The following is a 57,671-nucleotide window of genomic DNA, read 5'->3' as shown; positions in this document are numbered from 1 at the left end:
GTCGTACAAGCCGGGCAACAATGTGCGACCCTGGCCATCAATCACCTTTGCACCGTGGGCGCGCTCCTTCATGGCCGCTCGCGAACCCGTTGCCACAACCTTGCCCTTGTCGACCAGCATTGCTTCGAAGCGCTGCAGCTTTCCGTTGCTGTCCAGGGTGTAGCCATTGACGTGATCAACCAGCAAGGACGCAGCCAGGACTGGTCCGGCAACCAGGAGCGTCGAAAGCATGAAAGTCAGGCGTAGCACGAAGGTCATGGCGTTTGTTCCGGCACAAGGATCGTCAAAGATACGACATCATCGGGCATCAACCTATTCGTTGGCACATTTGTGCGCACGGTCATGCCACGCAGCGCCAGATTCACCTATCCTGCTTGGAGAATCGCCAGCTCTGGATGCGACGGCCGGTAACCGGCTCGAACTGAGGAACGATATAAGGAATTGAGCAATGCTCAGGTACATGGCCTCATTGATACTTCTGACGGCAGTGTGGGTGGCGAACCCCGCCAGCAGTGCGGTACCTGCCGACTTCCTGTATCGCAACACCGGCCCGGGCGACACCGGCATGCCCTACCGAATTTTTTTGCCGCCCGGCTATGACCCAGGCCAGAACTATCCGTTGATCGTTTTCCTGCACGGTGCCGGTGAAGCGGGCACCAACAACACCTCACAGCTCAACAACAATGCGAACGGCGCGCTGAAACTGGTCAGCGATGCCAACCTGGCGATCCAGCCGACCTTCATGGCCGCCCCGCAATGTCCGACCAACAGCAGTTGCTGGGGGCAAGCGCAGTCACTCCAGCGTCTCAACGCGATGCTCGATCAGATCGCTGCCGAATTCTCGATCGATGCTGATCGCGTGCATGTCACCGGACTGTCGATGGGCGGCCACGGAACCTGGTCGCTGGTCCAGAATCGTCCTGACCGATTTGCCAGTGCCGTGCCGATGTCGGGCTATGGCGGAGGGTCGGCCACGGCCATGAGCGGCATTCCGTTCTGGTACTTCCATGCTGCCAATGACGGCACCGTGGGTGTAGCCGGTTCGCGCAACCAGGTCAATGCGCTGCGTGCCGCGAATGCTCGCGTCATCTACACCGAGTATGCGACCGGAGGCCATGGCATCTGGTCGAACTCCTACGGAAACGCATTGCTGTTTCCGTGGATAATGGCGCAGTGGCGCGGCAACCCGAGTCTGACAACGCCACCGGTCGTTCGTATCGAGCAACCGACACAGGAGCCCGTCTGGATCACCGACCTCGCTCAGACACCTCTATCCGGCGTCTTCGACAATGACGGCGCGTCGATCGCGTCGGTTGCGTGGTCGCGACGCAACGGACCGAATGGCACGGCGAACGGCACGACGCTCTGGAATACCCCTTCGATCGATCTGGAGCTCGGCATCAACGACTTGATCATTACGGGGACGGGCTCAAGCTACTACGCGAACTATGGCGGTGCGACGACCATCAACGCGAACCTGCGAGCCAATCGTGTCACTTCGATCCCGGAACCGGGCGACACCGTGATTGCGATCAACTCGGCGGGACCGGACTACAACGCGATCGATGGCACCGCGTTCGTCGCGGACAGCGCGTTCGAGGGTGGCAGTACCCAGGTCTCCAGCCATGTCATTGCCAACACGGCCGATGACACGCTCTACAACAGCTGGCGCTGGGGCAATTTTGCCTATCGCATCCCGGTGGCCAATGGTCGCTATGAAATCGATCTGCATTTCGCGGAGACCTACAACAGCGCGGCAGGACAGCGCCGATTCAATGTCACTCTCCAAGGCGTGCCGATCCTGCAGGAATTCGACATCGCGGCCGAAGCGGGCCTCGACACCGCACTCGTCAGGCACTACGTCATCGATGTCGACGGCGGCGAAATCCTGATCCAGTTCAGCAACGGCAGTGTCGGCAGTGCCCGCGTCGATGCCGTGCATGTCGTGCTTTCGGATGACGTGCTGTTTGCATCCGGATTCGATCCGGACTGAACCTCCTGGCCCGAACATTATTCGAGCCAACGGCTCGGGATTTTCGCTGGAGCAGGCTTCTGCCGCGACTCTCCTTGCCGCAACATGCAGAAAGGCATCGCGGCTGAAGCCTGCTCCTGTGAAGTTCTTGAGCGCTTTATCCCAAGTTCATTTTGAATCGACGATTCAATCTGAATGCTCCCATTACGAGATTGCGGTTAAATCCCCGTTGTTCAGTGTGGGTACGTTTGTACTTGGCGAGACTTGCCGCCAAGCCGACCGACCGAGCCCGACAATCTCGATCGGCTGGCACATCGATCCGCAACGCGGATAACTTCCAGCAAGGAGAAATACCCCATGAAAAGCACAGCTATTGCCTTCAATCGAATTGTTCTTGGCCTTGCCTTCGTAATTGGCGCACCCGCCGTTGCCATGGCCGATGACATGAACAAGGGTTCAGCTGAAATGGATTCCGAGCAGCCCGTGACCGACACCTGGATCACGACCAAGGTCAAGGCCGACCTCGCCACCACCGACGGCATCGAAAGCACGGATATTTCCGTTGATACCGTCAACGGTGTCGTCACCCTGACCGGCTCGCAGCCGAACGAGATGGCGGTGAAGAAAGCCATTGCCGTCGCGAAGGGCATCAAGGGCGTCGTCAAGGTTGACGCTTCGGCTCTCACCCAGACTACCAGCATGAAGTCTGCTGACGGTGACTCCGACCAGCCGGTGACGGACACCTGGATCACGACCAAGGTCAAGGCGGACCTGGCGACCACGGAAGGCATCGAGAGCACCGATATTTCCGTCGATACCGTCAATGGCGTGGTCACCCTGACCGGTGTCCAGCCCAACGAACTGGCCGTCAACAAGGCTGTTTCCGTGACCAAGGGCATCAAGGGTGTCGTCAAGGTTGACGCCTCGGCACTCAACGCCAAGTAATACTGCTTCAGCTCTCCAGCATTGAGCCCCGCACTGCGGGGCTCTTTTTATTGGGCCGGGGTGCCCGGCGGTGGGGCCTTGGCGCCACTCTTGCCACCCAGGTAGGTGGCCAGCCAGTCACCCACTTCCTTGTAGAAATACTTGCTGTTCTCGCCGCTCAGGATCCAGTGGTTCTCGTCCGGAAAGATCACGAGCCGGCTTTCGACCTTCTGGCGTTGCAACGCGGTCCAGTATTCCAGGCCGTTGTTGAGCGGCACACGGAAATCCTTCTCGCCGAAAGTCACCAGCACCGGTGTCTTGAAATTCGCCGCGAGCCTGATCGGATTCTGCTCGCGCCAGATTTCGTTCTGCTCCCACACCGGGCCGCCCATCGCGACTTCACGGCTGTATGACACGTCGCTCGTTCCCCATTGCGACTCGAGATTGACCAGACCGGCGTGACTGACCAGGCAGCGATAGCGCGTCGTCGTGCCCTGCAGAAAGTTGGCCATGTGACCGCCATAGCTTGCACCGATGGCGCACTGGCGTCCGGAGTCGATGAACGGGAAACGCCGGATAGCTTCATCCGCCGCCTGATTGACGTCATCGGTCGGACCCTTGAGCGGATCGGCCTGGATCGCCTGCGCAAACGCCTCGCCCGAGCTGGTTGAACCGACGTAGTTGGTCAGCAGCAGGACGTAGCCCTGCGCGGACAAAAGGTGGTAGTTCCAGCGCAATACCCACTCATCGTAGAACTGGGAATGCGGGCCGCCGTGCATGAAGACCAGCAACGGGTACTTCTTGCGCGGATCGAAACCCGGCGGTCGAATCAGCATGTTGTGGACGCGCTGACCCCGGCTGTTGGTGAACCAGAAATTCTCGACCGGCGGCAGATCCAGATTGGCCACGCGGCCGCGCGCGAATGCGCTGAGCACGCGCATGCCGCGCCCGCTCGCGTCAAGGCTGACGATCTCGGGTGGTTCCGCCACGCTCTGATAGGCCGCGATCAGCACGGGAGAGCGTGCTCCGCCGATGCTCATGTCCGAATAGACGCCCTTGGCCGGCGTGCTGAACAGCTCGGCGATGCCGCCCTGGGTCGATCCACGATAGAGCCTGATCTGTCCCGCATCGCCGCCGAGGACGTACACGCTGCGACCATCCGGTGCGATTGCGTAGTCGGTGATCTCGCGTGCATCGGGCAAGCTGATGCGGCCGCGTTCTCGCATCGACGGCCAGTCGAATGCGACCAGCCTGCGTGCGTTGTACACGTTCTTCGTGCGCGGTTCGACCAGCGCGAACAGCAGCGAACCATCGCGACTGAAGCGCGGTGCGCTCCAGGAGTCCGCCGCATCGAGTGCGTCCGCACCGGTCAGGCGACGCGGCTCTCCACCCTGTGCCGATGCCAGCCAGAGATCTTCGTGCGTGAACGACCATGCCGAGCGATCGCGATTGCGGCTGGCCGCGAACACCACGGACTTTCCATCTGGCGTCCATTGCGCGGATTTCGGCGCAAGACTGAATCCCGGGAGACCGGCCAAGCGGGTGCCGGCCAGAAGGTCGCGCCCGTCCTGCTCGCCAATGCGCTGCACGAAAAGATGCAGTTGCTTGCCGTCAAGCCAGGCATCCCATTCGCGAATCGGGTAGGAGGTGTAGGCACGCGCGTTGTACTTCCTCTCCTCTTCTTCCTTGGCCAGGCGCTGACTGTCGGCATCGTTTCTGCTTTGCTCCGGCACCTTGCTGACGTAGAGCAGGCGCGTGCCATCCGGTGAGAACTGCGGCGAGGCGGCTCCCGTGGATATCCGGGTAGCGCGTTGCGCCTCGCCACCTCGCGCAAGATCCATCACGTAAATCTCCGCTTCCTTGTCGTCACCACGCTTGGCCGAGAATGCCAGCAGACGGCTGTCCGGACTCCAGGCCGGCTCCAGCTCGCTTCCCTTTCCGGAGGTGATCCTGCGCGGACCTTCATGGCCATCGGTCGGCACGATCCACAAGTCACTGACCTGTTCTTCCTTGACATAGGAAGGTTCGATCACCGGAAACACGGCGTACTGGCCATTCGGACTCGTGGCGGGTGCGCCGACTCTCGGCATCAACCAGAGATCCTCATGCGTGATCGCTCGTTTTTCTGCCGCGATCGAGAATGCGGATATCAAGAGGAGTGGGAAGGTGTACAGAAAGCGCATGATCAACTCGCTCCGGGAGGAGACCCTACTGATACGCGAGGGTCGGGACAGGATCAAGCCTGTCGTGAGTCATGCAACGTCACGGCAGGCGCAGCATCTTTGTCGTTCGTATCCGATAGGGCAGCGCTGATCGATTCTCTTCTCGCCATCCCGCCACTGGCCGGGATCCGCTTCGGCTCTTGATTTGCTGAGTCAAGGACAAGCACTGGATTGACGCCAAATTCAGCGTTGCCTCGAGGTCCGGACCACTGCCTAGATCGGCAGGCCAAGACGGGCAATGCATCCCGACGCGTCGGTGCGATTCTCCAGAGCCAGGGTCCCGCCATGCGCCTCGATGATCTGGCGCGCGAGTACCAGTCCGATACCGGAACCTCCCGGTTTGGTCGTGAAAAACGGTACGAACAGATTTTCGCTTTGCGGCAGGCCCGTTCCGGAGTCGATGATTTCCAGGGACAATCGATCGGCATCGACCCGCCAGCGCAAGCAAACCCTGCCCGATGTGGGCAACGTCGCATCGACCGCATTCTTGAGCAGATTGATCAGGGCCTGCTCGATCTGGTCCGGATCCGCACGAATCTCCAGATCGGGACCGGCATCGATACTGACTGCGAGGCGCTGCTCGAGCTGGACCACGCGGCGCGCCAGTTCGCCAAACGCAAACGTGCGTGGCTTGGGCGGAGGCAGGCGCGCGAATGCCGTGTAGCGCGCCATGAATCGGGCCAGGGCTTCGGCGCGATCGCCGATGACGCCGAGCGCGCTGCCGGCATCTTCGCGCCAGTCTTCTGCCAGCGGCTCGGTGTCGAGCAACTTGCCCAGCGTGGCAGCCATGGACCGGATCGGCGCCAGGGAATTGTTGAGCTCGTGGCCGAGCACGCGCAACAGCCGCTGCCAGGCCAGGCGCTCTTCCGCACGCAAGGTGCGACTGAGGTCGGTGACGACCAGAAGATCGTGCGGCCTGCCATCTTCGCGGAATCTCGCACGGCGAACCTCCCAGCGTCCGCTGCCACCCGGAAAGCTGCGCTCGCTGATTTTCGGTTCGCTCAGTTGCAGCCAGTCACCCAGACCCAGCGCTTCGGCGGAGCGTCCATTCAAGTGCCGGAACGGCGAACCCAGCAAGCGTTCGGCCGCCGGGTTGGCCAGTTTCAGAAATCCCTCCGCATCGAAGGCCAGCACGGCGATATCCAGAGCCGCGATGACCTTGGCCAGCAAGGCACTTTTTTCCTCAACAGCCAGGCGTTGCTCGCGCAGGGTTTGCGAAAGCGTGTTGATCTCGACAATCACTTCGCCGATTGCATCGTCCCTCCGGGAGTTGGACCCGCGCAAGCTGTAGTCCCCTTCGCGCAGGGCTTCAAGCAGGTTGGACATCGTGCGCAGCGGATAGATCGAACGACGCCGATGCTCCATCGCCAACAGCAAGGTCAGCGCAAGCACGACGAAAAACGTGATCAGGGCCGTCTTGTCGCTGCCCTGGCCGCTCCAGAGCACGATGACCAATCCGAGCAGAGCGGGTGCCGCGACCACCAGCGCGCTGATGAAGATGCGCGTCTCGTAGTTCAAGCGCCGTGGACGTGCCCGGTTTCCGTGCGGATCAAGCGGCATGTTCCTCACCTCGTCCTTCGCCACCCAGGCGAAGGAATGCCATCGCCGATCAAGGCCTGCATGCTACTCGATACCGTACTTCTCCATGCGCCGATACAGCGCAGGTCGGCTCAGGCCAAGCAAGCCAGCCGCGCGCTGGATGTTGCCGCCGGTCCTTTCGAGGGCCTGGCGAACAAGGCGCTTCTCGGTCTCCTCGACCGTCATGGGCGCCGAGCCCGCCGGCGAAACCATCGCTCCGCTGCCTGCGGCAACCGATTCGGCATTGAGATTCAGCGAAGACGCATCCAGCGTGTCGCCCGCCGTCATCAGCACGGCACGCTCGATGGCATGCGACAGTTCGCGCACGTTGCCCGGCCAGGCGTAAGCGCCCAGAGCATTCAGCGCAGAAGGCGCAAACTTCAATCCATCCCGCTGATAGCGTCTGGCAAATCGATCCAGGAAGGATCGCGCAAGCAATGGAACATCTTCACCGCGTTCGCGCAGCGGTGGCAGGTGCAGTTCCACCGTATTCAGGCGAAACAGCAGGTCCTTGCGGAAGGACCCTGCTGCCACTTCGCCGGCAAGATCCGCGTTGGTCGCCGATATCAGGCGCACGTCGACCTTGAGCGTACGCGAAGAGCCCACCCGCTCGAGTTCGCCGTCCTCCAGTACACGCAGCAGCTTGGGCTGCTGGGCTACGGGAATGTTGGCGATCTCGTCGAGGAACAGGCTGCCGCCATCGGCCAGCTCGAAGCGGCCGATACGATCACTCTTGGCATCGGTGAAGGCACCCCGGACATGACCGAACATCTCGGCCTCGAAGACGGATTCGGGGATGCCGCCCATGTTGACCTTGACGAAACTTTCCTCGGCCCGCTTCGAGGCGTCATGCAGCAGGCGCGCAATGACGCCCTTGCCGGTGCCGTTCTCGCCGAGGATCAGCACGTTTGCATCCGAAGGCGCGACCCGCGCGAGATTGTCGAGCAACCTGCGCATCGAGGGCGCCTCCGCAATGAATCCCTCGGCCGCCGGCCCGCGCAGAAGGACATTCGCCGCCTGCAGGCGCTGACCCTTGCGTTGCGCCCTGCCCAGCGCATGCTGGTTGCCGAGCACGCTCATCAGACGCTGGTTGTCCCAGGGCTTCTCGATGAAGTCTCCTGCGCCCAGGCGCATTGCCTCGACAGCCACGTTGATCGTGCCCCAGGCAGTCATGATCACGACGGGAAGATCTTCATCGAGCTTCTTCAGTTCGCGCAGCAGTTCGAGGCCTTCGGCGCCCGAAGTCGTATCGCGCGTGTAGTTCAGGTCGATCAGGGCGACATCGAAGTGTTGTTCACGTACGGCAGCCAGGGCATCAGACGGTCCTTCCACCGCCTTGCAGTTCCAGCCCTCGCTCTTGAGCAGGAGGCGCAAGGCCTCACGCACGTCGCGCTGGTCATCGGCGATCAGGATGTTCGGTTTGTCTGCAGCCGTCATGCCTGCCTCCGGAAGCGGCACATTTGCTCGCCGGGCCATCCTGCGTCCGGCGGGTCGCTTCTGCAAGCCGTGATCATTCCCGTTCAATCCAGCCATCGCGCAGCTTGACGATGCGCTGCGCTTCACCGGCAAAGGCTTCGTTGTGCGTGACGTGGACAATGGTCATCCCTTCGCCATGCAGTTCGGCCAGAAGATCCATGATGATGCGTGCCTGCGCCGAATGCAGGGCCCCGGTGGGCTCGTCGGCCAGCAGCAACTTCGGACGGGTGATCACCGCGCGAGCCACCGCAACCAGTTGCTGCTGGCCGCCGGACAGCTGGTTTGGAAACAGGTCCTTCTTGCCGACGATCTGGAAGCGATCAAGCAAATCGGCCACACGCGCCGCACGCTCCCTGGCTGGCACATCGCGATACTGCAGGGGCAGATCGAGGTTTTCCCAGACCTTCAGATCATCGATCAGATGGTAGTGCTGGAAGATGAAGCCGATCTTTTCACGCTGCAGGGCCTGGCGCTGCTTGCCGTTGAGCTTGTCCACGACGACGCCGTCCAGCGCATAGCTGCCCTGCCAGTCGTGATCCATCAGTCCGAGCACGTTGAGGAGCGAACTCTTGCCCGCGCCCGATGGACCCATGACGCTGACGTACTCACCGTCGGCAATGTCGAGATCGACATTGCGCAGCACCCAAGTCCGGCCGCCTTCCAGCGGCCAGGATTTTTCGACTTTTTCGAGGTGGATCATTTTTCTTTCCCGGTCAGATCTTGAGGCACCGCAAGACTCGTCGTCCCGAGTCAGTCTCTGCCCCACCGGCATGGCCGCGGGGCGCGCGGTGCAGCGTTTGCTCATTCGTTGCGCAATGCCTCGGTCGGGTCGTTGCGGCTGCCCGCCGCGCCGGCAACCAGCATGCGACAAACGCAATGGCGCCGAGCAGCGCGACGACCATTGTCAGACCCGGCAGATCGATACTGCCGACCCCGAACAACGGGCTCTTGAGCACGATGCCGAGCGCGATGGCACCGACAACACCCCGTCCAAGCCCCATGCCTGTCAGGTCTGCTGCATTGAATACCGGTCGCGCCATCAGCGTGCGCGCGGCATGGCGAATATCGTTGCTCAGGGTATCGAACATGAAAGTCTCCTTATTCGTCTCGCAATGCCACCACCGGATCGACACGCAAGGCGCGTCGAACCGGTACCAGCACCGCCAGTACCGTCGCCATGATCAGCACAGCGACGGCGGAAGCGGCCGTGATTGCGTTTCCGTTGCCGAACTCGGCGGCAGAAATCCCGTTGACGGCAACATCCAGCTGCTGTGCGAGACCCAGGCCCAGACCCAGACCAATGGCGAGCCCGATGCAGACCAGCCAGCCGGCGCGCCACAGCACCTGCTTCATGACACTCCCGGCAAGGGCGCCGAGCGCGCGGCGGATTCCGATTTCACGCGTGCGCTGACCCACGTTGAAGGCAATGATTCCATACACACCGGCGCCGGCCAGCAGCAGTGCGATGATTCCGAATACGCCGAACATCCTGGCCAGAATCCGCAAATCGAAGGTCGCCTCGCGGATCACCTGTTCGTAGGTGCGCACCCAGTAGGCCGGCGTATCGGCGTCCACCTGGCGCAGCAGCTCGACCAGGCGCGGCGCGAACGCAGCCGGATCGCCCTTCACGCGCATGGCGAGGCTGAGGAAACGCGCCGGCTGCTGGCGCAGGGGCATGAGCAGGGCCGGTCGAATCGGGTCGCCTGGGCTGTCCATCCATAGTGACGGGATGACACCGACGACGGTGACCACAGGGCCGTCCTCGTCGCGCGGATCGATGCGGAAACGCTGTCCAATCACACTGCCACTGGCGGCGTGACGATCAGCGAATCGCCTGTCGACAATGGCGACGGGCGTCGAATCCGCGCTATCGCGACTGTCGAAACCGCGCCCTTCGATCAGGCTGACACCGAACGCGGAAAGAAAATGGTCGTCCACGGCAGCGAAGTTGATGCGCGGCAGTTGCTGATCCGGATCGACAACTTCGGCTTCGCTCACGTATTCACGGTTGAAGCCGTCAACGCCCGGCACGTTGGTAGCGGCCGTGGCGTCGAAGACCATGGGGTCTTCACGCAACTTGTCGGTCACACGCCTGACCATCTGTACCTGGTCCGCACCGGTCGGATAGGTGTCTTCGAACAAGCCGATACGCGCGGTCAGGATTCCCTTCTGGTCGATACCGAGATCCGAGCGATCGAGCGCTGTGACACCGCGCACGACCGTGCCAACGGCAATCAGCAAGGTCAGCGAAAGCGCGACTTCGCCGACCATCAGGGCGCGACTGACTCTCGCCATGCCTCCCGTGGTGCGTGTACCGTCGCGCAGGCCACCCGCCAGAGCGCGTCCGCCGGCGCGAAGCGCGGGCAGCAGCCCGGCAACCAGTGCCGTCAATAGCGCAACGCTAAACGTCATCAACACGATGCGCGTATCGAGTTCGAAATGGATCCACAGCGGTGGACCGTCATCGATCGTCTTGAACGCGAGATCGGTGGCGCGAGCTGCGGCCTGCGCCAGGAAAAGGCCGATGACAGCCGCCACCAGGGTGAGCAACAGACTCTGGGCAAACAGATGCAGGGTCAGTCGCCGACGATCCGCGCCCAGGGCAACGCGAATGGACAACTCGTGCTGGCGCGACAGAGTCCGCGTCAGCAGCAGGTTGGCCGCGTTCGCACAGGCGATCAGCAGCACGAGCAAGGTGGAAACCAGCAAGATCGTCAGTACCGACCGCGTACCGGCATGCACGGCCAGCAGGTGGAGTGACTGCATCGCGATCCTGGATCGACCCAGATGTTCCGGATCGGCACGACTCGCATCGGCGAACCAGTTTTCCAGTGCCGCCTGGATGGCAGCCTCCGAAACACCGGGCAGTGGCCGTATCACGCCGGAGAGGCTTGTCTCGGACCTCCCTCCCTGTTCCAGGCTCGCCGGCATCCAGACGGTTTGCCGGCGCGGATAGCTGAAGTCTTCGGGCATGACGCCAACAATGGTTCCGGACTTCGAATTGACCCGGATTCGGCGACCGATGACGCCGGGATCCGCGCCATAGCGGCTATGCCAGAGGGTGTTCGACAACATCACCACCGGCTCTGCGCCCGGGCGTTCGTCTTCGAGATTGAAGTCGCGACCGAGCATGGGTGCCACACCGAGCACCTTGAAAAGGTTGCCGGTGACAAAGGCGCCATCGAAGCGTTGCGGCTGGTCAAGGTCGCTGAGGTTGATCGTTGCGCTCTGGAAGCCCGATAGCTCCGCGATACCCTCAAGCTGTCTGCGCAGCTGCAGCAGGTCATCGCCCCGCAGTGGATCGAGGCGTCCTATACGGCTGTTGCCGCTTTCGAGTCCGACAGTCTGCAGCGCTTGCGCATCGGGAAACGGCAGCGGTCGCATGACCAGGCTGCCGATCACGATCAGCATGAAAATGACGCAGGCCAGTCCCATCGCGAGCACGCCGACCACGAGCGTCGAAAATGCAGGCTGCGCGATCGCGCCGCGCAAGGCGTGGCGGAATTCCTGTATCAGGGCATTCATCGGTTCGATCTCCCGTTCAGCGTTGGCGGTTCACTCGTGCCGCAGCGCAACGACCGGGTCGACGCGCAGGGCACGTCGCGCCGGAACCAGCACAGCGAAAACGGTGGCCAGACTCAATACGACGACGGCGGTCAGGACGACCAGGGTTTGACTCGACTGGATCGTCGGCAGGGCGCCGGACAACATGCGTGCGAAGGGAATGCCAAGACCGAGGCCTATCAGGAGTCCTGCCGACAGTTGCCAGCCAACGCGCCTGGTCAGGTCTTGCAGCACGCTGGCATTGCGTGCGCCCAGTGCCCGACGCACGCCGATTTCACGCGTGCGCTGGCCGACATTGAAGGCCATCACCCCGTACAGTCCGGCAGCGGCCAGCACCAGTGCGATCACTCCCAGCGCAGCAAACACCTTGGCCAGCAGGCGCTCGGCAAAGGTGGCTTCACGAATGGCGTCGGCATAGGTACGTACCCAGTAAGCCGGCGTATCCGCGTCCACCTCGCGGATCAGTTCGGACAGGCGCGGAGCAAATGCCGCCGGCTCCCCCTTCAGCTTGATTGCGAGACTCACAAAGCGCGCCGGCTGCTGGCGCAGGGGTACCAGCAGGCTTGGCCTGTGCGGACCCCCGGGTTGTTCCATGGTCAAGCCGGCGACAACGCCGACGATAGTGACTTCGTGGGCTTCCTCATCACGCGGATCCAGCAGGACGCGCTGGCCGACAACCGAGCCGTTTCCTGAATAGCGCTCCGCGAAGCGCTCGTCGACCAGGGCGACCGGAGTGCTGTCCGCCGTATCGCCCTGGTTGAACGCGCGTCCTTCGCGCACGCGCAGGGAATAGGTCTCGAGGAAGCTGGAGTCGACGGCCGAGAACAGCAGTCGCTTCATGTGCGTGTCGCCCGGATCCTCGCCCGCCAGGGCAAACTCCCGTCGCCAGTTGTTGATCGCGGGCAGATTGGTTGCCGCGGTGACCTCGACGACAGCAGGATCTTCTCGCAGGCGTTCGGAAACGCGTTCGAAAAAGCGGACCTGGTCGGGACCGGTCGGGTAGTTGGCGGGAAACAGGCCGACACGGGCTGTCAGGATTCCGGTCGGGTCGATGCCAATCGAGTTGCGATCCAGTGCCGAAATGCCGTTGACCAGAGTACCCACGGCGATCAGCAAGGCACAGGACAAGGCCACTTCGCCAACCACCAGCGCGCGACTGACACGGGCGAAGCCACCGGAAGAGACACTGCGCGTGCCATCGCGCAGATCGCCGGCCATGGCATCGCTGCCGGCACGCAAGGCGGGCAGCAGGCCCGCCGCCAGCGCGGTGAGCAGGGCCACGACAATCGTCATCCAGATCACATTGGGATCCAGCGTGAAGTGCAACCAGTGCGGAGGACCGTCGTCCGAAGTCCGGAACGAACGTTCGGTCCAGTTGGCCGCAGCGCTGGCCAGCGGGATGGCGATGGCGACCGCCATCAGGGTCAGGATCAGGCTTTGGCAAAGCAGATGCAGGAACAGACGCCCGCGACTCGCACCCAGCGCGATTCTGACCGCCAGTTCCTGACGCCGACCCAGGGTTCGGGTCAGGAGCAGGTTGGCCGCATTCGCGCAGGCCACCAGCAGCACCAGGATCACTGCGATCAGCATGATCCCCAGAATCGTGCGTATGCCCCGATTCACCGCCATCCAGCTGAGCGGCTCCATCGCCACGTCTATTCCGCGAAAATAGTCGGGCTCCGCCCGTTCCGCGTCGGCAGCCCAGCCGGCAATGGCCGTATTGATCGACGCGACATCGGCGGTCTCGGCCTGGCGCAAGACCACCATGTACTGGTATTGCGACGGATTGCCCTGCGCAAGATGGACAACGCTCCAGATCTCCTGCCTGAGTGGAAAGCTGAAATCCGGTGGCATGACGCCAACAATGGTGGCGGGTTCCGCATTGACACGGATCTGGCGCCCGACGACGCTCGGATCCGCGTTGTAGCGACTGCGCCAGATCTTGTCCGACAGCATGACCACCTTGGCCGCACCTTCCTGCTCATCGGCGCGAGAGAAGTCGCGCCCGAGCGCAGGAGCGGTGCCGAGCAGGCTGAACAGATTGCCCGTGACCATGGCACCCTCGAAGCGTTCCGGTCGATCGAGATCGCTCAGGTTGATCGTGGCGGTCGTGTAGCCACCGACATTGGCCAGGCCATCGAGGCGCCGGCGCAAATCGATCAGGTCGTCTTCGCGCATGTCATCGAGCTGGTCTTGACGACCGGGCCCCATTTCGTAGCCGACGTAGTGCAGGCGCTCGGCATCCGGAAACGGCAGCGGCCGCATGATCATGCTGCCGATCGCGATCAGCATGTAGATCACGGAGGTCAGCCCGGCCGCAAGTACGCCGACCACCAGCAGCGAGAATCCGGGCTGACCAAGAATGCTGCGCGTGGCCTGCTTCAATTCATGCGTAATGGCTTGCATGGCACTATTTCCTTGACTGCTTGTTGGGAGGGGAGGCGAGTCCGAGCTCATGGAAGCGCTGATCGAGTCTCTGCTCGTCATCCCGACGCAGGCTGGACTGTGCAGGCAGGATTCGGAACCGAACATTCGCGTAGCGAGTGGCCCGAACGGCTCGATGCAGGAGCAGCCTGCAATCCAGTTCTGCCCTTGAATTGCAGAAACAAGAACAGGAACTGGATGCAGACCTGCGCCGGGATGAAGGCTTAGGGCAACGCTGATCAAGTGGCACAACCGTCATGGTGTGCAGAAGGTTCGCCAGTCGTGCTGCGTGGCGAAGTGAAGGCTGGTGGCCTTGACGAGCCGCGCGGTGCGACTGGCGTACCTTCTGTACACCACCCTTTCCATTGAAAACCAACCAGTTGGGCGACACCTGTCTGCGCGCAGCCCCTTGTTGCGCTGCCTTGAAGGACGTCCAGTCCATCTGCGTCAGCGCGCCGCGATCTGCACGCAGGCAGGTGTCGTGACGATTGCGCCACTTGATCAGCGTTGCCCTAGACAGCGTTGCCCTGATCTCATTCATCTCGCAGGACCTCCATCGGCGCGATGCCGGACGCGCGCAGGCTCGGAACCAGGCAGGCGAGCAGGGCCACGCCGGTCAGGATCAGCACGACCGTCAGTAGCAAAAACGGATTGCCGGCACCGATGCCGTAAAGCTGTGTCGAAATCAGCTTTCCGAGCGCAAGCGCACCGAGCAGACCGATGCCGATGCCCGGCACGATCATGCGCAGGCCGAGCCCGAACATGAGTCGGTGGATCTGCATGCGACTGGCACCGAGCGCCTGGCGCAAGCCGATCTCGCGACGCCGCTGGCCGACGGAAAAGGCAATCACGCCATACAGGCCAATGGCTGCCAGCGCCATCGCGACCGCTGCGAACACGCTCATCAGGCTCATGTTGAAGCGGCGCAGCCCGAGGGTCGAGCCGATCACCGAATCCATCGGGCAAACCGCGTAGACAGGAGCATCGGGTGCGACCTCGCGCATGGCATTGCGCAAGGCGGTGGCGTGCACCATGGGCTCGGCACGCACCTTCAAGCCAATGCTCATGTCGCCCTGGATCGCCTTGGTCACCGGAAAATAGAGCTCGGGGTGGGCATCGCGATCCAGACCGGCCTGTCGAACATTGCCCACGACACCGATGATCCGGATCGGCGCATCGCCAAAGGTGATGATTTCACGACTGAGCGGATCGACACCGGAAAGATACTGATCCGCAAACGCCTGGTTGACGATCAGCTCGGTCGGCAACAGCGCGCGCGTACCGTCGAGCGCGTTGAACGCCCTGCCCGCCGCAACCGGAATGCCATAGGTCCTGAAGTAGTCCTTGCTGACAAAGCGATACTGGACTTCGGATTTGGACTTCGGCTGGCCGACGATCTGGAAGCTGCTCGACCAGTTGGCGTTGCCCGAGGCCGGCAAGCCGAAACTCACGGCCACGGATTCGACGCCGGGCAGTTCGGCAAGCCGCTGCTCGATGGCTTCCAGTTTCGGATCCAGTGCATGCGTCGCGTTGGCAGCCCATTCGTTCAGGTCATCGCCGGGCTGAAGTGCCAATGTGGAAATCGAAAACTGGGCGGTAAGCACATTGTCGGCATCGATGCCGGAATCGACCGCGGCAAGTTTCTGCAGGCTGCCGATCAGCAAGCCTGCGCCGGCCAGCAAGGTCATGGCCAGGGCGATCTCGACCGAAACGAGAATGGAACGTGCCCGCACCTGCCGGACACTGCCGGTCTGGCTGCGCGAGGCGCCTTGCAAGGCCTTGACCGGATCCGCCGCGGCGGCGCGCCAGGCGGGAATCAGTGCGAATGCCAGCACCGTAGCGAATGCGAGGAGGCTTGCGACCACAATCACGCGCAAGTCGATGGCCGGCAGGTTGTAGGTCGGCAACAGATCCGGCGCCAGCGCAATCAGGCCGGCGATCGCCGGCCGGGCGACCATCAGGCCGGCAATGGTGCCGACCATGGCCACCAACAGGGATTCGGCGAATACCTGTCGCATCAGACGTCCCTGCCCGGCGCCCAGGGCTCTGCGCAAGGACAATTCCTGTTCGCGCGATTGTCCTCGTGCCAGCGCGAGCCCGGCCAGGTTCGCGCAGGCAATCAGCAGGACGAGGGCGGATGCGGCCAGCAACATGCCCAGCGCCTTGCCCAGCGGCGCACCGATCTGGTCCTGCAGGGTCACGATGGACGCCTGCATCGGCGACTCGTCCACAGGAAAGGTCTGCACCTGCCAGTCGATGACGGACTGTATTGCGCTCTGCGCCTGTTCCGGACTGACTCCTTCCCCGAGACGTCCAAGCACGCTCAGAAAGCTGACGGTACGCCGGCTTTGCGCATGACCCGGCGTGAAGGTAGGAATCCAGGCCTCCACGTCGTCAGGAAAGGCGAAGCCCGGCGAAGCCACGCCTGCGATGCGATATACCTCGTCATTGAGTCGGATATCCGTGCCGACGATATCCGCGCGACCGGCGAACCGGCTCTGCCAGAGACGATCACTGAGCACGATCACATGGACATTGTGACCTTCCTCCTCATCTCCCCAACTGCGCCCAAGCCCCAGCGGCTGGCTGAAGACATCCCAGAAGCCCGGCGTCACCTTGTAGATCGCCAGACGCTGTGCGTCGCCTTCGCCATTGCCGGCGAGGTTCATCGTTTCCGGCGCATACGCGCCGAGTGCCGCGAACGCCGTGCCGGACCGCTCACGCCATTCGTCGAAGACCGGAACCGAGGCCGTGCGCTGTACTGATGCACCGTTCACGCGCTTGATCTGCACAATGCGCTCGGCGTCGTGGAACGGCAGCGGTTTGAGCAGCACGGCGTCGTAGACAGTGAATATCGCCGTCACTGCGCCAATGCCCAGGGTCATGGTCAGCACGGCGGTGATGAAGAAACCGGGTCGCGCCCGCAGAACGCGAATGGCCTGTCTGAGCTCTGCCAGGAACATGTCGTTTCCTCAGCCGATGCGCGCCGGACGCACGAGCCGCTGGTCTTCCTCGTGGCGCAAGCGGTGCATGGTTTCCTCGTCGACGACCCGGCCGTCGAACATGAAGATCTTGCGATCGGCGAAATCCGCATAGCGCGGATCATGGGTGACCATGCAGATGGTCGACCCGGCCTTGTGCAGCTCGTCCAGCAAGGCCATGACCGCCTCGCCATTCTTGGAATCGAGATTGCCGGTCGGTTCGTCGGCGAGCAGGATGGATGGTGCGCCAACCAGCGCGCGTGCCACGGCCACGCGCTGCTGCTGGCCGCCCGAGAGCTGAGCCGGGAAATGCTTGACGCGATGGGCCATGCCAACCCGCTCCAGGGCCGCAACCGCGCGGTCGCGGCGTTCCGCCTTGGACACGCCATCCCGGTACGTCAAGGGCAATTCGACGTTCTCGAAAACCGAGAGATCGCCGATCAGGTTGAACGCCTGGAATACGAAACCGATCTCCTTGTTGCGGATGGCGGCCCGTTCGCTGGCATTGATATCGGCAACCTGGCGACCGTTCAGTGTGTAGCTGCCGTCGGTCGGTGTATCGAGCAGGCCGAGGATGGCGAGCAGGGTCGACTTGCCACAGCCTGATGGCCCGGTGATCGATACGTACTCGCCCTGGGCGATGTCGATATGCACGCCGGCCAGCGCGTGAGTCTCGACCTCGTCGGTCAGAAACACCTTCTGGATGTTGTCGAGGTGAATCAGCGATTCGTTGATTGCGGTCATGGGTGTCTGCCCTTTTGATTCGAATGACGAGTGATGCTCAAGCTATTCTGTAGGAGCGGAGTCAGCCGTCCCGAAACGGGACTTCCCTTGGTCGCGATACGCTTTGTTGCGCATCAGGAACAAACGCATCACGGCTGAAGCCGTTTCCTACAGCAAAAAATGTTTGACGTTCTCTTCATGTCAGTCCAGACGGATCCTGTCGTTCTGGTCCCAGGCGCTGGTGTCGGAAAGAATCACGCGATCTCCCACCTGCAAGCCATTGCGGATTTCCATGAGATTGACCGAACTCCGGCCGAGCTGGACCGGAACCCGCGCCGCCACATCATCGGCATCCAGCTTGAACAGGCGCACTTCCGAATCAGGCTGACCAAAGGCGGGACGACCGACATAGAGCACATCGGCAAGGCGTTCGATTTCGATGGTGCCGTCGACGGAAAGATCAGGTCGCGCACCGCTGGGCAACTCGCCTTCAAGTTCGACATCCACCTGCACCGTGCCATTCTGCACGGCAGGGTCGACGCGCAGCACCTTGCCGCCGACGATGCCATTGCGCGTGTCGATGCGAGCAGGCTGGCCAATCACGATGTCCTTGGCCTGTGTTTCGGCAATGCGCAGCTCGGCCATGAGATCTCCGGGCCGGGCAACGCGTGCGAGATTGTCGCCGGCAGCGACCTGGGCGCCTTCCTCGACCGGCACGCGCTGCAGCACGCCGGCTATACCGGCGCGTACCTTGAGGCCATCGGCCTGGCGCTGACGCAGGTCGCGCGTATTGGCGAGCTGGTCAAGCCGTGCCTGTTCGGCCGACATCTGCGCTTCGATATTGCGCCTGAACTCGGCCACGCGCTGCTGCTCGATGTCGACACGGAACTTGAGCTGCTCGAGCACGACCAGGCTCTTCTGATACTGCACGGCAGGAATGATGCCCTTCTCGGCCACGGACTTTTCGGACTCGGCCTGCATGCGCGCTGTTTCGTAGTCGGTCTTGGCCTGTGCTTGCGCTGCCTGCTGGTCGAGAAGACGCGATTTCAGTTCGGTCCGGCGCGCGGCCAGATCCGATTGCGCGGCAACCAGGGCCGAGGTAGCCGCGAGCAACTGGTCATCCACCTCCGGATTGCTCAGCTCGAGAATGATCGTGTCTGCGTCCACCGCCGCACCGGGCTTGACCAGGATGCGCTCGACGCGTGCCGGGGTCTCGGCGGATATCCAGCGAATCTCCTTCGGCACCAGGGTTCCTGGCCCGCGCACCTCGCGCAGCAACTCGCCGCGCTTGACCACGTCGACCAGCACGCTGCTGCGTTCGACCGACGGCATGGCCGGTCCCAGCGCCATGAGGCCGGCGGCGGCGGCAATGAGGGTGATTCCGATGGCGCTGCCCATCAGGACCTGGCGGCGGCGCTTGCGTTGCTTGAGTTCGGGGCGTGCGATATCCATGGCCAAGCTTGAGCAGGACCCGTGCCAGCATTCGAGGACACACGTAACACATTGAATACGTAGCGGTTGTTGGGTTCGATCGGACCAAAAGCAGGCCCAATGTGTCCGCTACCGTACAGCGTTTTCCGCGCAGGCGATCACTCACCGCGGCACAGCCGGCTGCGCAATCCGTGCGCGAGGGGCGGACGCGAATCGGGGCGACGGTCCGCGCGTGTCAACGCTGCGAGGCATTGCACGCTGAAGTGGCGGGCGCTGGTTGTCGCGGCCTGACAGTTTTGTTCGCTGCCTGATTCGCGGGTGACTGCATTCTTCATCGCGTACGGCCGGTTCTGGCATGGGGTGCTGCCTTAACCAGTGCAATTACAGACACTTGCAAGCCTTTGTCGTTGCAGCCTTCTGGCCCCGCGCCACGTGCCCCAGCTTGGCACGGCGATTGCTGTCCTGATCGTGAGAGACAAGAACGATCAACCATCAGGGGGTTGAACATCATGGGCAGCATCTTCAGCTTCGCCAGGCACAAGGCAACCAAGCCTGCTTCGATCATCGGCTGGGAATCACGCTATGACGGCGTGCTCTCCGTGGCAGTCGTCAACAGCATTCCAGTCGCCGGAATATCCGGACCCTGGCCAGACGGGAATTACGCGCTGACCTGGTGGTCGACCGATGAAGTCGATGCGCCGCCAAGCCTGGAATTCCATCCTTCGATGGATGTCGCACGTGCGCGCGTGGAAGCCATCGCCGGACTGCCGCGACAGGTAGCGGCCTGAGGCGGGACACAATCGGCGCTGCCTGAGCCGCCGTTCAATTCTGCATCGGCGAGGCCAACCGCATATCCGTTCGCGCTGACCTCCTGCGCGCCAATCCGTCGATTGCAGGTACAGGAATCACGAGCGCTCGCGATACTGTCCGACCTGGTGCCCCTGCCCTCGGCTCTAGGGGCCTGGAACCGGCTTCAACAGCAGATCCTGGTAGTCATAGCTGAAGTCAGCGAGCGGCGAGACCGCCTTCAGCGTGATCTGACTCACCTTCCCTTCGGCATCCAGCGCAAACGTGACATAGGCGTTTTCGATCGTGCGGTCGTCCCAGACCGTGCGGAAGGTGTCGTACTGAAAGTGTTCAAGCGTACCGATCATGCCCGGGCTCAGGGTGAAGTTGATCCTGAGCTTGCCCTTCTGCTGCGTGATTTCGACAGGACCGTACCAGGGATCGGCAAAGGTCCCCGCATATCCCGAGAGTGCAAGCGACGGACGCGAGCGCTTCGCCGCGACCGGCTCCGACGCGAGCGCATCCAGCGCTTCAAGTGCAGCGGCGACCCGTTCCTTCTTGTAGGTCGCGAAATCCGAAACCCAGTCGCGTGACGGTGCACCAAGGTAGTGGTCAAGCAGTTCATTCATCATGCCGCGCAACACCACGCCATCTTCCGAGTTGATCTGCAGGTAGAAGCCGACGTCTTTCTGCGGAACGAGCACAACCAGCGTTTGAGCGCCGAATACGGCGCCGCCATGCGTGATGATCTTGGTACCGCGATAGTCTTCCACGTCCCAGCCGAGGGCATAGGCCGAGAACTGCGGCGTGGCATCGGCAATCGGCTCCGGGAATTGCCGGATCGGTATCAGCACTTGGGGTGTCCACATTTCCCGCCCTGCTTCTTCGCTGAACAATCGTGGCTGGTCCGCGCCTGATCCAGGCAGCGCACCATGCCCCAGCTGGATCGCCAGCCAGCGCCCCATGTCGTTGGCGCTGGACAACACGCCGCCAGCAGGGGCGGCCGCGTCGGAGATGACACTGGTTTTCTCGTCGAGCACTTCCTGATTGCCGATGCCGCGCATCTTTCCATCGAGACGGGCGTGTGGCTGCGCGCGGTTCTCGCGTGCGAATCGCACAACGGACTCCGTGGTCGAGTCGTTCATGCCGGCCGGCTTGAGCAGGCGATCCCGAACAAACGCTTCCCAGGTCTGTCCACTGACCGATTCGATCAGCTGTCCGGCAACGATGTAGAGCAGGTTGTCGTAGGCGTAGCCGCTGCGAAAGCTGGTCGCCGGCTTGATGTAGCGGAGTCGATGAACAGCGTCTTCGCGACTGCGCGACGTGCGCGGAACAAACAACAAGTCGCCGGCGCCCAGGCCCAGGCCGCTTCGATGCACGAGCAGGTCGCGAATCGAGATTTCACGAGTCACCCACGGGTCATACATCTGGAAGCCGGGCAGATGATTGACGACCGGATCATCCCAGTCGATCTTGCCGTCATCGACGAGCACGGCCAGCGCCGCACTGGTGAATGCCTTGCTGACCGAACCAATCGGGAAAATCGTATCGGCATCGACGGGCTCACCGGACCCCAGCTTGAGGACGCCGTATCCCCTGGCGACGACCGTCTTGCCTTCCTCGACGATGGCAACGGCCATACCGGGAACGCCCTGCTCGCGAATGACGGTATTGATGCGGGCATCCAGATCGGCAGGAGGCGCCGCCGACACGAATGCAGACCACACCAGAGCACTCGCAATGCAGAAGACTGGCAGGGCGCGGAATTGGGTGGGCATGGGAATCTCCTCGTAAAAGAAACTAGGATTGCAGCGCATTCGCGCCGCCGCGTGTGCACCAAAGGCGCCAGGCACCGAAGGTCAGCAGTGGAAGGACGTAGACGCACAGAAACAGCCATGCAAGTGCGCGGTAACCCCTGGCGATAAGGTCAATGAGGCCGAAGCGATCGGCTACGAACACCGAACCAATCAGCACGATCGTAGCCATGACGATTCTGTGGCTGTTCGGCATGGCTGCATTCCTGCGCTGCTGCCAGGCAGCAGCCGCGCGCTCGTTGATGGCGTGAACGGCGCCGACGCCGCTTTCAAGCAGGGCAAGGAAGATCATCGACTGGAACGCGATGTGGAACCAGGGACGATCAAGCTGCCTGAGAATGAAATCGGAGGGCAAGGCCTGCCCCGCAATCTGCGGAAACCAGGCAATCATGCAAACGAAGAAAAGGATCGCCGGCAGCATTGCCAGCGGACCGGCCAGCACACCGGCAATCATCGCATCGCGCCTGCAGGTGAAATGCCGCGCAATGGGCAGGATCACAACCGCAGCGACGATGTTGTAGCTGGCATAGGTGAGACCACCGGCTGCCCAACCTTCAGCGTCGATCTGCAGGGCGAACCCGTCGGCGATGCGATCGCCAAAGGAGGTCAGGGTGAAGATCAGGAACAGCGCGTACACGGCGTAGAGGAAGAACGAGGCCCACTGGAACAGTCGTTCCACCAGCAGGTTGCCGAATGCGGAAAACAGGCCGATCCCGAACATCAGCATCAGCGTTCCGACCAGTGCTGGCAACCCGGTCATGGCCTCGACGATCGCCCCTGCAGCCGCCGCGAACACGGCCAGGATCAGGACCATGAAAATCAGATAGGCAAACTCGAAAACCGGCCAGAACCGACCCAGCAAGGCACGGAAGAATGCACGGTACTCGAACGAAGCGGTTGCCTGCGCGAACATGAAGGTCAATGCGCATACGACGCTCCAGATGAGCATGGCGAAGACCATTCCCATGATTCCGCCTTGCGGGCCACTGGGCAGGAAGAATTCGGCCAGCTCGCGCCCGGTTGCGTAGCCGCCACCGATGACGACGGACTTGAATGCCAGACCCGGCAACAGGAAACGCTGGAATCGCGACGAGCCGACACTCATGTCGGCGCTCGCATGCTGCCTGCGTGATCTCCTAGGCGAGACACGCGTCGACCAGCTGCTCGAACGCGGCGCCTCCCCGGACGGGATCGGCCACCGCACAGCCGAGCCTCTCGCACTCCGAAGCAATCAGTCGGCTGGCGCTGGCTTCGTCAAGCTGGGAAGTATTGAGGCTGACACCAGCGCAGCGGATCGCCGGATTGGTGCGTTTGCCGAGCAGGATGGTCTGCGCAATGGTGTCTTCGACTTCGGGCATCGGAAAATCGGGAAAGCCCAGCATGACCTTTCTCTCTGGCGCGTGGCAGACCACGAATACGTCCGGCTGGCTGCCGTGCAGCAAGGCGAGGGAAACGCCGGCATAGGCCGGATGCGACAACGAACCCTGCCCCTCGATCACGTCCCAGTGCCCGGCGTCCGCAGCCGGAGACAGCATTTCGGCGGCACCGGCCGCGAAGTCCGCGACAACGGCATCCATCGGAATGCCGCTGCCGGCGATCAGGATTCCGGTTTGTCCTGTTGCTCGAAAATCCACGTCGATATTGCGCTTCCTGAAGGCGCGGGCCAGCGCCAGCGCCGTATACTTCTTGCCCAACGCACAATCCGTGCCCACGGTAAGCAGGCGCTTGCCGCTGCGCGGCCTGCCGCTGGCGATCGGGATGCCAGCCGGCGGACGACGCACATCGACGAGGCGGCAGCCGTGACGCAAGGCCGCCGCTTTCAGCTGTGGCACGTCTTCCAGATGTACGTGCATTCCGCTGACCAGGTCCAGACCTGCTTCCAGTGCCTCGGTCAGTGCCGGAATCCATTTTTGCGGAATGACCCCGCCAGCGTTCGCCACACCGATCACCATCGACTGGGCCCCGGCGGATCGTGCCTGTGCCGGAGTCAATGTGGGCAGGCCGGTGCTGACGGTCGCCCCGGGACAGGTGAATTCGCCAATGCAAAGATCACCGGCCCAATCGCGCAGGCCCAGGGCGGTCTTGGCATAGGCCAATTCCGTGACATCGCCGAGGAACAGCAGGTAGGGCTGCTGCAATGTCGTCGCCACCGAACTCTGGGCCAGGGAGAGCGCACGCATCGGATGGATTTTCCTTTGGAATGTGAATTGACAGGTCAGCCCGCCGACGACGTTGGCACGTCAGCGGACCGACCCTTGCTGCGAACCAGGGACCCGGTGTCAGAAGCGGTAGTCGACCTCGAAGCCGAACGTGCGCGGCTGGATCGGTGCGGCGATCAGCTTGTTGGTCACTCCTGTCACCGCACTCGTGATATCGGAGATGCTCTGATAGGCGCGCTCATCCGTTGCGTTCTTGACGTAGGCGCGCAGGGTCCAGTTCTCGTTGGCGAAATAGGCGTTCAGATCGAGTGCCCAATAGCTGTCGAGCGTGAGTGGATCGGTCACGTCCGACACCAGCAGGGTGGGCGGCGCCGTGGCAGTGTCATAGATGTTCTGCGTGTCGGTCGTACCGGAATCGCGGTCGCCGATGTAGCGCAAGGCACCACCGAGATGCCCGGTCCAGCCGTTTCCTACCGGAAAGTAGTAGTCGCCCGTGGCCGACCATGACCATTTCGGCACGTACGGCAACCGATCGCCGGCCTGGCCGCTGATGATCTCGACCAGAGTGTCCGGACCGGCACCGTCCGGGATCAGGATCGACGGATAGTCGTCGTCGAGCACGGCATCGGTGTAGGCACCGTTCAGGCCGAGGTCGAAGCGCTCGGAAACCTTGAATACGCTCGAAAACTCGATGCCTTGTGACGTCGCCTTGCCGGCATTGACCAGACCGGAAATGCCGTCGACCACCGAGGCCACCTGGATATCGGTCCAGTCGATATAGAAGCCGGTCAATTCAAGGATGACGCGATTGTCGGCCAACTGTGACTTCAGGCCCATCTCGTAGCTGGTCAGGGTCGAAGAGTCGACCGCCGGGGGCAGACCCGTGACAATCACGTTCGGGCCGCCGGGCTGGTAGCCCGTGGCGATGCGCGCATACAGCATGTTGTCGTCGTTGAGGAAGAACTGCGGGCTCAGGCTCCAGGTGAATACGCCTTCCGAGGAACTGTTCGGAGTCTCGCCGATCGGAAGAAGCAGGCCCGCCGTGACGTTCTGCGAGAAGTCCTGATCGTTTTCGGCGTAGCGAATGCCGGCACTGAGCTTGAACAGGTCATTGAAGCGATAGCCGCCATTGGCAAAGAACGCCGTTTCCTTGTAGGTGCTGGGTATCTCGAGAATGGCCAGCGTACCCGCAACCTCGTCGAATGGTGGCGGCAGCGGCATTCCATCCAGCTGGTTGAGCTTGAGGTCCTGCGACTGCGTGCCCTCTTCCTTCGTGTAGAAGAAGCCGGTCATCCAGTCGAATGGACCGTCATCCTTGGACGCAAGTCGAAACTCCTGAGTGAACTTGTCGAAATCAAAATCGGTGTCGAAGTAGGAGCTGCCCGGATCCTCGAGACCGAGCACCTGGGTGAATTCGCCATAAAGAAGCGTTGTATCCTGACGATTCCTCGTGGTCATGTCGGTATAGCCGGTGGCCGAAATGAAATTGCCCCAGCCCAGATCCCAGTCGATCGTGGCCGCGTACAGGTCGACATCCTTCTTGAACGGCTCGTTGACATAGACGCTGTTGACCAGATCGCCGTAGAGCGGCTCGTAGGTCAATGGATCCAGTGCGACCTGGGCGTTGTTCTCGGAATCGATGGTCTGGCGCATGGCGAGCAGATCGAAGCTGACGTTGTCGGTCTGCCAGAGCAGGTTGGCGCGGATGCTGGTCTGCTTGCCGCCATTGATGGCCTCGTCACCATTGACTTCATTGTCGATGTAGCCCGGAATCTCGTTCTGGGCGTAGCTGAAACGCAGCGCCAGACTGTCCTGGATCAGCGGCAGGTTCGCGCCGAGTCGATAGTTCCAGCCCAGGCTGTCGCCGTTCTCGACACTGGACAAGCCGCCGCCAACTCGGAAATCGTAGTTGACCAGGTCCGGTTCGACGGTCACGTACTTGAGCAAGCCGCCCATGGTACTGGCGCCATACAGGGTGCCTTGCGGCCCGCGCAACACTTCGATGCGGCTGATGTCATAGGGCAGCAGGTCGAGCATGAAAACCTGGGCTGCCTGGTAGAGGCCGCTGGAACCCACCGGAATTTCGTCGACATAGGTGCCTACCGTCGCGCTGGACGAGAGCGGCGAGATACCGCGCAGGGTTACGCCCACCTGTCCGGGCGAACCATCACTGTTGATATAGAGGCCCGGAACCGTGGCCTGAAAATCGCTGAGCTGGGTCGCGTGCAGGTTCTCGATCTGTTCCTCGTTGATCACGCTGATCGACGAAGGGACTTCGAGAATGTCTTCCTCGCGCTTGTTGGCAGTGACGACGACCGTATCCAGTTCGTCCGAGGTCTCGGCACCGGATCTCACAGCCGGATTGTCCTGGGCCAGCGCTTGGCCGGCGGGTAGCCAGGTCAGGGCTGCCACGATGGCAACGACCAACGGCATGCGCCGGCAGGCCGGATTGGATTGACGGATGTTCATGCGCGATCGCCTCTTGTAGTTGAATGGTTCATGGTCTGTTTCCCCCTGATGCCCCGCTGTCCTGGCTTCAAACCCAGATTTCCCCCAGCAATCGACGGAAGTTGCCGCCCAGCACGAGCGCGATGTCGCTGTCGGAGTAACCTCGCCGGATCATCGACTCGGCCAGGTCGAACACCTTCTTCGGATGGTCGAAACCGTCGATGTCGATCTTGTCGCGAAACGCGTAGCTGGCCTTGTAGGCGCCGCGAAGTTGCTTGAGCTGGTCGGCCGGCATGTCGTCGTAGCCATTGAGGTCAGCGTCGGATCCAATGCCGACATGTTCGATGCCCACGAGCCTGGCCACATGTTCGATGTGATCGACCATGTGCTCGACCGTGGTCGGGTCCTGGTCGCGGACGAACATGCGTACCCCGGTGATTCCCATGACGCCGCCCTTCTCGGCCAGCTTGCGAATGGCATCGTCGGTCTTGAGGCGGGGGTGGTCGACCAGTGCGCGACAATTGGAATGCGTGATCGCGATGGGGCGTGCGGACAGCTCGATCGCATCCAGCGTGGTTCGATCTCCACTGTGCGAGACATCGATCAGCATGCCGACTTCGTTCATCGCCTTGATGATCTCGACGCCGAAATCGCTGACCCCACCATCGACCCGATCGGTGCTGCCGCTGCCGATCAGGTTCTGGCTGTTGTAGGTGAGCTGGGAGCAACGCTGGCCGAGCTGGTAGAAATCCTTGACGTCGGCGGGCTCGAGAAAATGCTCTGAGTTCTGCACGCCCATGATGATCGCAACCTTGCCCTCGCGCTTGGCACGATCGAGATCGGTGGCCTTGTCGACCACGCAGAACAGATTCGAATTGCGCCCCACGAAACCCTGCCAGGCCGCAAGGAAATGCAGTACCTCTTCGTGCGCTTCCGGACCGCCGATGCCGATGGCATTGTGAAAGCCGGTGATTCCGCAGCCACGGAACATGGCAACGTCCTCGGCATCGAGTTGACCGGCGTAGGCTTCGGGTCGGAAATCAAGTGCCGGCAATGCCAGCATGTCGATAACCAGGGCGCGCTCGACGATGGCACGCGCTCGCGGCGAATAGTCTCGCCAGGTCGCTTGCTGCTTCCGTGGCGGCGCCGACTCCTGCGCGACCGAATCGACGAATCCCGGCAATGCAAGCGCGGCTGTCCCGGTAGCCAGCATTTTCAGGGCGGCGCGGCGACTCTTGAGGCGGGGCTCAAACGGCATCGGAGGACTCTCGGACACGATGCAGGACATAATCGTCCTAATCAGAGAAATGTCAACCCAATCATCGAAAAAAGTCGGAATGGGTCCATCGGAGCGATCAGGGCCCGACCCATTCAAACAGACCGATTCCAACGAAATTGCCCAGCACATAGCCCAGCACGCCAATCGCCACCGCCGGCACGGCCAGACGTCGCCAGCCGAACAGCACGGCGAACGCGGCCGAGATCGGCGGCCCGCCGATGCATGCGGCCGAGGCAATCACGATTTCGGCATGGTTGAGCCGGAACAGGCGCGCACCGACCATCACGAAGACGACGTGCACGAAAAAAATGAACAGTACGTAGGCGAACAGGGCCGGCGCTGCGTCGAGCAGGGCCGTCAGGTCGGCACCGGCACCGAGCATGGCGAAAAACAGGTACATGAAAAGCGTTGCGATCAGTTCGGGACCGGCAATCTCGCTCAGCCAGCGCCGAGCCAGGGTCGCCACGGCCACCATGATGGCGGTGACGAAAAGGATGCCGTAGCTGGGCTGGCCAAAAAGGCTCGCCAAGGCGTCGCCGGCTGCGCAGGCCAGCGCCGCCAATCCGAGCGACACCGAGAAATCAAGAACTGTCGGGGCACGCGCCTGCGTGACGACGCTGCCACTGCTTGTGCCGAGGCGATCCGCGCGCCAGGCAAAGTGCTTCTGGAAGAGCGCATTGCCCGCCATTGCGCCGACGAACAGCAGATAGCAAATTCCGACAACGTTGTCGATCGCAACCCCGGCAGCCAGCGCACTGGCATCGCGAAAACCGATCGCTTCAGCCACTGCAGCGAAGTTGAGAGAACCACCGACATAGGTGGCACTGAATACGCCGGCATACTCGGCTTCGTAAGTACCCAGATCGAGCAGCAGCGTTCCGAGCCAGGCGCCGACGATGACGCCCATGACGCCGAATCCGAACACGATCAGGGTTCGCCCTCCCTCGACAACAATACTGACCAGATCGGCGCGGATCAGGAACAGGGCGATGGCCATCGGCACGAGAAGCGTCCAGATCACCGTGTAGGTCGGCGCTGATGACGGAATGACACCGAAATTGGCCAGGGCCATGGCCATGGCGATGGCAAACATGACGCCGCTGACGCGCCTTCCGATTCGGGTCTTCTCGATCGTCGTGGCGATCGCGGCGATGGCGAAGAAGACGGCCAGCAGCGCGAAGCTGTTGTCTGCAGATATCCATGACGCGACCTGTTCCATCGTCAGGTGGCCGCGCCGTGAGATGTCCCGCCCCAGACTGCCTCGGGGCAATCGATATGGCCGTTGGAGTAGACCACGGCCGGAGAACGGTCCTCGCGCAGAAAGGTCGGTCCGTCGAGATCGACAATGTCGCAATGCTGGCCCAGGACAAAGGCCGGTGCCGTGGCCCAGCTGCTTCCGGCCATGTTGCCGACCATCACCCTGAGACCGAGCTCGCGCGCACGTTCCACCATCAGCAGGCCTTCCGTCAGCCCGCCACACTTGTCGAGCTTGATGTTGACCACATCGAAGCGGCCTCCCATCGACTCCATCTCGGCCAGACTCAAGACGCTTTCGTCGGCCGCGAGCGGTATCGTGCGATCGATGCCGTCGAGATCCGCTTCGCTGCCGCGCTTGCACGGCTGTTCGAGAAGGGACACGCGTGCATCGGCAAGTGCCGGGATCAGTCGCGTCAACGTATCCGGCACATAGCCCTGGTTGGCGTCGACGCCAATCCAGACATCGCTTCGCGCCGCACGCACCGCCCGCACCCGCTCGATGTCGAGGTCGACCTCGCCGGTCAGCTTGAGCTTGATGGCCCGAGCCTGGGCATAGGCAATCGCCCCTTTCGCCATCACATCCGGATTGTCCGCACCCAGGGTGAACGTGGTCAGCAAGGGATGCGTCTCATGCAAGCCGGCCAGCTTCCAGACCGGTACTCGAAGCCGTTTCGCTTCGAGCTCCCACAGCGCACAATCCAGTGCATTGCGAGCTCCACCCGGCGGCAGCAACTTGCGCAATTCGGAACGGCTCAGTCCGGCTTCGATCACGTCACGCATCGACTCCAGGGTGGCCAGCATCCGCTCGGGGGTGTCATCCAGGTAGTAGACGCCGGCCGCTTCACCGCGGCCTTCGAGTTCGTCTGCCTGCAAGGTCACCACGGTCGCCGGCATGGCGTCGAAGACGTAGCCGGAGATCCGGAACGGCGCGGAAAACGGAAGCCGTTCGTTGTGCACGCCCAATCGGACGCCAGTGGAAGCGCCTTGGCTCATGTGAAGCTCCAGAATGCAGTCGATGGATGGGCACGGCGCTCCAGCGCCGTGCCGAAAGTGTCATCAGTAGTTGGCGCCTATACCGATCAGGCTGAACGCGTAGCTGAACCAGAGCACCGCCACGAATGACAGGGCCAGGACGATGCTCCAGAGCTTGGCCAGCTTGCGGCGCCGGCTGCCGAGGACCACCGCGGCATTCCAGAAACCGATCAGGGTGGCAATCGGGAAGACGATCATCGCGGCCAGGCGCAGCAGACTGACCTTGGTGTCGTTGGCTGGTGACAGATTGTTCAAGTCGTCGAACATCTGAACCACCAGGATCACGGCGAAGGTCAGGATGGCGAGCACGACAATGGCGGTGACTCGAACGACAAGGTGCGCTCGCGCGTCGCGACCACTCAGTTCATAGCGCACGCCATAGTGACGCCGGATCATCGCCGATATCGGCCAGGCCAGAACTGTCAGGAGCAGGGCGCCCAGGCCAGCCATCAGGAAGGGCAACAACCAGGCGGACGACTTCCACCACGGCACCGGCTCGAACACCATGAATGGCGAGAACTGATCCATGCTGAAGCGCAGTACCTTGCCGTCGACCACCTTGGCAGCAACACGGTCGTCACCCCCGACTTCGCGCCATACATACGGTGCGATTTCACGCCATTGCTTTGGCTGGCCGCCTGCATAGGTAAATGCCGGAATCAGGATCGAGCCATCCTCGGTGGCGGCAACCTCGAGCTGACCGGCGATATTGGCGAGCGCGACAAAACCTGTTTCCGAGCGACGCGAGTTCTCATAGACGCCGGCCATTTGCTGCGCATGCTGTCTTGCCGTTTCTGCATCGACGCTGCCATCTTCTGCAGACCCCGGCAGATAGCGATCGGCGAATTCGTGAAACAGCGCCGTGCGCAGCGGTCCTGCTGCACCTTCCTTGCCGGTGCTGTTTACCGACAGGAAGATGCCGATGCCATCATCGGGAAAGAGATTGAGCTGGCTGTGGAACCATTGCGTGTCACCCGCATGGGTGATCCCGCGATGGCCATTCACGTTGGTTTCGTAGAAGCCGAGCAGCATCCGATTTAGCGGCGGGATCATGTCCAGCGCCGTGTCGTGCATCTGCTTCGCGGTCTCCTCTTCCAGGATGCGGACCGAACCGTACGCACCGTTCTGCAGGTGGGCGATCATGAATTTGCCCATGTCTTCGCCCGATGCCGACAGGCTTCCGGCTGGCGCCGAATTGACGATCTCGAAGGGCTTGGGCTCCTTGTCGGTACCCAGCGCATACCCTTTCGACATGAACGGCTTCAAGGCCTCCGGCAGCGGCTGGCGGAAGGTCGAGTGCTGCATGTCCAGCGGCTGCAGGATGTAACGGTCCATGTAGTCATCGAACGACAGGCCCGAGATTCGCGAAACGATGTAGCCGGCCAGGCTGGTCGCGTAGTTCGAATACGCCGGTGTGCTGCCCGGATCGAAAATCTGCGTGGGGACCCAGTGTTTCAGGTAGGGCTCCAGCTCGATCATTGCGTCGGGGTCCGCCGTGATCAGCGCGCGCGCGTACTCTTCCATGCCACTGGTGTGGGTCATGATGTTCCGCATCGTGACCGGCTTGCCGTTGCGTGCGGGAATCTCGAAATCGAGATACCGGTTCACATCGACATCAAGATCGATCTTGCCCTGCTCGACCAGCTGCATGACGGCCGTCCAGGTGAGCAGCTTGGATACCGAACCCGGGCGGAACAGGGTGGTCGCAGGATCCACCGGCTTGCGCTCGGCGACATCGGCGAAGCCGTAACCCTTGCCGGTCAGGATTTCTCCGTTCTTGACCACCACCACAACGGCACCTGCGATGTCGCCGCTCTGCAGGGCATAGGGCATGAAGCCGTCAAGCCAGGCATCCACATCGGCCTTGTTCAGGCGCGGCAAGGGATCAGCCGGTTCGGCAACGACGGCATCTTCGGAAACCTCCGTATTTGCAACCTGGGCAGACTGCCCTTCCGTTGCTTGCGCAGGCGCCTGTGCCGCCAGGATGGGCCCCGGCGTTGAAACGAACAGGGCCAGCAGGCTCGCGAGTAAGGCAGTGGGACGCATTCAGGACTCTCCCGATCGGTAAATTCATTGGCCGCCAGTTGCCGTCCGGCGCAAGGCCTTGCCAGGCAAGCAGGCATTCTGTTTGGCAATAATGATCCTGATCAGAGAAATGTCAACCCACTATGGTCATTTTGCAAGTAAACCGCGATCATCGATACTGAGCCCGTGGAAGCACGCTTCACCACCACCGCCACAGCCTCGCGCCGGAGCCGATTGATCGATGAAATCGCAGCACCCCACCATTGGCAGTCTGTTGCGCTCGATCCGGGCGCGAAACAACTGGACGCTCAAGGAAATGAGCGAGCGCTGCGGTATTCCCCTGTCGACGCTTTCCAAGGTTGAACATGATCGGCTGAGCCTGACCTACGACAAGCTGCTGCTGCTGAGCCAGCGACTGAACATGCGCATGTCCGAACTGTTTGCCGAACAGGCTTCGGGAAGCGATTCAGCGATAACCGCGCGTCGCAGCATAGGGCGGATCGAAGACGCGATCCGGGTGAAGACGCCCAATTACGACTACTACTATCTTTGCCCGGAGCTGCGCCGCAAGCGCATGATTCCGGTGCTGACCCGCGTGCGCGCGAAGAATCTCGACGAATTCGGAGAACTGGTCCGGCACTCGGGCGAGGAGTTCATCCATGTTCTGGAGGGACTCGTGGAAGTGCATACCGAGTTCTATGATTCGATCGTGCTCGAGGCGGGCCAGTCGGTTTATATCGACTCCAACATGGGCCATGCCTACACCACCGCCGAAGGCTGCAACGAGGCCTTGCTGCTCGGCATCTGCTCAAGTTCGGACGAGCAACTGCTGGAATCCCTGATGAACCTGCATGGCGATGGCGATGAGGCTTCGGTCGCTCCGCGCATCCAGCGACTCGGTCACTCGGCAACTACGGCTGCGCGGGCCAAGCCCATCGACAAGCGCGTCGGTAGCCGAAGTGTCAATGCGAAATCCCAGACCGGGGCGCGCAAGAAGAAATAGCCCTGGTCGATGCTGTCGGGCAGTCGAGTCAGTTCTGCAGACGCTCGATCCCTGAAGCCGTGGAGAAATTCATGCCGTACATCCACGGTTCGGGCTACTCGGCAGTGTCCGAGCCTGGAGACGGGTGAATCCGGCATTGATCGTTGGACACTGATTCCGATCATCGTTCGATGCGCTCACCACCCGCGGAATGGGAAAGCGCAACCCGCCTCAGCCGTTCGCCCTGAGCCTGTCGAAGGGTGAAACATGGACCGTCGATCGATCGAAACCACTGCCAATCCTGGTTCGACGCGCTCTCCGCAACCCTGGGTTGTATGTGGTTTCCTTTCACCATCCCCACGCCCATCGCCCACGGCGTTGGCGTCAACCCTGCTGGCTGGCCAGGCGCTCGATGGCCGATGGAATCGAAGCGGCCGTACTGACCTGGACCACACGCGGATTGTCGACCGCAAAGTGCGTATCGGTTTCCAGTGACCACGTCGAATGATAGGGCATGTAGACGCCCCAGCCACCGAGCTCGACAACCGGCGCGATGTCCGAACGCAGTGAATTGCCGACCATGACGAAACTACCCGCCTCGACGCCGCATTCGGCGAGCACGCGCGAATACGCATCGGGATCCTTTTCGGAAACGATCTCGATGCGATGAAAGAGATCGCCCAGACCCGACCGCCTGACCTTGGCCTGCTGATGGATGAGGTCGCCCTTGGTAATCAGCACGATGCGATGACGGGCTGCCACCTGTTCGACCGCTGCTCGGATACCGGGTAGCAATTCAACCGGATGGGCGAGCACTTCCTTGCCGATGCCAACGAGCCGATGCAGATCACCCGAACTGATCAGTCCGCCGGTGATATCGAATGCGGCCTCGATCATGGACAGCGTCATGCCCTTGGCACCATAACCGAACAACTTGATGTTGCCGCTTTCAACGGAAAGCAGGCGCTCATGCACATGGACATCTTCAAGATCGACGTAGGAACCCACGATACGTTCGAACTCGGCCTGCGCGGCGTCGTAGAAATCCTGACTCTGCCAGAGCGTGTCGTCACCATCGAAGCCGATCAGTTCAAGCATGCCCGGCAGTCTCCTCCGTCATCGGCACCATGCTCGATTGCACGTTCAGCGGCGCCTGTACATCCTTTCCAGCCGAATCGAGCAGGCCGACCGAGACGACCCGATTGCGGCCTTGCTGCTTGGCCGCATACAAGGCGACGTCGACCGCACCATAAAAGCCATCGTCGTTGCGATGCAACTGGAGATCAAACGAACCGACGCCGATGCTGACCGTCAATGGAACCTGCAGCCCGGCGATCTGCAGGGCATCGGCGGCCACGGCAAGACGGAAGGCATCCGCCCGGAACATGGCGACTTCCTCGCTCATTCCCGTGGCGATCAACGCAAACTCCTCACCCCCGGTGCGTGCGACCAGCATGCCCGGTTCGCCGAATTCCCCGTGCAGCCTGTCAGCGAAGCGCCGCAGCGCCTCGTCGCCAATGATGTGGCCGTAACGGTCGTTGATCGTCTTGAAGTGGTCGATGTCCATCAACATCAGGGTCACGTTTGGACCGGATGCCGCCACCCTCTGGCGAACCTGGGCATTCAGCGTTTCGGCAAATCGACGCCTGTTGCACAGGCCGGTCAACTCGTCTGTCCAGCTCAGCTGTTCGTAGCGATCACGCTGTTCGAGCAGCGCCTCGGCAAGCTCGAGACGGCGACGGTAGTCACGACGCGACTGCATGACCGCCGTTCCGAGGTAGCCGGCATAGAAGGTCAGCGCCACGGCGAGCAGATGCAAGCCGGGAACCAGCCACAGCGCGACCGTCGTCGGCACGACCAGAAGCAGGATGCCGGCCACGGTCAGCCGCAAGCTGGATGCATACAGGTGCGCAAGCACGCTGCAAAAGGCAACCGTGCCGAACAGGGACACGCTCTTGGCCAGTGGCGCAATCGAAGCGTCGAAAATGATCCCGACCTGGATCGCTGCCCAGATGATCACGCTGCCGAGAATGATCGCAAGATAGCGGTGAAGCCAGCGGCGTTGTGCCGGGCCAGGCTCTTGCGGCGGCCGGGTCTGATGGCGAACGACCGCAAGCAACAGGAAAACCAGGGTGATCGACACGCAACCGAGGGGATAGCGCGCAATCAACCCCGTCACTTGAGCGATCGGCAACCAGGCCACCAGATACAGGAAGCCGCCAATTGACGAGCTCGCGTAGGTGTCCAGCGCACGCGTGGCGAAGCGTCGCTCCTTGCGACGTTCCTCATCCGGGCTGCCCCGCCCTGGCACTGCGTTCACCGTTGCCATCCCCCAAAACGGTGCGCCCTCCGGACATGCCTCTGCCCCTGGCGGCTCACGGCACCGATCCTCTCGATTATATCGATACTTGCCCGGGATTTCAGACTTCGAATTCCCGCGATCCCGGCCGGGCCAGCGTCACAGTGCGGGTGCGAGCAGAGGCAGAAATCGACGGATCATTCTGGAGATACACCGGGATCGAGAGATGTGGAGCAGGCGACGTGACCGGTTTGACGAGGACATTCGTCGAGGCCCGCTCAAGACCGGGTCACACGGGAATCCCGCGACTCCGGATTGCCCGCTGCGAGGAATGTCATCGCAGCGGGCCCGGACCCGTGAGTCAGATCTTTCCCATCAACAACAGGACGATCAGGATCACGACAATCAAGCCCAGTCCACCACTGGGGCCGTAGCCCCAACTGCGGCTGTAGCCCCAGGTCGGCAGGGCGCCGACAAGCAGAAGTATCAGGACAATCAGGATGATGGTTGACAGTGTCATGGCGGCACTCCATTGGTTGCGGGAACCGACTCGGTTCCAGTCGTTTTGGCCCAGCAGATTGCGAAGCAGGAAACATCGGAAAACCGGAACGGCATGTACGCGCTCCCTCGGATGCGCACACGTGCACAATTCCATCCGTACTTCTTGCAACCCCGTGGCAAGCTTGACTTCAGCAGGATGAACGCTTCCTGTCGTTTGCCGAGCTGGCCGAAGTCCGTACAGGGACCAGTCACATTTCCCGTCTCGGAACCCTCTCTCTACCGAGGCGACAAGGATTGGCTGCGTCGTCGCAACCTGACGAACCGATGAACGCGATATGTGTTCAGCATCAGGTTCATCCCACAGTCCGATTGGGCGTGCCAGATTCACGTCGCGATTCGAACTCGCGTTCGACTTCGCCGATCCCCAAGGAGACTGACGATGAAACTTCCACGCATCAAGAATCCGCTGTTCGCCGTGACGCTCGTTCTGCTTTCGTTTGCTGCGTATGCGGAAAAAAGCGACAACGTGGTGGCGAGCAGGGATGCTGCGCCAGAATGGACCGATGCCGACACCAATCGTGATGGCTATCTGAGCAAGGAAGAACTCATGCCCTTCCCGACACTGGGTCAGGACTATGCCGAGATCGACACGAATGATGACGGCAAGATTTCCCAGACCGAGTATGTGGACTGGATGGATCCGGATCACTCCATCGATTGACGGCAGGCGTCCTGCCGATGCTGCCGGGAAGCGTCCGCGAAGAACGGACGACCCGGCGGCGCTGTTGTCCGAGAGTGCGATTGCAATCGAGTGAATGCCGTCGGGCGCCGGGCGCTGCACCGCTGCACGGCCGCCTGCCAGGGCGGCCTTGAAAGCGCGAGCACCTACTCCATCGTGATGATGACCTTGCCTCGAGTGTGCCCCGCTTCGACATGCGCCACGGCCGCCGCCGCTTCATCCAGGCTGTAGTGCTGGTCGAGAACAGGCGTGATTTCGCCGGCCTCCATCAGGCCCGCAAGGAATTCGAGATCATTCGCGTTCATTTTCGCGATGAAGAACTTCAAGGGTTGGTCGACGAAGGGTGACAGAACCGCTGCCTTGATCGGATTCAGCAGGGGTTCGATCCATGGACCCGCATCCGGACCACCCCCACCGACCATGACAAGAATCCCTGCAGGCTTCAGCGCATGGCGCAGGGTGAGCAATCCGTGGTTGGCAACCAGGTCGACGATGACATCGTATTTTTTCGAACCCTTGGTGAAATCCTCCCGCGTGTAGTCGATGACGTGGTCGGCACCGAGGCTTCGCACCATGTCCAGATTGCGCGTACTGCACACCCCCGTGACTTCGGCGCCGAAGTGCTTCGCGAGCTGCACGGCGAAGGTACCCACGCCGCCCGATGCCCCATTGATCAGCACGGACTGCCCTGGCTGCACGAGACCCTGGTCACGCAAGGCCTGCAGGGCCGTGAGTGCGGCGATCGGAACGGCCGCCACCTCGCGAAAGCCCAGATTGCCGGGCTTTTTCGCAACCGCGCGGCTCTCTCGTACAGTGACATATTCGGCGAAGGCACCGCCGGCTCCGCCGAACACCGCATCCCCGGGCTTGAATCGGGTCACGGCGGGACCAACCGCTTCCACGGTGCCGGCAAAATCCACGCCGATGCGCGGATCTTCAGGTCGACCGATTCCTGCGCCCAGACGAATCAGATAGGGCTTGCCATGCAGATAGTGCCAATCCAGCGGGTTGACCGAAGCCGCTTCGACCTTGACCAGGATTTCATCCGCGGCCGGCTGCGGTTTCGCCACGCGCTCGATCCGAACGACATCGGAGGGTCCGTAACAGCGGTAAGTCGCAGCTTTCATCGTCTGCGTGCCTGAGGCCAGAGGCGGCGCCTCGGCACAGGGCGAGTCATGGCTGAGAATGAGGGCACCGATCCCCAGAGCCGCGGTCAGAACGGCGAAAAAACCGAGAGCGAATTTCCGGCGGCGAGTCATGCGCAATTTCCTGATCAAGATGACAACGGCACGCAGTGTCGGTCGGGCGCAGGCCCCGGAGAACCGGTCATGGGACGAATGACGGCCTCGGGAGGTCGAAGGACGCTGTAACCGGATAAGGGGAGCCAATGGCGGATTGGCCGACGCCCCCATGGGCCACCCTACAGGGACTGCAGCCAGCAAGGCGGCGGCGAATCCGCCATTGCCCTTGATCGAATCTGGATGGGTACCCCGGCATCCCGGCTCCGCGCCCATCCAGCTCTGGTCATTGCGCAAAGAGCGAATCAGAATGCATCTCGCATCAGGAACCTGGAGACCCGAGCATGTCACTCGCCCTGTACGGCCATCCGTTCTCTTCGTACACGCAGAAGGCACTTGTCGCGCTGTACGAGAACGACATTCCTTTCGAGTTCCGCTGCATCAGCCCGGACGAGCCACAGCATTCGGCCGACTGGCTGCAGCGCTGGCCGCTGCGCAAGTTTCCGGTACTGGTGGATGGCGAGCGCAGCATTGTCGAGTCCAGCATCATTATTGAGTACCTGCAGATCGCATATCCGGGCCCGGTGCAATTGCTGCCAACCGATCCGATGGCTGCGCTGCAGGTGCGCTGCCTCGACCGCTTCTTCGACCTGCACGTGATGGATGCCATGCAGATTGCGGTCGAGGCTGCACTTAAGCGCTTGCCGATCAGGAACGAGGAAGGACTGGCCATCGCCACCGAAAGGCTGGAGCGCGCTTACGCCTGGCTGGAAGGCCATCTTGCCGGAAAGACCTGGGCCGACGGCGATGCCTTCACCATGGCGGACTGCGCGGCTGCGCCTTCACTGTTCTATGCGGACTGGACCTACCGCATACCCGAACGCTGCCCCAGGCTGCGCGCCTATCGCGCACGTCTGCTCGATCGCCCGTCCTTCGCCCGGGCCGTGGACGAGGCTCGACCGTTCCGATCGTATTTCCCGTTGGGCGCACCGGATCGGGATTGAGACCCCGACTCGCACCTTGTCTCAGATTCGTTTTCTCTGCTCGCGCACAAGAACGCCGCGGAAGTCAGGCAGGTAATCCAGATTGCTGGCCACGCCGACTTGTTCCGCACCCATTAAGCGCCCGGTCGGCCTAATGGGGAGAAGACACTTGCCTGAGCTACAAAGATCGATCATGGCACCGGAAGCCGCCTTCACGTTGCCGACCTTTGATCGACGGTGGTTCGTGCCGCTGTCTTCCCGCTTGACCCCGCTGCGCGGCTGCATGCATCCGTCCGCCGCGCGGCACAGCGTCATCCTGTCTTGTCAACGCAATATTCCTCCGTACCCGCGAGCACTGCTGGAGAAGCGCATGGCGTCCTTGAAGTTTCCCGGGGCAATCCGGCTCCGACTCCTCGTGAATGGTGCGCCAGGGGTGCACGCGCTCAGCAGCAGAGCGGACCCCTTCGCGAACGTCATGGCGCCAGCCAATCCTGGACTTTTGCGTATCCAGCCAATAGTCCGTCCAGTCGTGTGATGCCAGGGACCAGTCAATGGGGATGCAATCGCGCAAAAAGCGAAACTGGACGATCGCGGCGACTGTCGCTGCGACGATCGCGGCGGTAGTGGTCGCCATGAATTTCGCCACCCCGGAAAAGAAGCTCCAGCAAACGATGCCGCACCGCCATGCGGTATCGGATCCCCAGTTCCGCAGAGAAATGGGGGTCATGCTGGGTCCAGGACTTCTTGGTGGAAACCACGTCGTCGCGCTCGAAAATGGTGACGAGATTTTCCCGTCCATGCTCGAAGCCATTCGTGGTGCCGAGCATACGATCAACTTCGAGACCTACATCTATTGGTCGGGCGAAATCGGAAAGACATTTGCCGATGCGCTGGCCGAACGAAGTCGGGCCGGCGTCAAGGTAAACGTCCTTCTCGATTGGGTAGGCAGCATCAAGATCGACGACGCCCTCATGAAGGAAATGAAGGACGCGAACGTCAAGGTCGAATTGTACCGACCGTTGAAGTGGTACAACCTTGGACGACTCAACAATCGCACGCATCGCAAGATTCTGGTGGTTGATGGAAAGATCGGTTTCACTGGGGGCGTCGGAATCGCGGACCAGTGGGACGGCGAGGCCCAGGATCCGGACCATTGGCGCGACCTCCATTTCAGGGTCGAAGGCCCGGTCGTCTGGCAGTTTCAGGCCGCCTTCAACGACAACTGGATCAAGACGACTGGGGAAGTACTCAACGGCGCCGAGTATTTTCCGAGTCTGACCGATGTCGGCGATCTGGATGCGCACATGTTTACCGCTTCGCCAGCGGGCGGGAGCGCCAGCATGCACCTGATGTACATGCTGGCTATCGCAGCTTCAAGCGAGACGATCGACCTGCAAGCGGCCTACTTCGTTCCTGATGACCTTATCGTCGAGGCATTGCTCGCCGCCCGACAGCGAGGCGTTCAGGTACGCATCATCTTGCCCGGTCAGCATATCGACTCGGAAAGCGTGCGCCTCGCTTCGAAAGCAAGTTGGGGGGATTTGCTGGAGCATGGCGTCGAGATCTACGAGTATCAACCTACCATGATGCACAACAAGATGTTGATCGTCGATCATGAAATGGTTTCTGTGGGCTCCACCAATTTTGATGGTCGGTCGTTCAGGCTTAACGACGAAGCCAGTATGAATGTCTACGATCACGCGTTCGCTTCGAGCATGAGCAAGGTATTCGAGCTGGATCTCGCCGAGACCACACGCTACACCTACGAAACATGGCAACAGCGCAGCTTGAAGGAAAAATTTCTCGAATCGATCGTTCGGCCGATCCAGTCACAGCTGTAGTCCGAAGATCGCCGCATCGCCACTGCCGGGAGTGATAAATGAACACCATCTACGATGAACTGCACGAGAGCCATGAAGAGCAGCGAAGCCTTTGCCGTGCCCTCGTCCGGACCAAACCGGGCGAGCATCGGCAGAGTGTTTTCACCCAGTTGAGAATCGAGCTGGCCGCACACGCAGCGGCCGAAGAACGCTATCTCTACGCGGTCATCCTGATGGAGGATGCAGGACTGAAATCCTCGCGCCACGCCTTGTCGGAACATCACGAAATCGACGAGATCATCGAGGACATACAGTCCACCGATCTCTCCAGCAGTGGCTGGTTGCCGAAGGCACGGAAACTCTCCGAAAAAGTTCACCATCACCTGCGTGAAGAAGAAAAGAAGTTCTTCCAGGTATCCGGAAAACTGCTGTCGGACACGGCCAAGGTGAAGCTGGGTCGTCAATACAAGAAGGACTACCTGAGGATGCACAAGAAACTTTCGGCAAAATGATCCCTAAGACAGTTCTCCGGCATTACCCGACTCCTGATCAATACACGAGGCCGGAACGGCTGCCGGGGGTATCGGGATAGAGGATAACTGAGGCGGATCATCGTTGAGTGCTTTTGCCTGCTGCTGATTCTGCAGACAGTGCGCAATAGGAAGAAGCGGCATGAATGCCAATTTTCCGGAATCCCTCTCGCAATTCGGCCAGTTTCTCCGGGCCCGGCCATCCCTGCACGTGGCTTGTCACCTTGCCGTTCTCGAGAAAGTAGAAGCCTGGCGACAGATTGAAATCGATAAACGGCCACTCCGAGTTCAGGTGGATCAGTTCCCGCGGCCACCCCGGTTGACTGGTGCTCCAGACATTCAGCACGGAAGCATCGGGAATATCGGATTGCGGCATGAGCCAGATCGAGTGGCGCGCCATCAGTTCGAACAAGTCACCCTCTTTCGCGATGTCCTCGGCAGCCTTCCTCGAAAACCCACAACCCGGCGGTGCCAGGACAATAAGGACAGGTCGGTCGGTCAGATTGAAGTCGTGCCGTACCAGGGTTTGCCCGGCGTCCTGAACTCGCCACAAGGTGAGTGATCCTTCGGCCAAACTTTCATCGCGCATTGCAGGCAACGGTTTCAGCCCGGCATTGTCTGGCCCAGCCGCAAAATTCCGCGAATCATCAAGCATCCTTGCACTCGTGTAACCATCTAGCATCTGCTGCCGCATGGTAGGCGTAGCCAACTGTCGACGCTCCAGCTCATCAAGGACCGTGCGCATTTGCCTCGCGTACGCGGGCTTCATTGTGTAAACGCTGATCGTATTGGCGGCCGCGAAGTAGGCATTGAGATCGTCGTCGGAAATATCCCCGATCGCCATACCCTCAGCCACGATCTGGATTTTCTCGAACTGCGCGTCAAGCGGCGCCGGGAAGTCATTCGACCTGTCATCGGAGCGCTCGATTTCGTTGAACTTCTCTATCGAATTGGCCAGTTCGCTTTTAGCCAAAGCGCAAGCATTCGAGAAAACCATTGCAGCTGAGAGAAACCACATCGTCAGCTTCATTATTCACTCCTTCGACTCAACGGCGCATCGAACTAAGCCTCACCTTCTTGTCCAGACTTCTTCCTAAGTGAAGTCCTTTCCGCTCGAACGAGATTGATCGTCTAGCTTTAGTTTGCTCATCAGATTGCTTCCGTCTTCTGCGAGCTCTGCAACATTTTTAAAGTATCGATTGTGGGTAACTCGCAAGGCTTTGATTGAACCGGCTTGAAGGAGGACTACTTCCCTAACCACACCATTGTTCATGAGTGAAATCTCAAGCTCCAAGCGTTCCTTAGCTGCAAGCTCGCCTTCACCATCTTCAAACTCCTTCAAGCTGGCAATCGAACCTGACGCCCGATCGTACTCAATGAGAAAGATCATTTGTTTGGCGATCGATTCATGTCGGTATGCACACTTCGCAACACTCGTAGTACGGCAGTTCTCCTCGAACGATAGTTCTCTTCGAGGATTTTAAGGTTCCTCCTGTACCGCTTTCTCTGTTCACGAGTAAACCCGGCGAGCTTCCAGAGCGTCCTGTCTCGCGAATCCTCTTCGTCTTCCAAGCCCCTAATTCCCTCAGATAACGACCTCAGGAACTTGAGCGCTTCCCCATCCCCTTCGCCATACTTGATCCTCGAATCAATTGTGTCGGCCATTTTCTCCGAGATTTCAGCCCAAAGGTGCTGGGGAAGTGTCCTAACTTGCACCTCCACAAATCGTCCAGACATATTTGCCACTAGATGTACGGCACGATATCCATGGGTCGGATTCGCTCTCCGATCAACAATTCGAGGGGAAGTCAAGAACGCATTGAGCGCGTCCACCGCCCTGTTTTGCTTAGGAATATCGTCGACAATGATTCGACAACCAGCAATGTCTTGTATTTGACTTAGACGCGAACTTTCACGTCGCAACTTATCAAGAATTGCGCTTGTAGACTTGGATGGCCGACCGGTTACAGGAAGATGCAACATTTGCTGAGAAATCTTGATCACCTTCTGATAGGCAGGACCAAACGACCGCCTATATCGATCGAGTTCAATCAATGCGTCAGCAGAGAAGCTTCCAGCCCTGAGAAGCTCACCCAATCTATCTACTTTTGCTGAGCCTAGACCATTCGTTGAGCTATCCAACATTCTCGCCTTTCTCAATAAATTCCATTCGACGAGGACCGGCAGAAATAGGTAACAAGTTCCTTGAGGCTAAGTATGAGAACTTCTAAGGCTCACCCACACTTCGAATAGCCACAATTCAGGCACGTTGCACACCCATCCATGATGATGGTCGCGTTGGTGTTGCACTTGTGGCACATCGTGGCGCCGGGCGGGAAGCTCGGGGTGTCGTCTTCGGCTTCGGCGGGGGAAGGCATCGCGGCTGAATCCGCTCCTACAGAAGCAGATGCGGAGGAGCTGGGTCCCGGCGTTCGCCGGGATGACGAGTCGGAGGAGGTCGGCGATTTGGCCGACTTCGCGCTTACGTCAGACTTTTTTTTTGACTTGGCTTCGTAGGCGGCGCGCTTTTCAGCAATCAGGGCGCGCTGGGCGGGATCCATTTCCGGATCGTGCAGCAGGCCGATCATCTTCATGTGGCGCTCGATGACGGCACCGAGTTCGGCGACGATGCTGGGCATGTAGATGCCACCGGCCTTGAAGTAGCCGCCACGCGGATCGAATACGGCCTTGAGCTCCTCGACCAGGAAGGTCACGTCGCCGCCCTTGCGGAACACGGCCGACATGATGCGCGTGAGCGCGACGATCCACTGGAAGTGCTCCATGCTCTTGGAGTTGACGAAAATCTCGAAGGGCCGGCGCAGTTCATGCTCGGTACCCGGATTCAGCACGATATCGTTGATGGTCACGTACAGCGCGTGCTCGACCAGGGGCGACTTGATCTTGTAGGTGGCGCCGATCAGCTGATCCGGGCGCTCGACCTTTTCATGCATGTGGATGACTTCGGCGCTGGCCGGTTCTTCCACGATAGGGGTGGCGACAACGGCGGCCGGCTTTTCATCCGGCTGAACAACGTTGTATGCCTTGATCTTCTTGTTGATCTTGATCGCCATGCCGGCGTACTCCTGAATTTCTTGCCTGCCGATCACATGGGGAGACGGTCAGTGCTTGCTATTGCGTCGGCGCTGATGGCGCCTGTTCTTGTACCGGCGGTGGCCGGTTATTGCTCAAGATCGGTTTGAACCCTGAAACAATCAAGCGCCAGCGGGACGGTGAAGTCCCGCGTGCGCCCTTTACGTCAGTCATCGAAGCGCCCTTTCCTCGATACACGTGGAAAGGGCTGTCGATCACCTGCGGCCTTTCTTGCCGCCTTTCTTTGCGGCCTTTTTCGGCGCTGCTTTCTTTGCAGCTTTCTTTGCAGCTTTCTTGGGCGCTGCCTTCTTCACGGCTTTCTTGGCCGCCTTCTTGGCCGGTTTTGCCTTCTTCGCTGCCTTCTTTGCGACCTTCTTGACCGCTTTCCTGGCCGCTACTTTCTTCTTCGCCGCTTTCTTGCCGGCTTTCTTCGCGACCTTCTTCACGGACTTCTTGGCGGCTGCCTTCTTGGCGGCTGCCTTCTTGACGACCTTCTTCGTCGCTTTCTTGGCGGCGGCCTTCTTGGCGCCGGCCTTCTTCGCGACTTTCTTGACCGTCTTCTTGGCCTTGGCCTTCTTTGCTGCGGCCTTCGGCTTGGCCTTGGACACCGCTTTCTTGGCCTCTTCGGCTTTCTTGGTGACGGTCTTGGCGGCCTTCTTGATCTGCTTGGCCGCGGACTTCTCGGCCTTCTTGATCCGGGCGACCACGGTCTTCACGCGCCTTGCTGCCTGCTTGCGTGCCTTCTTGACCTTGGCGACCGCCTTCTTGCCTGCCTTGGTGGCAGACGCCTTGGCTTCAGCTGCGATATCACCGGCGGAGCTGGCGACGGCACCGGCCGCGTCAGAAATTGCACCGCCCATTTCCTTCAGACTGTCTTTGACTTCTTCAACCGGACTATCGGTACTCATGTTTCCCCTCTCCGCGCTAGTTTGATTGGTAATCAGGAACAACGCACTTCACATCGATCGACATGCGCCAGGCGCACGCCGGATCCGCACCCGCCTCAGAATTTGCCGTAATAGCCTTCCTTCAAGGCATCAAAGAGATTGGCGGCCGTGTGGACTTCGCCATCGTACTCGATCTCTTCATTGCCCCTGGCTTCCACGATTGACCCGTCTTCGAGCTCGAACCGATACCGAGTGTTCTCCAAATCGTGCTCTTTGACCAGTACCCCCTGGAATGCCGCCGGATTGAAGCGGAAGGTGGTGCATCCCTTCAGACCTTGCTGGTGGGCGTAGTGGTAGATGTGCTTGAAATCCTCATAGGGGTACGAGGTCGGCACATTGGCGGTTTTCGAGATCGACGAGTCGATCCATTTCTGCGAGGCGGCCTGGATATCGACATGTTCGGTAGGGCTGATGTCATCGGCCGAAACAAAGTACTCGGGCAGTTTTTCCTCGGCGACTTCCGAGAAGGGCATGGCCTTGCCATTGATCAGTTCGCGATAGGCGAGCAATTCATAGCTGAATACCTCGACCTTCTCCTTGGACTTCTTGCCCTCACGGATCACGTTGCGGCTGTAGTGATGGGCAAAACTCGGCTCGATGCCGTTGGAGGCGTTGTTGGCCAGCGACAACGAGATCGTGCCGGTCGGCGCAATCGAGGTGTGATGGGTGAAGCGCGCGCCGACTTCGGCCAGCTCGGCGACCAGTTCCGGCGCGACCGAGGCGACGCGCTGCATGTAGCGGCTGTACTTCGCATGCAGGATGCGGCCGGGAATCGAATCGCCGATCTTGTAACCATCTTTGACCATTTCCGGACGCTTGCGCAGCATTTCGCCGGTGATCCTGAAATCGCGCGTGAGCACAGGTGCTGGGCCCTTTTCCTTCGCCAGGCCCAGGGCGACTTCCCAGCCGGCCACGGCCATTTCGCGCGAGACATCTTCGGTGAACGCACAGGCATCGGGGGTGCCGTAGCGCTTCTTGAGCATGGTCAGGGTGCTGCCGAGACCGAGGAAGCCCATGCCGTGACGGCGCTTGCTTTCGATTTCCTCGCGCTGCTCCTCGAGCGGCAGGCCGTTGATTTCGACCACGTTGTCGAGCATGCGCGTGAACACGCGCACGACCTCCTTGTACTCCTCCATGTCGAAGCGCGCCTTCGGGCCGAACGGGTCGCGCACGAACTTGGTCAGGTTGACCGAACCGAGCAGGCAGGAACCGTAGGGCGGAAGCGGTTGTTCGCCACAGGGATTGGTCGCGCGGATATGTTCGCACCACCAGTTGTTGTTCATCTCGTTGACGCGATCGATCAGGATGAAGCCGGGCTCGGCGAAGTCATAGGTGGACACCATGATCATGTCCCACAGATGTCGTGCGCGGATCTGGCTGTAGATCTTGCAGGCCACGAGGCCGTCATCGCGGACGACATAGTGCTTGGTCGTCGGCCATTCGCGCCAGACCACCTTCTCGGCGTCGGCCAGGTCGATCTCGTGCTGTTCCTTGATGTGGATGGGGAATACCAGCGGCCAGTCGCCATCAGCCTCGACCGCCTCCATGAAGCCGTCGGTGATCAGCAGGCTCAGGTTGAACTGGCGCAGGCGGCCATCCTCGCGCTTGGCCCGGATGAATTCCTTCACGTCGGGATGCGAGACATCGAAGGTGCCCATCTGCGCACCGCGACGACCACCGGCCGAGGACACGGTGAAGCACATCTTGTCGTAGATATCCATGAACGACAGCGGGCCGGACGTATAGGCGCCGGCACCCGACACGTAGGCGCCACGCGGACGCAGCGTCGAGAATTCGTAGCCGATGCCGCAGCCGGCCTTCAGCGTCAGCCCGGCCTCGTGGACCTTGTCGAGGATGTTGTACATCGAATCCTCGATCGTGCCCGAGACGGTGCAGTTGATCGTCGAGGTCTTCGGCTTGTGCTGGTTGGCGCCGGCGTTCGAGGTGATGCGGCCCGCCGGAATAGCGCCGCGGCGCAGCGCCCAGAGAAAACGTTCGAACCAGTAATCCTGCTTTTCCTTGCTGGTCTCGACCTCGGCAAGGGCGCGAGCGACGCGCTGGTAGGTGTGGTCGATGTCGACGTCGACGGCCTCACCCTGTTTGGACTTCAACCGGTATTTCTTGTCCCAGATATCCAGGGAAGCGGGTTGAAGCGGAATCTCTACCGCGCCGCGCGCGAGCCCCTCTAGTCGCACCGTGCTCATTGCCAGCGAATCCTCCAATTTCTTCTTCTGTGACCGGGATATCCCCCCGGTTTCGTTATTGCTTGCCACGTCACTGTCACTTCATTACTGACGGATCAGCGCCGCCAATGCGGACAGAATGCCCTTGGGCACTCTCCGAAACGCTCCACAACCGCTAGGTTTTCCCGTGTCCGCACACACAAGATGTTGTGGTGCCGCCAACCCCGTACCCTACGCCCGGCCCTGACGCTTGTAAAGGCGAAATTGCCCCCGCAGGCCCGGCAACGCGGCAGGGCCTGCATGGGCCCGCGTCCCGGCTGGATCAACAGGGTCCCGGATGAAACCGATTGCGCTCCGTGCGGTCTGTGTGGGTGCCCGGAATCCCGCATCGCGCCCCGCGCCGGCCAGCATGCGTCATCGCGCTGCGTGAGGATCCATGCAGAATGCATTGGCCGACGCCAATACCTCCCCTCATCACGGAACTCGTTCATGGACCACCTATCGTGCTTGCGTCCCCTGCCGACCCGAATCCTGATGTCGCTGGCCTTGTGCCTGTCTGCCGCGACCGCCCTGGCGGGACTGCCACCGGCAGTCGACGGCCAGCCGCTGCCGACCCTCGCACCCATGATCGACAGGGTCACTCCGGCCGTGGTCAACATCAATACGCGCACGCGGGTCCAGGTACGCGATCCGTTTTTTGACGACCCGATGTTCCGGCGCTTCTTCAACGTGCCCAACCAGCCGCGCGAACGCATACAGCAATCGCTGGGATCCGGCGTCATCGTCGACGCCGACAACGGCTACGTGCTGACCAACAATCATGTCGTGCAGGGTGCGGACGACATCGACGTGACCCTGCACGACAATCGCACGGTCTCCGCGCGCGTGATCGGATCGGATCCTGACACCGATCTGACCGTACTGCAGATTCCGGCAGAAAACCTGCAGGCCGTGCCACTGGCCCGGTCCAGGGATCTGAAGGTGGGCGACTTCGTGGTCGCGATCGGCGACCCGTTCGGGCTCGGCCAGACCGTGACATCCGGCATCGTTTCGGCACTGGACCGGACCGGCCTGCGCCGCGGCTATCAGAATTTCATCCAGACCGATGCTTCGATCAATCCGGGCAACTCCGGCGGCGCCCTGGTCAACCTGCGCGGCGAGCTGGTCGGTATCAATTCGATGATCTTCTCGCCGTCGGGTGCCAGCGTCGGTATCGGCTTCGCCATTCCCAGCGACCTGGCTGCCAACGTCATGCGCCAGCTGGTCGAGTTCGGCGAGGTCAGGCGCGGGGCGCTCGGTGTCGATACCCAGGACGTCACTGCCGATATCGCTGCCATGCTGGCCATCGAGGTCGGCAAGGGAACCGTGGTGACGCGCGTTCGCAATGCCACCCCAGCCGCCGATGCAGGTCTGCGTGCAGGCGATGTCATCACCAGCATCAATGAAAAGCCAATCGGATCGAGCCAGGAGCTGCACAACATCGAGGGTCTGACCCCGGTCGGCACGGCGGTCCGGGTCGGCATTCTGCGCGACGGCAAGCCACTGGTCGTCAACATGGTCCTGAAAGCGAGCTCGACCGTGAGCGTGCGTGGAGAAGACATCGATGCGCGCCTTGCCGGCGTGCAACTGGCCGACCTCGCGGCGGACCAGCAACGCCCCGGCCTCAGCGGCAGCGTGGTTCGCGCCATCGACTCGTCGAGCCCGGCCTACCGGCGCGGCCTGCGCCAGGGCGACGTCGTCATCGGCATCAACCAGCGCAATATCCAGGACACCGATGATCTGGCCCGACTGCTGGAGCAGCCGCCGCGCCAGCTCATGTTGAGCGTGGTGCGCGGGCAAACCCTGTTCTATCTTCGTCTGCAATAGGCCGGCCGAAAATCATACCGCCCCGGCTTCCGTTCCGGCGAGGTGCAAAGCCGGGTAGATTGGCGCCATCCTTGAATTCCATGGTGCGAGCCGGGGAGCAGCCACACGCATGAAGGTCATCGAACAATTCCATAGCGCCCTGAACCAGGGGCTTGCGGCAGACATTTTCAACAACCTGCGCAACCTCGTCACCTGCACGCTGATCCTGGCGGCTGCCATGGCGGCGCCGCGGCACCACGCGACATTCAACGTCTTCGGCAGTTTCGAGTGGTACATGGGCGGCTTCATCGCCCTGGTCGCCTTCCTGCTGGCCGCGCTCAACCTGTACGACGGCGCCTACCGGATCATCCGGCGACGAAGACACGGCTCCGTCGTGATCATTTTCACGATCGTCTATGTTCTGCTCTCGATCCGGATTGGCCAACTGGTCTGGGAGCTGAGATTCCTCGGCCTCTGAACCCTCATTCGCCTGGATAGAGCTTGTCTACCTCGGCATGCACGATGGCGAGCAACTCGTCGTACTGGCGACCAGAGAAATATTCCCAGACGTCCGGCCAGCTACGGAAGCTGACCTTTTCAACCTGATCGTAGTCGTCAATCGCGATATCCGCGGCCTGCTTGTCGGCAGCCGCTGCACGCAGCGTTCCCGCCCAGGCCATCACGCCACGGGGTGGCCGGTTTGTCAGCGTGATTGCCAGATAGGTGCCGTCGGCAAGCGGGTGCGCATCGCGCACATGGATCGATCCCTTCCTGAGCACAAGATCACCCCTTTCAAGTTCTCTGATGCTACCGAGATTGATTCGGACTGGAAAGAGTAGTTCTTGAAAGTGCTATTGCTATCAAGTGAAAGGACCATGGGTCTCCTGCTACCGGCGCCGGTTCAGCTTTGCGGGAATTGGAGCTGTCTGCGAGGGAGGCGCCGGCCCGGCACCTGCACAACCGACGCCCTTCGAAATCCGACATGCCGGCAAGTATCGGGCGTGCGAGTCGTGCCTGCCCGGGACGCGCTCGGGAACAGGCGGATACCGGGAACCTCGTTGACGACCTGTATCAGGGCGACCGATCCGGAGTCCTGAGTCTTCTCAAGACAGGTACCCGGTTCGGAACGGTGCGGACTCATGATCCTTGCCCTCTGTCGAACGAGAACAGGCGCGCACACGGATGGGCAACGCCCTGGATCGTGTCGCGGATGATGTCGGCACCAATCGCGCTGTAGGTGATGCCATTGCCACCGTAGGCCATTGCGAAATGGACACGCGGGCCATACTGCGAGTGCGCGCCGAAGTACGGCAAACCGTCCTGGGTCTCGGCGAATGTACCGGCCCAGGCGAACGCGATATCCGGTGATATCGCCGGGAAACGGGCGCTGAATTTCCGCTTCAGTGTTTCGGCTTTTTTTCCGACGCTGGCATCGCGCTTGAGCGGTACGTCGATCGCGTCATCCTCGCCACCGACAATAAGCCTGTGGTCCGCCGTCGTTCGCGTGTACAGGTAAGGTCGTGCGGACTCCCAGACCACGCAATTCGCCAACGCACCGAGTGCCTCCGGCATGGGGTCGCTTACGAAGGCATAGCTGCTGCGGTTGCGGGCGACGCGCTCCGAAAGGAACGCCTGCGATTCATAACCGGCTGCAATGACGACGTGCTTGCAGCGCAGGCGTTTTCCGTTGGCCAGCTTGACGTTGACGCCTCGCGCGGTTGGGGAAACCTCCGTTGCCTGGGTTCTCTCGAAAAGCAGGGCACCTTTCCTCGCGGCAGCAGTCAGCAGACGCCTGGCCAGCTGCACCGGGTCGACCTCGGCCGCCACGGCCGATAGCAGGCCAATCTCTGCATTGAGGTAAAAGCGTTCCTTGAGCTCGGAGCTTTCCAGGCACTCGAGGTCAAACCCGTGTTCCTTTCGCAGCATCCCTTCGCGGCGAACGCGTCGGTCGTGATACCAGTGACTCGAAAAGTACAGGCTCTGCATCGACCGCGAATCGACGTCGCGCATGGGCCGCGCAAGTCGCACCAGCGACTCGACCGCTTGCTCACACGCTCGATAGGCCAGCACCGCGTCGTCCATCCCGAACTGTCTGGCCAGCGCCTGCAGCTCGACATCGATTTCGTATTGCAGCAAGGCGGTGCTGGCTGCGGTACTGCCCCAGCCAGCCTGGCGCTTGTCGATCAGGCAGACCTGCATGCCGGCATCGACCAATTCCCGCGCTATCAGTGCAGCAGTAATTCCTGCGCCGACGATTAGCACATCGCAGCGATGGTCATGCTCGAGTGGCGGGTGAAATTCCGCCTGCGCATTCTTCAGCATCCAGTACGGAGAGCCACTCTTCAGATCCATTGCTGTGTGCAAATGCAGGAGGACGGGTGCGCATCGTCGTCTGCTCTTCATGAATCGCGACCAAAGGAATCCGGCTGTCCATGAACCGATGATTAGCGGCCGCCCGGAACAGTGTCCTTCCGGGCGCTCCTGCACCCATATCCAGATCGGCCAAATGTTCGAGCGGCTTGACCATTCTCGAACGCCGAATGAATGCGCACTGCGCGCCATTCTGCAGATTCACGAAGGGTTGTGGCAGGTACCGTTCTATTGATACGAACAACTGCACATCCGCACGTTGTCAATCGGGAGTAGGCAATGCAAAAGAAATACAACGATCATCAGGTCGAGGAACTGCTCCGTCAGGCACTGGAGACAGAGCGCGGGGGCATCAAGATCTACACCACGGCCTTGAAAGCTGCAGTCAACAAGGATTTGCATGAAGAGTGGGCCGGGTACCTCGATGAAACCCGGACTCACGAACGAGTGCTGACCAGCGTCTTCGAGGAGCTCGGGCTCGACACGGAGCAGGCGTCGCCGGGGCGTTCGGTGGTTGCCCACATCGGCGATTCGCTGGTCAAGGCCATGGAGATGGCGATGCAGAACGGTGATCGGGAAGCTGCGCAGCTGGTTGCCGGAGAGTGCGTCGTCCTCGCCGAAACCAAGGATCACCTGAACTGGGAACTCATCGGTCATGTGGCGAAGCATGCCAGCGGCGACGTCGCCCGCGTCCTCAAGAAGGCCTACGAGGCGGTCGAGGAAGACGAAGATCACCACCTCTACCACACAACCGGATGGACGCGGGAACTCTGGATCGACTCGCTCGGATTCCCGGCCGTACTCCCGCCCCCGGAAGAGGTAAAGAATGTTGAAACGGCCATCGGCGCATCCCGAGCCGAGCATGCCCGCGAATCAATGTTGTAGATATCGCTGGGGTTACCTGTTTCGCAATGGCTACCGGCCAGCGTCGTGCACCCCGACGCCACGCTTCTGAGGAACATCCAACTGAACCCGGCCCTGCTCCCCTCCAGACAGAGCAGGCTGCAGGGCCGGGCAATCAATCCCTATTCAGGAATGCGGGTCTAAGCTGCTTGCAAGTAGCACACCCCACAATAATGGAGAGCGACATGACACAGGAATTGCCCGCAGCACACGAAGTCGGCATGCACGATGTCCAAACATCGAAGTTGGCGCCCGGCGCTTCGGCTGCCCCGGAACTGGGGGATGTCGTCGACGCGCTCGATGAAGCGGCTTCTTCGCTCAAGGCGGTGGTTCGGCACCAGGCCCGCTCCGTGTTTGATGACGTCGACAGCTACGTACGCGATCAGCCTCTTGTGGCACTCGCCATCGCCGGGGGCGTCGGCTACCTGATCGCACGCCTGACGCGCTAGACGACCCTCAGCTGAAGGATGGCCCCACGACACCTCCTCAAGCGAATCCTCGACGCGGTCGCCGATTTCGTATCGCATGATCCGCTTACCCTGGCTGCGTCGATCGCTTTCTATGCAGCGCTATCGTTCGCTCCGCTGATCGTGATCAGCCTGTGGGCGGCCAGCCAGTTGTCGCCGGGCGCGGAAAAGGCCCTGATCGATCAACTCGGCTTCCTGCTGGGCAGTCAGGTACGGGAAAGCGCCACTACCGTCATGGAGAATGCCAGGGACAGTCCGTTCAAGGAATCGGCCACCGGCATGCTCAGTCTTGTTGCGCTCGCGGTATCGGCAACGACGGCATTTGCGCAATTGCAGGCCTCGATCAACGCGGTCTGGGGTACGGCAGGAACACCGAGCAGTGCGGTCTGGGCCTGGGTTCGTCGACGCCTGCTCTCGTTCGGCATGCTGGCAGCGATTGGCTTCCTGCTGACGATAACGCTTGTAGCGACCAGCGCAATCGGGCTGGTACTGACCCGGCAAAGCGAATTGTGGTCAGTGCTCAACGAGCTCATCACTCTGGGCTTGTTCACCCTGGGCTTCGGCTTGCTGTTTCGCTTCGTGCCCGACGCGCGACTGCCCTATCGCTTCACCTTCATGGGCGGAGCACTGACTGCAGCCTTGTTCGAGTTCGGAAAATGGGCGCTGGGCGGCTATCTGGCATCGACCACGACCGCCGATGCCTACGGCGCGGCAAGCTCGCTGATCCTGTTGTTGATCTGGGTCTACTACAGCTCACTGATCGTCCTTATCGGCGCGGCGCTGACCCGCTACATCGCCGAGGCCTACCTTGGACCGATCAAGCCCTCGTCGTCCGAAGCGGACGCGGCCGCCGACGGCTCGTGACCACAGCCATTCCTGACGCAGCGCTTGTACATGCCTCCGCGAAAGGCGCCTGGGCGGGCAAGCCAGCCATTCCGGGTGCCTGAGAACACGGGCTCGAGGACGGCGTACCGGCGGAACGTATCCCCGGCCGGCAAGCCCGATTCCGCAACGCGACAAATCGAAAGAAAAAGGAGTCGGCCGATAAGCCGGGTTTTGTCGTGGGCAGCCATTCCTCTGGATCCTGCGTCGCCGCAGGATTCAAGCAACCAACCCGGGAGCGACGCGGGCCGCGCCATAGCTCCCCTATTTGGTCTTGCTCCAGGTGGGGTTTGCCGTGCCATGCGGCGTTGGCCCCGCATGCGGTGTGCTCTTACCACACCGTTTCACCCTTGCCACGCACATCCGAAGATGCCGTTCGGCGGTTTGTTTTCTGTTGCACTTTCCGTCAGCTCGCGCCGCCCAGGCGTTACCTGGCACCTTGCCCTGCGGAGCCCGGACTTTCCTCGCCGTGCCGAAACACGTCGCGACTGCCTGGCCGACTCCAGCGCACAGTCTATCGGGTTTGCGCGCGCAGCGGCGCGCCGGTCGCTCCGTTGGGCCGCTGCGATCGCTGATGCGCGACGGCCAGGTGTTCATCGACGGACAGTGGTCTGAACGCAAACGAACACCCAAACGCCCGGAGCCCGCGCTGGAGAGCGATTCCCTGCCATTCGGACCATGGCATGGCGTTTGCTGATGTTCTGACCGATGGACGGCCACCCTGTGACCGTTGCGGTTGACGCGAACGATTTGCGCGAAGGCCGGTACACCGATTGCCGTATTCGTGCATCCAATTGCGAAAGCTGCTGTAGCCAGGCTCGTCACTACAACCTGCCGGTCGCGATCGATCGCGACCGGCGAAACCAAGGATCACTGATGCGACTCGGACTCTGGATCGGCGAACTCATCCACGCCATGCGCCGCCTGAAGGGCAGTCCCGGCTTCACGATCACCGCAGTGGGCATGCTCGGTCTGGCGATCGGCGCGATGGCCGGCTTGTTCTGCGTGGTCAACACCGTGCTGCTCGATCCGCTGCCGTTCAAGGATCCTGATCGGCTCGTGTATGTCGCGGCGACCGCACCCGGTTCGGAAATGCCCGGCGAATTCGGCGTCGCGCCGGAGTTCTACCTGCAGTACCACGAGCAATCGAAACTGCTCGAAGACAGCGCGCTCTACTACTCCTCCACGTCGACGCTACGCACCAGGGATCGCGTCGAACGCATCCGCATGGGGTTTCCAACCGAGTCGCTGTTTTCGACGCTCGGCGTGCAGCCAGTCCTCGGGCGCTTGCCGGTCAAGGAAGACGGCACGCTCGCCGTGGTTCTTAGCGATTCGTTGTGGAGTTCGTGGTTCGGCCGTGATCCTTCGGTGATCGGCCGGACGATCGATGCATCGGGCAAGCAGCGCACAATCATCGGTGTCATGGGACCGACGTTCCGTTTCCCGACCGATGACACGATGCTCTGGATTCCGAGCACGCTCGATGCAAGTGACATCGACAAGCCTGGTGATTTCGGCGGCAATCTGGTGGCCCGCCTTGCGCCGGGCGCCACGATCGAAGGCGTGACTCGGGAGCTGAATACTCTCGCCAGCCGCCTGCCGGAGCGCTTCGGTGGGTCGCCCAGCTACGTGCGCACGATCGAGAAGCATCAGGCGGTCGTGCGGCCGCTCGAGGATCAGCTCCTCGGCGCTGCCTCGCGCCCACTGTGGATCCTGCTCGCGGCAGCGGCGATCGTGCTACTGATTGCCTGCGCGAACGTGGCCAACCTGCTGCTAGTGCGCATCGACGGGCGTCATCGCGAGATGGCGATGCGTAGCGCTCTCGGCGCAAGTCGCAGCGAGCTCATGCGCATGCAGATCGCCGAACTGCTCGTGATCGCCCTGTCGGCCGGAATCGTCGCGATTGCGCTGGCCGCAGTCAGCTTGCCGCCCCTTCTTCGCGCCGTGCCTTCGGGTGTCCCGCGCCTCGACCAGGTGCACCTCGATATTTCAACGCTGCTGTTCACCCTGGCGATTGCGATGGTTTCCGCCCTGCTGTGCGGTTTCCTGCCGGCGGGGCGCGGCGCCCGACCGAATCTTTCGCGCCTGCGCGAAGGCGGCCGTGGCATGACCCGGCAAGGTCACTGGCTGCGCGACAGCCTCGTGATCGCGCAGACCGCGCTCGCCCTGGTATTGCTGATCGGCTCGGGCCTCCTCGTGCGCAGCGCCTACGCGCTCTGGCACACGCCCCCGGGCTACTCCACCGAGGACATTTTCACGTTCCAGTTCGCCCCTGATCGACCGTCTCTCGATGATGCCAATGCCTACGCGCAATTCGACCTGAACTTCCTTGATCGACTCAAGGCGCTGCCGGGCGTGCAATCGGTCGGTCTGGTTGAGAACATGCCCCTGAATGAACAAACCGCGACCATGCGCGTGCGCACGCAGACCTCGAACAGCGATGGCGGCGAAGGCGTGCTGCTCAATTACAACTACACCGCCGGAGACTATTTCGGGACCCTGCAGATCGCCATGCTCGGAGGCCGTCCATTCAATGCGGAGGATCACGGCAGCGCACGCGGCCATGTCATCCTGAGCCGCACGGCAGCGGAACGCCTGTTTCCAGGACAGGACGCGCTCGGCCGCCAGATCCAGCGGGAAGGCCAGACGGCATGGGAGACGGTGATCGGCATCGTCGACGATGTCATGCAGGACGGGTTCCGTGATACACCGCAGCCTGCCATCTACTTTCCGCTCGTCGACACCAGTGCCGATGGAGGCCGAAAGGTCTCCTCTCCCGCCTACGTGATCAAGACGTCGCGCGCCGAGACGATTGCCCCCGAGGTGCGTGCGCTGGTCCGCGAGGTCGCGCCCGAGGCACCGATGTATCGCGCCTTCACCCTGGCCGGCCTGGCTCGGGATTCGATGGCGCAGTTGTCGTTTACCCTGCTCACCCTGGGCATCACGGCTGGCTTGTCATTGCTGCTCGGCGCGATCGGACTGTATGGCGTGCTCTCCTATATCGTGAGCGAACGCACCCGTGAGATCGGCGTGCGCATGGCGCTCGGCGCACAGGCCGCGCAGGTCCGCGGCATGGTTGTCGCGTACGGCGCACGCGTGGTCGGAATCGGCGTGCTCGTCGGCATTGCTGCCGCGCTGATGTTCACGCGCGCGCTCGGCAGCCTCCTGTTCGGCGTGCAATCGGTGGACCCGACAACCTTCGCGCTGATGGCGGTCGCGATGGCAGCCGTCGGCCTGCTGGCGAGCTACCTGCCGGCTCGCCGTGCCTCGAATCTGGATCCGGTCGAATCCCTGCGCAAGGAGTAGTGGCCCCGGCTGCGGGCCGGGTCGTCCGCCGATCCGGCCTCGACTGAATGCAGCGATAACATCGGAGGTACGACGGGACACCCTGCGTTGAGGCAGGGGGTCGCCTCAGCTATGCTGCCGCGCTGCGCCGAGCGCCTTTGCCATCCCGCCGAGTCCCATTTGATCAACCGACACTCCGACGTGGTAGAGAAGTCCTTCTGGCGCGCTGTCATGTTTGCCGTGCTGGTCGCTGCGTCGAATTTCGGGCTCTGGGCCTTCCTCAATCGCCCGACCCAGATCGCCGACTGGACCGGCCGTGTCGAAGGCATGGCCTTCAGTGCATTCCAGCGTTACCAGGATCCGACCAAGGATCTGTTTCCCAGCGAGGCCGAACTGGCCAGCGATATCCGCATGCTGTCGCGCCACACCAAGCGCCTGCGCACCTATTCCTCGGTCGAGAGTCCGCAGATTCCGCGCCTGGCCGCGTTCTACGGCATGGAAGTGCTGTCGGG

46 protein-coding genes, 1 other RNA gene and 1 pseudogene (1 of these 48 running past the window's edge) are annotated in these 57,671 nt (G+C 61.4%); 15 read left to right on the top strand and 33 right to left on the bottom strand.

Annotated elements, in window-relative coordinates; genetic code table 11:
• On the bottom strand, positions 1-258 hold the 5' end (the start) of the coding sequence (locus R3F00_RS15680; protein WP_371282743.1) for an amidohydrolase. It extends 1,407 nt beyond the left edge of the window; 258 of the gene's 1,665 nt are visible here — the first part of the coding sequence; it begins with the start codon at positions 256-258; its stop codon lies beyond the left edge, outside the window.
• A gap of 190 nt (positions 259-448) precedes the next feature.
• On the opposite strand from R3F00_RS15680, the gene R3F00_RS15675 reads away from it, so the two are divergent.
• Together R3F00_RS15675 and R3F00_RS15670 are read left to right on the top strand one after the other, a co-directional pair.
• Positions 449-1,993, top strand: a complete 1,545-nt coding sequence (locus R3F00_RS15675; protein WP_371282742.1) for a malectin domain-containing carbohydrate-binding protein — start codon at positions 449-451, stop codon at positions 1,991-1,993.
• 336 nt (positions 1,994-2,329) lie between these two features.
• On the top strand, positions 2,330-2,917 hold the full coding sequence (locus R3F00_RS15670; protein ID WP_371282740.1) for a BON domain-containing protein: 588 nt from the start codon (positions 2,330-2,332) through the stop codon (positions 2,915-2,917).
• A 47-nt stretch (positions 2,918-2,964) separates the two neighbouring features.
• Here the strand turns inward: R3F00_RS15670 and R3F00_RS15665 are convergent, their stop codons facing one another.
• The 10 genes from R3F00_RS15665 to R3F00_RS15620 all read right to left on the bottom strand — a co-directional run bounded on the left by R3F00_RS15665 (position 2,965) and on the right by R3F00_RS15620 (position 19,316).
• On the bottom strand, positions 2,965-5,079 hold the full coding sequence (locus tag R3F00_RS15665; protein WP_371282739.1) for a prolyl oligopeptidase family serine peptidase: 2,115 nt from the start codon (positions 5,077-5,079) through the stop codon (positions 2,965-2,967).
• Between the two features lie 252 nt (positions 5,080-5,331).
• Complete coding sequence (locus R3F00_RS15660; RefSeq protein WP_371282738.1) at positions 5,332-6,678, bottom strand: PAS domain-containing sensor histidine kinase; 1,347 nt, start codon at positions 6,676-6,678, stop codon at positions 5,332-5,334.
• Positions 6,679-6,741: 63 nt separating this feature from the next.
• Complete coding sequence (locus tag R3F00_RS15655; RefSeq protein WP_371282737.1) at positions 6,742-8,133, bottom strand: sigma-54-dependent transcriptional regulator; 1,392 nt, start codon at positions 8,131-8,133, stop codon at positions 6,742-6,744.
• 73 nt (positions 8,134-8,206) lie between these two features.
• A complete protein-coding gene (locus tag R3F00_RS15650) occupies positions 8,207-8,872 on the bottom strand; it encodes an ABC transporter ATP-binding protein (RefSeq protein ID WP_371282736.1) in 666 nt (221 codons plus the stop codon).
• Positions 8,873-8,885: 13 nt separating this feature from the next.
• Entirely contained in the window at positions 8,886-9,260 is a 375-nt protein-coding gene (locus R3F00_RS15645) for a hypothetical protein (RefSeq protein ID WP_371282735.1), read from the bottom strand.
• Positions 9,261-9,270: 10 nt separating this feature from the next.
• Positions 9,271-11,697 carry an ADOP family duplicated permease gene (locus tag R3F00_RS15640; protein WP_371282734.1) on the bottom strand — a complete coding sequence of 809 codons (2,427 nt, stop codon included), beginning with the start codon at positions 11,695-11,697 and terminating at the stop codon, positions 9,271-9,273.
• Positions 11,698-11,727: 30 nt separating this feature from the next.
• On the bottom strand, positions 11,728-14,142 hold the full coding sequence (locus R3F00_RS15635) for an ADOP family duplicated permease (RefSeq protein WP_371282733.1): 2,415 nt from the start codon (positions 14,140-14,142) through the stop codon (positions 11,728-11,730).
• A 551-nt stretch (positions 14,143-14,693) separates the two neighbouring features.
• A complete protein-coding gene (locus R3F00_RS15630) occupies positions 14,694-17,123 on the bottom strand; it encodes an ABC transporter permease (protein WP_371282732.1) in 2,430 nt (809 codons plus the stop codon).
• 9 nt (positions 17,124-17,132) lie between these two features.
• Complete coding sequence (locus tag R3F00_RS15625) at positions 17,133-17,885, bottom strand: ABC transporter ATP-binding protein (protein ID WP_371282731.1); 753 nt, start codon at positions 17,883-17,885, stop codon at positions 17,133-17,135.
• Between the two features lie 180 nt (positions 17,886-18,065).
• The gene (locus R3F00_RS15620; protein ID WP_371282730.1) at positions 18,066-19,316 is read right to left on the bottom strand and encodes an efflux RND transporter periplasmic adaptor subunit; all 1,251 of its coding nucleotides are present in this window, start codon (positions 19,314-19,316) and stop codon (positions 18,066-18,068) included.
• A 488-nt stretch (positions 19,317-19,804) separates the two neighbouring features.
• Between R3F00_RS15620 and R3F00_RS15615 the strand changes: the two genes are divergently transcribed.
• Positions 19,805-20,083, top strand: a complete 279-nt coding sequence (locus R3F00_RS15615; protein WP_371282729.1) for a hypothetical protein — start codon at positions 19,805-19,807, stop codon at positions 20,081-20,083.
• A 165-nt stretch (positions 20,084-20,248) separates the two neighbouring features.
• Here the strand turns inward: R3F00_RS15615 and R3F00_RS15610 are convergent, their stop codons facing one another.
• The 8 genes from R3F00_RS15610 to R3F00_RS15575 all read right to left on the bottom strand — a co-directional run bounded on the left by R3F00_RS15610 (position 20,249) and on the right by R3F00_RS15575 (position 32,116).
• Positions 20,249-21,859, bottom strand: coding sequence for a serine hydrolase (locus R3F00_RS15610; RefSeq protein ID WP_371282728.1), 1,611 nt, complete (start codon positions 21,857-21,859; stop codon positions 20,249-20,251).
• 22 nt (positions 21,860-21,881) lie between these two features.
• Positions 21,882-23,000, bottom strand: a complete 1,119-nt coding sequence (locus R3F00_RS15605; RefSeq protein ID WP_371282727.1) for a hypothetical protein — start codon at positions 22,998-23,000, stop codon at positions 21,882-21,884.
• A gap of 31 nt (positions 23,001-23,031) precedes the next feature.
• Complete coding sequence (locus tag R3F00_RS15600; protein ID WP_371282726.1) at positions 23,032-24,075, bottom strand: DUF1611 domain-containing protein; 1,044 nt, start codon at positions 24,073-24,075, stop codon at positions 23,032-23,034.
• A 99-nt stretch (positions 24,076-24,174) separates the two neighbouring features.
• Positions 24,175-26,523: a TonB-dependent receptor gene (locus R3F00_RS15595; protein WP_371282725.1), complete on the bottom strand. Its 2,349-nt coding sequence runs from the start codon at positions 26,521-26,523 to the stop codon at positions 24,175-24,177.
• A gap of 67 nt (positions 26,524-26,590) precedes the next feature.
• Complete coding sequence (locus R3F00_RS15590) at positions 26,591-27,760, bottom strand: dipeptidase (protein WP_371282724.1); 1,170 nt, start codon at positions 27,758-27,760, stop codon at positions 26,591-26,593.
• Positions 27,761-27,857: 97 nt separating this feature from the next.
• A complete protein-coding gene (locus tag R3F00_RS15585; RefSeq protein ID WP_371282722.1) occupies positions 27,858-29,000 on the bottom strand; it encodes a DUF819 family protein in 1,143 nt (380 codons plus the stop codon).
• Between the two features lie 2 nt (positions 29,001-29,002).
• Positions 29,003-30,031, bottom strand: a complete 1,029-nt coding sequence (locus R3F00_RS15580) for a dipeptide epimerase (protein ID WP_371282721.1) — start codon at positions 30,029-30,031, stop codon at positions 29,003-29,005.
• 63 nt (positions 30,032-30,094) lie between these two features.
• Positions 30,095-32,116, bottom strand: coding sequence for a serine hydrolase domain-containing protein (locus R3F00_RS15575; RefSeq protein WP_371282720.1), 2,022 nt, complete (start codon positions 32,114-32,116; stop codon positions 30,095-30,097).
• Positions 32,117-32,336: 220 nt separating this feature from the next.
• Between R3F00_RS15575 and R3F00_RS15570 the strand changes: the two genes are divergently transcribed.
• Positions 32,337-33,098 (top strand): helix-turn-helix domain-containing protein, encoded by a 762-nt coding sequence (locus R3F00_RS15570; protein WP_371282719.1) that lies wholly within the window; start codon positions 32,337-32,339, stop codon positions 33,096-33,098.
• A 363-nt stretch (positions 33,099-33,461) separates the two neighbouring features.
• On the opposite strand, the gene R3F00_RS15565 is transcribed toward R3F00_RS15570, so the two are convergent.
• The 3 genes from R3F00_RS15565 to R3F00_RS15555 all read right to left on the bottom strand — a co-directional run bounded on the left by R3F00_RS15565 (position 33,462) and on the right by R3F00_RS15555 (position 35,890).
• Entirely contained in the window at positions 33,462-34,175 is a 714-nt protein-coding gene (locus tag R3F00_RS15565) for an HAD family hydrolase (protein ID WP_371282718.1), read from the bottom strand.
• Positions 34,168-35,397 (bottom strand): GGDEF domain-containing protein, encoded by a 1,230-nt coding sequence (locus R3F00_RS15560; RefSeq protein ID WP_371282717.1) that lies wholly within the window; start codon positions 35,395-35,397, stop codon positions 34,168-34,170. Before R3F00_RS15560 ends, R3F00_RS15565 begins: the two co-directional genes overlap by 8 nt.
• 340 nt (positions 35,398-35,737) lie before the next feature.
• Entirely contained in the window at positions 35,738-35,890 is a 153-nt protein-coding gene (locus R3F00_RS15555; protein ID WP_371282774.1) for a DUF3309 family protein, read from the bottom strand.
• 426 nt (positions 35,891-36,316) lie between these two features.
• Between R3F00_RS15555 and R3F00_RS15550 the strand changes: the two genes are divergently transcribed.
• Positions 36,317-36,598, top strand: a complete 282-nt coding sequence (locus R3F00_RS15550) for an EF-hand domain-containing protein (protein WP_371282715.1) — start codon at positions 36,317-36,319, stop codon at positions 36,596-36,598.
• A gap of 164 nt (positions 36,599-36,762) precedes the next feature.
• On the opposite strand, the gene R3F00_RS15545 is transcribed toward R3F00_RS15550, so the two are convergent.
• Entirely contained in the window at positions 36,763-37,875 is a 1,113-nt protein-coding gene (locus tag R3F00_RS15545; RefSeq protein ID WP_371282714.1) for an NAD(P)-dependent alcohol dehydrogenase, read from the bottom strand.
• Positions 37,876-38,198: 323 nt separating this feature from the next.
• Between R3F00_RS15545 and R3F00_RS15540 the strand changes: the two genes are divergently transcribed.
• Positions 38,199-38,858, top strand: coding sequence for a glutathione S-transferase family protein (locus tag R3F00_RS15540; protein ID WP_371282713.1), 660 nt, complete (start codon positions 38,199-38,201; stop codon positions 38,856-38,858).
• Positions 38,859-38,879: 21 nt separating this feature from the next.
• On the opposite strand, the gene R3F00_RS15535 is transcribed toward R3F00_RS15540, so the two are convergent.
• Complete coding sequence (locus R3F00_RS15535; protein ID WP_371282712.1) at positions 38,880-39,122, bottom strand: hypothetical protein; 243 nt, start codon at positions 39,120-39,122, stop codon at positions 38,880-38,882.
• A gap of 272 nt (positions 39,123-39,394) precedes the next feature.
• On the opposite strand from R3F00_RS15535, the gene R3F00_RS15530 reads away from it, so the two are divergent.
• Together R3F00_RS15530 and R3F00_RS15525 are read left to right on the top strand one after the other, a co-directional pair.
• Entirely contained in the window at positions 39,395-40,678 is a 1,284-nt protein-coding gene (locus R3F00_RS15530) for a phosphatidylserine/phosphatidylglycerophosphate/cardiolipin synthase family protein (RefSeq protein ID WP_371282711.1), read from the top strand.
• Positions 40,679-40,716: 38 nt separating this feature from the next.
• Complete coding sequence (locus tag R3F00_RS15525; protein WP_371282710.1) at positions 40,717-41,169, top strand: hemerythrin domain-containing protein; 453 nt, start codon at positions 40,717-40,719, stop codon at positions 41,167-41,169.
• A gap of 97 nt (positions 41,170-41,266) precedes the next feature.
• Here R3F00_RS15525 and R3F00_RS15520 read toward each other — a convergent pair whose 3' ends face one another.
• The 6 genes from R3F00_RS15520 to R3F00_RS15495 form a co-directional block, all read right to left on the bottom strand.
• The gene (locus R3F00_RS15520) at positions 41,267-42,217 is read right to left on the bottom strand and encodes a hypothetical protein (protein ID WP_371282709.1); all 951 of its coding nucleotides are present in this window, start codon (positions 42,215-42,217) and stop codon (positions 41,267-41,269) included.
• A 63-nt stretch (positions 42,218-42,280) separates the two neighbouring features.
• On the bottom strand, positions 42,281-42,577 hold the full coding sequence (locus tag R3F00_RS15515) for a hypothetical protein (RefSeq protein ID WP_371282708.1): 297 nt from the start codon (positions 42,575-42,577) through the stop codon (positions 42,281-42,283).
• The gene (locus R3F00_RS15510; RefSeq protein WP_371282773.1) at positions 42,574-43,170 is read right to left on the bottom strand and encodes a hypothetical protein; all 597 of its coding nucleotides are present in this window, start codon (positions 43,168-43,170) and stop codon (positions 42,574-42,576) included. Before R3F00_RS15510 ends, R3F00_RS15515 begins: the two co-directional genes overlap by 4 nt.
• Positions 43,171-43,421: 251 nt before the next feature.
• Complete coding sequence (locus R3F00_RS15505; RefSeq protein ID WP_371282707.1) at positions 43,422-44,258, bottom strand: NrdJb; 837 nt, start codon at positions 44,256-44,258, stop codon at positions 43,422-43,424.
• 234 nt (positions 44,259-44,492) lie between these two features.
• A complete protein-coding gene (locus R3F00_RS15500) occupies positions 44,493-45,185 on the bottom strand; it encodes a hypothetical protein (RefSeq protein WP_371282706.1) in 693 nt (230 codons plus the stop codon).
• A 95-nt stretch (positions 45,186-45,280) separates the two neighbouring features.
• A complete protein-coding gene (locus tag R3F00_RS15495) occupies positions 45,281-47,428 on the bottom strand; it encodes an adenosylcobalamin-dependent ribonucleoside-diphosphate reductase (RefSeq protein WP_371282705.1) in 2,148 nt (715 codons plus the stop codon).
• Between the two features lie 468 nt (positions 47,429-47,896).
• Here R3F00_RS15495 and R3F00_RS15490 point away from each other — a divergent pair, with 468 nt between their 5' ends.
• Complete coding sequence (locus R3F00_RS15490) at positions 47,897-49,273, top strand: Do family serine endopeptidase (RefSeq protein WP_371282704.1); 1,377 nt, start codon at positions 47,897-47,899, stop codon at positions 49,271-49,273.
• A 109-nt stretch (positions 49,274-49,382) separates the two neighbouring features.
• A complete protein-coding gene (locus R3F00_RS15485) occupies positions 49,383-49,730 on the top strand; it encodes a hypothetical protein (RefSeq protein WP_371282703.1) in 348 nt (115 codons plus the stop codon).
• 4 nt (positions 49,731-49,734) lie between these two features.
• Here R3F00_RS15485 and R3F00_RS15480 read toward each other — a convergent pair whose 3' ends face one another.
• The gene (locus R3F00_RS15480; RefSeq protein WP_371282702.1) at positions 49,735-50,031 is read right to left on the bottom strand and encodes a hypothetical protein; all 297 of its coding nucleotides are present in this window, start codon (positions 50,029-50,031) and stop codon (positions 49,735-49,737) included.
• A gap of 358 nt (positions 50,032-50,389) precedes the next feature.
• Entirely contained in the window at positions 50,390-51,604 is a 1,215-nt protein-coding gene (locus R3F00_RS15475; protein WP_371282701.1) for an NAD(P)/FAD-dependent oxidoreductase, read from the bottom strand.
• Positions 51,605-51,901: 297 nt separating this feature from the next.
• On the opposite strand from R3F00_RS15475, the gene R3F00_RS15470 reads away from it, so the two are divergent.
• The 3 genes from R3F00_RS15470 to R3F00_RS15460 all read left to right on the top strand — a co-directional run bounded on the left by R3F00_RS15470 (position 51,902) and on the right by R3F00_RS15460 (position 53,856).
• Entirely contained in the window at positions 51,902-52,507 is a 606-nt protein-coding gene (locus R3F00_RS15470) for a hypothetical protein (RefSeq protein WP_371282700.1), read from the top strand.
• A gap of 203 nt (positions 52,508-52,710) precedes the next feature.
• On the top strand, positions 52,711-52,974 hold the full coding sequence (locus R3F00_RS15465) for a hypothetical protein (protein ID WP_371282699.1): 264 nt from the start codon (positions 52,711-52,713) through the stop codon (positions 52,972-52,974).
• 18 nt (positions 52,975-52,992) lie between these two features.
• Positions 52,993-53,856, top strand: a complete 864-nt coding sequence (locus tag R3F00_RS15460; protein ID WP_371282698.1) for a YihY/virulence factor BrkB family protein — start codon at positions 52,993-52,995, stop codon at positions 53,854-53,856.
• A gap of 165 nt (positions 53,857-54,021) precedes the next feature.
• Here the strand turns inward: R3F00_RS15460 and rnpB are convergent.
• Positions 54,022-54,378, bottom strand: an RNA gene (gene rnpB / locus R3F00_RS15455) — RNase P RNA component class A.
• A gap of 372 nt (positions 54,379-54,750) precedes the next feature.
• Between rnpB and R3F00_RS15450 the strand changes: the two genes are divergently transcribed.
• On the top strand, positions 54,751-57,180 hold the full coding sequence (locus R3F00_RS15450) for an ABC transporter permease (protein ID WP_371282697.1): 2,430 nt from the start codon (positions 54,751-54,753) through the stop codon (positions 57,178-57,180).
• A gap of 180 nt (positions 57,181-57,360) precedes the next feature.
• Positions 57,361-57,671: pseudogene (locus R3F00_RS15445) on the top strand (benzoate transporter); the annotation flags it as partial.

The organism is Dokdonella sp., from assembly GCF_041395345.1.
GTDB lineage: Bacteria > Pseudomonadota > Gammaproteobacteria > Xanthomonadales > Rhodanobacteraceae > Dokdonella.
The sequence above is the reverse complement of the archived record's forward strand: the minus strand, read 5'-3'. Positions and strand labels throughout refer to the sequence as shown.

Excerpts from the sequence above, each read along its gene's own strand:
- R3F00_RS15675 (WP_371282742.1), top strand. The coding sequence starts at position 449 with ATGCTCAGGTACATGGCCTCATTGATACTTCTGACGGCAGTGTGGGTG.
- R3F00_RS15670 (WP_371282740.1), top strand. The coding sequence starts at position 2,330 with ATGAAAAGCACAGCTATTGCCTTCAATCGAATTGTTCTTGGCCTTGCC.
- R3F00_RS15665 (WP_371282739.1), bottom strand. The coding sequence starts at position 5,079 with ATGCGCTTTCTGTACACCTTCCCACTCCTCTTGATATCCGCATTCTCG.
- R3F00_RS15660 (WP_371282738.1), bottom strand. The coding sequence starts at position 6,678 with ATGCCGCTTGATCCGCACGGAAACCGGGCACGTCCACGGCGCTTGAAC.
- R3F00_RS15655 (WP_371282737.1), bottom strand. The coding sequence starts at position 8,133 with ATGACGGCTGCAGACAAACCGAACATCCTGATCGCCGATGACCAGCGC.
- R3F00_RS15650 (WP_371282736.1), bottom strand. The coding sequence starts at position 8,872 with ATGATCCACCTCGAAAAAGTCGAAAAATCCTGGCCGCTGGAAGGCGGC.
- R3F00_RS15645 (WP_371282735.1), bottom strand. The coding sequence starts at position 9,260 with ATGTTCGATACCCTGAGCAACGATATTCGCCATGCCGCGCGCACGCTG.
- R3F00_RS15640 (WP_371282734.1), bottom strand. The coding sequence starts at position 11,697 with ATGAATGCCCTGATACAGGAATTCCGCCACGCCTTGCGCGGCGCGATC.
- R3F00_RS15635 (WP_371282733.1), bottom strand. The coding sequence starts at position 14,142 with ATGCAAGCCATTACGCATGAATTGAAGCAGGCCACGCGCAGCATTCTT.
- R3F00_RS15630 (WP_371282732.1), bottom strand. The coding sequence starts at position 17,123 with ATGTTCCTGGCAGAGCTCAGACAGGCCATTCGCGTTCTGCGGGCGCGA.
- R3F00_RS15625 (WP_371282731.1), bottom strand. The coding sequence starts at position 17,885 with ATGACCGCAATCAACGAATCGCTGATTCACCTCGACAACATCCAGAAG.
- R3F00_RS15620 (WP_371282730.1), bottom strand. The coding sequence starts at position 19,316 with ATGGATATCGCACGCCCCGAACTCAAGCAACGCAAGCGCCGCCGCCAG.
- R3F00_RS15615 (WP_371282729.1), top strand. The coding sequence starts at position 19,805 with ATGGGCAGCATCTTCAGCTTCGCCAGGCACAAGGCAACCAAGCCTGCT.
- R3F00_RS15610 (WP_371282728.1), bottom strand. The coding sequence starts at position 21,859 with ATGCCCACCCAATTCCGCGCCCTGCCAGTCTTCTGCATTGCGAGTGCT.
- R3F00_RS15605 (WP_371282727.1), bottom strand. The coding sequence starts at position 23,000 with ATGAGTGTCGGCTCGTCGCGATTCCAGCGTTTCCTGTTGCCGGGTCTG.
- R3F00_RS15600 (WP_371282726.1), bottom strand. The coding sequence starts at position 24,075 with ATGCGTGCGCTCTCCCTGGCCCAGAGTTCGGTGGCGACGACATTGCAG.
- R3F00_RS15595 (WP_371282725.1), bottom strand. The coding sequence starts at position 26,523 with ATGAACATCCGTCAATCCAATCCGGCCTGCCGGCGCATGCCGTTGGTC.
- R3F00_RS15590 (WP_371282724.1), bottom strand. The coding sequence starts at position 27,760 with ATGCCGTTTGAGCCCCGCCTCAAGAGTCGCCGCGCCGCCCTGAAAATG.
- R3F00_RS15585 (WP_371282722.1), bottom strand. The coding sequence starts at position 29,000 with ATGGAACAGGTCGCGTCATGGATATCTGCAGACAACAGCTTCGCGCTG.
- R3F00_RS15580 (WP_371282721.1), bottom strand. The coding sequence starts at position 30,031 with ATGAGCCAAGGCGCTTCCACTGGCGTCCGATTGGGCGTGCACAACGAA.
- R3F00_RS15575 (WP_371282720.1), bottom strand. The coding sequence starts at position 32,116 with ATGCGTCCCACTGCCTTACTCGCGAGCCTGCTGGCCCTGTTCGTTTCA.
- R3F00_RS15570 (WP_371282719.1), top strand. The coding sequence starts at position 32,337 with ATGAAATCGCAGCACCCCACCATTGGCAGTCTGTTGCGCTCGATCCGG.
- R3F00_RS15565 (WP_371282718.1), bottom strand. The coding sequence starts at position 34,175 with ATGCTTGAACTGATCGGCTTCGATGGTGACGACACGCTCTGGCAGAGT.
- R3F00_RS15550 (WP_371282715.1), top strand. The coding sequence starts at position 36,317 with ATGAAACTTCCACGCATCAAGAATCCGCTGTTCGCCGTGACGCTCGTT.
- R3F00_RS15545 (WP_371282714.1), bottom strand. The coding sequence starts at position 37,875 with ATGACTCGCCGCCGGAAATTCGCTCTCGGTTTTTTCGCCGTTCTGACC.
- R3F00_RS15540 (WP_371282713.1), top strand. The coding sequence starts at position 38,199 with ATGTCACTCGCCCTGTACGGCCATCCGTTCTCTTCGTACACGCAGAAG.
- R3F00_RS15535 (WP_371282712.1), bottom strand. The coding sequence starts at position 39,122 with ATGCAGCCGCGCAGCGGGGTCAAGCGGGAAGACAGCGGCACGAACCAC.
- R3F00_RS15530 (WP_371282711.1), top strand. The coding sequence starts at position 39,395 with ATGCAATCGCGCAAAAAGCGAAACTGGACGATCGCGGCGACTGTCGCT.
- R3F00_RS15525 (WP_371282710.1), top strand. The coding sequence starts at position 40,717 with ATGAACACCATCTACGATGAACTGCACGAGAGCCATGAAGAGCAGCGA.
- R3F00_RS15520 (WP_371282709.1), bottom strand. The coding sequence starts at position 42,217 with ATGAAGCTGACGATGTGGTTTCTCTCAGCTGCAATGGTTTTCTCGAAT.
- R3F00_RS15515 (WP_371282708.1), bottom strand. The coding sequence starts at position 42,577 with ATGATCTTTCTCATTGAGTACGATCGGGCGTCAGGTTCGATTGCCAGC.
- R3F00_RS15510 (WP_371282773.1), bottom strand. The coding sequence starts at position 43,170 with ATGTTGCATCTTCCTGTAACCGGTCGGCCATCCAAGTCTACAAGCGCA.
- R3F00_RS15505 (WP_371282707.1), bottom strand. The coding sequence starts at position 44,258 with ATGGCGATCAAGATCAACAAGAAGATCAAGGCATACAACGTTGTTCAG.
- R3F00_RS15500 (WP_371282706.1), bottom strand. The coding sequence starts at position 45,185 with ATGAGTACCGATAGTCCGGTTGAAGAAGTCAAAGACAGTCTGAAGGAA.
- R3F00_RS15495 (WP_371282705.1), bottom strand. The coding sequence starts at position 47,428 with ATGAGCACGGTGCGACTAGAGGGGCTCGCGCGCGGCGCGGTAGAGATT.
- R3F00_RS15490 (WP_371282704.1), top strand. The coding sequence starts at position 47,897 with ATGGACCACCTATCGTGCTTGCGTCCCCTGCCGACCCGAATCCTGATG.
- R3F00_RS15485 (WP_371282703.1), top strand. The coding sequence starts at position 49,383 with ATGAAGGTCATCGAACAATTCCATAGCGCCCTGAACCAGGGGCTTGCG.
- R3F00_RS15475 (WP_371282701.1), bottom strand. The coding sequence starts at position 51,604 with ATGGATCTGAAGAGTGGCTCTCCGTACTGGATGCTGAAGAATGCGCAG.
- R3F00_RS15470 (WP_371282700.1), top strand. The coding sequence starts at position 51,902 with ATGCAAAAGAAATACAACGATCATCAGGTCGAGGAACTGCTCCGTCAG.
- R3F00_RS15465 (WP_371282699.1), top strand. The coding sequence starts at position 52,711 with ATGACACAGGAATTGCCCGCAGCACACGAAGTCGGCATGCACGATGTC.
- R3F00_RS15460 (WP_371282698.1), top strand. The coding sequence starts at position 52,993 with ATGGCCCCACGACACCTCCTCAAGCGAATCCTCGACGCGGTCGCCGAT.
- R3F00_RS15450 (WP_371282697.1), top strand. The coding sequence starts at position 54,751 with ATGCGACTCGGACTCTGGATCGGCGAACTCATCCACGCCATGCGCCGC.